The sequence below is a fragment of the Pasteurella dagmatis genome, from assembly GCF_900186835.1.
GTDB classification, from domain to species: domain Bacteria; phylum Pseudomonadota; class Gammaproteobacteria; order Enterobacterales; family Pasteurellaceae; genus Pasteurella; species Pasteurella dagmatis.
In genome coordinates, this window is the sequence record NZ_LT906448.1 from 1,808,871 (window position 1) to 1,866,541 (window position 57,671).

The window sequence follows — 57,671 nt, forward strand, 5'->3', positions numbered from 1 at the left end:
GAAAAAAAACGCCACGTTTAATACAAAAAATAGAAGAAACACTTCTCAGCATTCCCGTCCAAATAACTATAAAAGACCTAATCTTAAGGTAGCAAAAAGTGCGGTCAATTTTTATGAAAAAAAAGTCATTAGCTTTGCTGAAACAAAAGTGATTTTATTCAATAAACCCTATGATGTCCTCACGCAATTTAGCGATGAAAACGGGCGTGCAACCTTAAAAGATTTTATTCCAGTGTCGCAAGTTTATCCTGCCGGACGTTTAGACCGAGACAGTGAGGGTTTGGTCTTACTTACTAACAATGGTGAAATTCAACACCGTTTAGCTGAACCCAAATTCAAAACCGAAAAAACGTATTTCGCCCAAGTGGAAGCTATCCCGCAAGAGGTAGATTTAGAGCAACTTCGCCAAGGCGTGGTGCTCAACGATGGCAAAACATTGCCGGCAAAAGTGCGGTTGGTTTCTGAGCCAAATTGGTTGTGGGAACGCAATCCACCCATTCGTGAACGCAAAAACATTCCAACAAGTTGGCTAGAAATTAAAATTAGTGAAGGTCGCAACCGCCAAGTGCGCAGAATGACTGCTCATATTGGTTTTCCAACACTGCGTTTAATCCGTTATCAAATGGCATTATTTACTTTAGATAATCTGCCACAAGGGCAATATCGCCAGCTTTCTGAAGCAGAATTGACCGCACTTTATCAACAATTACAATTAAAAAAATAAGGACATCAAATGCATAAACCCAACGTTACACTTGCCTGTGTAGTACATTGCAAAGGCAAATTTTTATTTGTGGAAGAATTTGAACACGGTAAACTCACCTTAAACCAACCTGCAGGGCATTTAGAGGCAGACGAAAGCCTACTTGAAGGTGCAAAACGTGAGCTATTTGAAGAAACCGGCATTCAAGCAGAAATGCAAAGCCTGATAAAAATCTACCAATGGCACGCCCCACGCACCAAAACTGATTTTCTCCGTTTCACCTTTGCTATTGAACTCAATGATTGGCACCCAATTCACCCACAAGATCCCGACATCACTCGTGGTTTATGGCTGACCTTAGACGAATTTTACGACTATATTCAACACGAAGGGCAATGTGAGCGTAGTCCATTAGTGATTGAGTCAATCAAAGATTATTTGAAAGGCGAGTTTATTTCTGTACAATTATTGAAAGCATTTTAATCACACAAGGATGACCTTAAAATGAAATATGCGTTTATTGATTACGAAAATATTCATTCGTTAGATAACATTCAATTAAATGAATACGAAAAAGTTTATTTATTTTTAGGTGCTCAACAGCAATCCATAACACTTTCTGAAAAATTTAATGATCAAATTGAAATTCGTTTAGTGACAATAAGAGATGTTGCAAAAAATAATCTTGATTTCCATCTAGTATTTTTCCTTGGAAAATTAGATCAAGAAGTTGATAAAAAAATCGATTTTCATGTTATTTCTAAAGATAAAGGCTATCAAGGCATTTGTGATTATATTACTCACCAAAATAATGCTCGAAAATGCCAATTAATTTCGGTAGAAAATGGCAATATAGAAAAGAAAACAGAATCTAGCAAAACAGCAACAACATTAAATGTAAATCCCCCGAAAAATGAAAACCCTAAAAGTGAAATTTCTAAACCTAATCCAGTTACCATTGTACATGACGAAAATATTTCATTAATCGAAAATAAAATAAATAACTCTTTCTCAGCATACAAACAATTACTTGCTAAAACAGCAAATAAAAACTTACCAAGGACATTAGATAAACTAATCAATCATATTCGTTCACAAACTGATCTAAAACAACAAGATATCAATTCAGCTGAGCCATTGATTCAAGATGTAATAGAAAAGCTTAAACAGGGGAAAATCATAAAAGTAACGAATAACGATATTACTTATCTTACTGATATATCTGATTTCGATACTTACTATAGTTATTTATTTAGTAAGTCGAAAACAAGACGTCCTACAAAATTAACTGGCTTAAAAAATGATATTAAATCCAGATTAAATTTACGCAATAATCCAAAAGCAGTCGAAGATATCATTGTCCTTTTAAAATCAAATAATGTTATTCGAGATATTCAAGGTGAGAAAATAGAATACTTAAAATAGCACATCTGAATTTTTTCTTTATACGACAACAAAAAGTGCGGTCAAATTTGACCGCACTTTTTATCTTTTTTCAACTTAAAATTAGAATTTAGCTAATAACATTGCTTCTAATTTTTCTTGGTCAGCGGCGAATTTACGGATGCCGTCTGCTAATTTTTCCACTGCCATTGCATCACTATTATGTTGCCAATAGAACTCAGCTTCAGTTAATGGTTGTGGCTTCGCTTTCACTTCGCCTGTGTAGCTTAATTTACGTTCAAGTGCGTTAGTGTTTTCTTGTAACTCTTTTAACAACGCTGGTGCGATAGTTAAACGGTCACAACCTGCTAGTTCAGTAATTTCGCCTACGTTACGGAAACTTGCACCCATTACGATGGTTTTGTAACCGTGTTGTTTGTAGTAGTTGTAGATTTTAGTCACTGAAATTACACCTGGATCTTCTGCTGGTGCGTATTCTTTTTTGTCGCTGTTTGCTTTGTACCAGTCAAGAATACGGCCAACGAATGGAGAAATTAAGTAAACGCCAGCTTCTGCACACGCACGTGCTTGTGCTTCGGAGAATAATAGGGTTAAGTTACAGTTGATACCTTGTTTTTCAAGCTCTTCTGCTGCGCGGATACCTTGCCAAGTTGAAGCAATTTTGATCAGGATACGATCATTTGAAATACCCGCTTCGTTATAAAGTGCGATTAGTTTTTTCGCTTTTTCTATCGTTGCTGCGGTGTCGTAAGAAAGACGCGCATCAACTTCTGTTGAGATACGCCCTGGGACGATTTTTAAGATTTCCAAACCAATGTTTACCGCTAATTTATCTTCAGCATCAATTAATTGCTGTTTTGAACAATCGCTTTTTGATTTTGCATAAGCAATCGCTTCATCAATTAATGACGCATATTGTGGCAATGCTGAAGCACTTAAAATTAGAGATGGGTTTGTGGTTGCATCTTCAGGTTGGTATTTTTTAATTGCTTCAATGTCACCAGTATCAGCAACAACAACAGTCATATGGCGGAGAGAGTCAAGTTGTGTAGTCATAATTTTCCTCTATTTTGAATTACAATTCATTTGCTGTTAACTTGTATACAATAGCATATCAATGCAAAAATGGAATGATCTTTCTTTGTTTTTAAAGAGCAAACGCTTCACTTGCAAAGCATGAAAAAAACAGACTGAAATTTTGAGGGAGAAACGGATGAAAACACGCTGTGCTTGGGTAGGTAATACGCCGATTTATATTGATTATCATGATAATGAGTGGGGCAAACCTGAATATGATAGTTTGAAATTATTTGAGAAAATTTGTCTTGAGGGACAGCAAGCCGGTTTGTCTTGGATTACGGTGTTGAAAAAGCGTGAAAACTATCGCAATGCATTTCATCAATTTGATCCTGAAAAAATCGCAAAAATGACCGCACTTGATGTAGATAAACTGATGGAAGATGCGGGGTTGATCCGCCACCGTAAAAAGTTAGAGGCGATTATCACCAATGCGAAAGCCTATCTTGAGATGCAAAAGTGCGGTGAAAATTTCAGTGATTTTATTTGGGCGTTTGTGAATCATCAACCTCAAATTAATGATGTGCCTGACTTGTCTTGTGTACCGGCTAAAACTTTAACTTCCATTGCAATGTCTAAAGCCTTAAAAAAACGTGGTTTTGTCTTTGTAGGCGAAACTACCTGTTATGCATTTATGCAATCAATGGGGTTGGTGAATGACCACCTGAATAGTTGTTGCTGTAAATAATATGCCTTTCCCCTGATTTTCCAGTATAATCAGACTAATTTTTGATTACATATGGTTATCCAATGAAAAAAAATCCTTATTCACTTCTTTCTTTGGCAGTTTTGAGTGTGCTTTATAGTGGCTCAAGTGCTGCGGATCTGAAATTACAATGTCTAGCAGGCGTACCTCATTTCAAAGGTGAGTTAGTTGATGGAAACCCAAACGAGCTTCCTGTATATATTGAGGCAGATAAGGCAGAACTCACTCAATCCGTCAATGCCAAATATGAAGGTGATGTGGAAATTAAGCAAGGTAACCGTCATTTAAAAGCCGAATCTGCCGAAATTACCCAGCAAGGGCAAGGCAATAACTTGCAACGTTTAGCGCATATTTTGGGGAGTTTTCAATATAAAGATAACTTGATCAACCTAGACGGCACTGCGGCTGAAATCAATTTAAATAATAAAGACACCGATATTCAACAAGCCAATTATCACTTTGTTGGTCGCCAAGGAAGAGGCACAGCAGACAACATTGAGCTGCGTGAAAACCATAGAGTGATGAAAAATGCGACTTTCACCTCTTGCTTACCAAATGATAATGCTTGGTCAATTGAAGCTAAAGAAATGCGTCAGCATATCAAAGAAGAATATGCAGAAATGTGGCACGCACGCTTCAAAGTGCAGGGAGTGCCGATTTTCTATACACCATATTTACAGCTACCTATCGGAGATCGTCGTCGCTCTGGTTTATTAATGCCAACAGTGGGCACTTCAAGTCGCGATGGTTATTTCTACGCACAACCGTTCTACTGGAATATAGCACCGAACTTCGATAGTACATTCACGCCTAAATATATGTCAAAGCGTGGTTGGCAGCTTAACGGAGAATTCCGTTATTTAAGTCCAATAGGCGAAGGTAAAATTGCAGGTGAATACTTAGGCAGAGATAAATATCAAGCTTACTTAGCAAATGAGCGATCTCGCCATTTGTTCTATTGGACACATAACTCAAGTTTCTTAGCTAATTGGCGTTTAGATCTTGATTATACGCGCGTAAGCGATAGATATTATTTCACTGATTTTGATTCTGAATATGGTAATAGCACTGACGGTTATGCAAATCAACGAGCTCGTATTGCTTACTACCAACCTGATTACAATATTGCTTTATCCATTAAACAATTCCAAATCTTTGATGACATTGAAATTGGTCCATACCGTGCATTACCTCAGCTAGACATTAATTATTACAAAAACAATATTGCTAATTTAGTAGACTTCAAATTATTCTCACAAGCAGTACGTTTTGATAATAAAAGTCCTCTAGTGCCCAAAGCTTGGCGTTTCCACTTAGAGCCGAGTTTAAATCTACCGTTGTCTAATCGTTATGGTAGCTTAAATATCGAAACCAAATTGTATGCAACACACTACCAACAAAAATCAGGTAGTTCCCCTAATGCAGAAAAAGTGGAAGATAAAATTAACCGAGTATTACCGCAAGTAAAAGTAGATTTACAAACGGTCTTAGCAAGTAACCGCACTTTTATTGATGGCTACACACAAACGCTTGAACCACGTTTGCAATATTTGTATCGCCCTTATAAAGATCAAAGCCAAATTGGTTCTAAATTGAATAATGCTTATCTTGGTTTTGGTTACGACTCATCATTATTGCAACAAGATTATTTTGCGTTATTCCGTGAGCGTCGTTACAGTGGTTTGGATCGCATTGCCTCCGCAAATCAGGTGACTGTAGGTGGTTCAACTCGTATTTACGATAAATCAGGTAACGAGCGCTTCAACTTCTCTGCAGGTCAAATTTATTATTTGCAAGATTCACGTATTGATAATACGAAAGAAAACAGTACTTATGGTCGTTCATCTTCTTGGTCGTTAGAGTCAAACTGGAAAATTAATGATAAATGGCGTTGGCAAGGTAACTATCAATACGATACACGCTTGGATAAAGCCTCTTTAGGTAATTTCACCTTAGAATACAACCCAGAAGGCGACAATTTAGTTCAAGTGAGCTATCGCTATGCGAGCCAAGAATATATCGATCAGAACTTAACTAGTAATGCAAACCGCTATGGTCAAGATATTAAACAATTGGGCGTTGTACTTGCATGGGAATTAACAGATAACTGGGCGGTAGTAGCACGCCATTACCAAGATTTAGCACTCAAAAAACCAGTTGAACAATATCTTGGCGTGGAATATAGCACCTGTTGTTGGGCTGTTAATATTGGGGCAAAACGTAATGTAACTAGCAAGCCATACCAAAAAGATAACGAGATTTACTACGATAAAAGTATCGGTGTGAATTTTGAGCTACGAGGATTAGGTGAAAATGATCATAAATCTAATATTGAGAAAATGTTACAACGTGGGAAGTTACCTTATTTACAAGCTTTTAGCCTATATTGATCAAGTATTAAAAATACTAAAGGCGTTCAATTGAACGCCTTTATTTTTACCTTTACTCCATAAACAGCTCAGAAAGTGCGGTAGATTTTTGCCAAATTTTTTAGCTATACCCCATTAATTTCAACAATTCTCTTGTGTAATCAATAGCTTCATTACGGTTCATGACATTGATTTTCTGATACAAATTACGAATATGCGTTTTAATTGTGGTAGTCGCCACTTGCAGTTCTTCAGAAATTTGCTCATTACTGTAACCTGAGTAAATCAAGCCTAACACTTGCCATTCGCGTTGTGTGAGAGGGCTAATTTTCAGTAACTCTGGCACTTGTGGATTTTGCAATAACTTCGCGACAAACTGCTCATCAAAATGAGCAAATTTATGACGATAATATTGGTTAATATTACGCAAGATAAATTGGGCTTTATGTAATGCTAATTCATCTAATACGTTGAGTTGTAACAGTTGGCGGATTTGTTGTGCCATAATATCACCCTCAACCACAAACGCACTGATAAAGTTAGTTTGACGACTTAAACGTAAGGCTTCGATCAAATCTTTTTGTGCTAAGTCTTTCTTATTTTGTAATAAATACAATCGATTACGTAAAATTAATGCACGATTTAAACTACTAGTTAAATTCAAACGTTCAGCGGTGGCAATGATCTTATCCAAAATTAACTGTGCAGCATCATATTGTTCAACTAGGATATAAGAACGTGCCAAGTTTCTCCATTGAATTTGTGAGAAATGGTTACGATCAGTTCTAGGTTTACCATTTTGTAGCAACCAGTTTCTAGCCGCTTCCTTATCCCCTGTCATTTGCCATAACAAGGTACGTGCCTCATCTGCATTTGCTAGCCAATCATTGTGATAATTATGCGAAGTTTGTAATAAGGTCATTTCTTTTAACAAACGGCTAGCATTGTCTAAATCGCCTCTCACTAACGAAATTCGACTTAACAACGCAAGACATTGCAAAGTATCTTCAGTTTTTTGTAATACCTCCATCCCCGCATTCGCCATTGCTTCTGCGCGATCAAGACTGTACCATTCCCATAGAATTTTGCCTTTCAAACAGAGTAAAAATTCATACATCGGGACTTTTTGTAGGTGGTTTTCTTTCACAAAGCCACTGGCTTTATCTAGCATATCATAAGCGGCCTGTAAAAAACCTTGTGCCGACAGAATCTCAGATTGTTGCAATAATGACCAAAGAATATTGTGATAGGTATGATGCTGGCGTGCCATTTTTTCCGCAGATTGTTGTACATCTAAGGCTTTGCTTAAATCACCAAAGCAATGGTATGCCTCACCAATCACTGATGTTGCGACAATTTGTGCGTAGTAAAATGTATCAGGTAAATCTTTTAGGGCATCAGTTGCAAGTTCTAAGGCAGAATTTTCATCACCTTGATTAATTGCAATTTGTGCACGTAACACATCAAATTCCGCCTGCTGCTCTTTGCTGAGCTCAATATTATTTTGCTGTAAAGCATATTCAAATTCGTTAAAAATGCCATTGACTTCCGATTGTCGGTGTTGACTTTGCGCTAACCAAGCTTTAAGCAGCACTAAATTTGGATAACGCATTAGGTTACTCATATCTAACTTAGACAAACTTTGTTCTAGTAGAGCCAATTCACCATGATGGAATAAATTCCAAGCATTGTTTTGTAAAATCGACAACAAGGCGGTGGTATCTTTTAGCTGCATTGCGTGATACAAAGCTTCTGTGACATAACCTAACTCCAACCAGGCTTGCGCTGCACGCTGATGCAATTCTTCAAGCTGATCATACAATTCCGTTTCACAACATCTTGTTAAGAAAGAGGCAAATAATGCGTGGAAACGCCACCAATTATCTTCGCTATCAATTTGCTGTAGGAATAAGCCTTGTCTTTCTAAATCTTCCAATTTTTTGCGTACATTGGTATAACCAGTCAAGTGCTGAACTAATTTTTCATTCATTGAACGCAAAATCGAACACTGCAAAATAAAATAACGTGTTTCTTCATCAATACCGCTTAGCACTTCATCATTAAGATATTCGCTAATATGGAAACTGTTAAGCTTAGCAACACGCTTTGCTGCCTCTTGCAACGAAGTATTATGCTGTTTCGCGGATAAGCTGACTAATTGCAATGCCGTTGGCCAACCTTCCACTTGATCACAAAGTGCGGTCGCATCTGGCGCAGAAAATTGTTCGCCTAAACGGTTGTGGAAAAAATCTAAACTTTCTTGGTGGGTAAAAGGCAGCTGGTACATATCAATTTCGAGTAACTGCTCCTGTACTCGCAAGTTAGCGATACCTAAAGGCGGTACGGAACGTGAAATGAGCACCAATGTCATATTGGGAGGTTGATGTTTAATCCAATATTTCAATCCTTCATGAATTTCTTCATTATCAATTAAGTGATAGTCATCAATAATCAAATAAAAGTGCGGTTGAATATTTGCAATTTTTATTAATAACTGATTGAAAAGTGAAGACAAGTTAGCTTGACGATCGTTATCAGAAAGTTGTGAGTCTTGATTAATCGCTTTGGATAATGCAGCACTAAAATAAGCAGCAAAACGATCAGTTTGGTTATCACTATCATCCAAAGAATACCAACCAACATTAGCGCGACCAGCCACCCATTGCGAAATTAATGTTGTTTTTCCATAACCGGCTGGAGCATTAATAAGTACTAACGGATATTGTTCTGCCTTATCTAATAGAGCTAACAGGCGATGGCGTTCTATTGCATTTTGCAAACGGTATGAGCAACTCAGTTTAGAAGGTATCAGCATAATTTAAATAACTTTACATTACATTTAAAATGAACAAATTTTATCATATAAAGTCTGATTACTCTAATTGAGGCATATCATCAAACCTTAAAAAATGCAAAAAACTGCAATTTTTTAGCCCACAACAGAAGGTAAATACCCCATTCTAATCGCAAATGGAACTAATGTAATAGTCACACCTAAGATCAAAACAAGTAATAACATCGGTGTACCACCCATAACACGATATGCCAGATTTGGGTGCACTTGACGGGCTTTCCATACCAATGCAATAGGCAAAACGACCGCATAAAAGGCGAACATTTGTCCTGCATAACTTAATGCCAAAATAAAACCTTTTGGGTAGAAGAATGCAAACAATAATGGGGGTAAAAATGTAAGCACACCTAAAGTCATCCTACCGGCAGATACGTTAAATGCTCGTTTGAGTAAATCCTCAATACATTCAAATAACCCCAATGCAACACCTAAAAATGAAGTAATTAAGGCAAGAGCAGAAAAAACTTTCACCGCTTGTGAAATCATTGAACTTCTTGTAATTTGCAAACTTGCATCCACTAAACCATTTAAAGTTGGATCATCATTGAGAATTTGTAAAAATACGTTTTGACTTAATACACCGTGGGTCGAAAGCTGCCATACAATGTAGAAAATCAGCGTGATAATTGATCCTACTAAAATAGCAAAACGTAAGGCTTTCACATTACCTTGTAAGTAATTATTCAAGCTAGGAATTGAGCCATGGAAACCAAACGAAGTAAAAAAAATCGGACTTGCGGATAACAATAATGCTTTATCAATTGGCATCGCCATTAAGTTATCTACTGATACTTTCGGCAACATCAAAAATAATACTGAGGCAAAAGTGAATAGCATTATGCAAAAAAGTAGGCGATTTATGCCATCAACACTTTTCGTGCCAATAATTACAAAAGCCCCAAAAAATAAAGTGAATAAGCCAATGGCAATTTTAAAAGTGCTATCTTCATCCCCTATCAATGGCAAGCTGGAAGCCAGAATTGAACCGCCACCAGTAACATAAGCAGAAAGTAATGCATACAAAAACACTAACAAAACTGTTGTTGAGATCACTCGCCCAAAACGCCCAAAATATTGTGCACTTAATGAGCCAATGCCCGCATCGTGCTCAACAGTTTGATACACTTCTACAAACAATAGTGCCGTGCAAGTTAACAATGCCCATAGTGCAATGAGCAGAAAGAAGGTAAATGTAAAACCAATGCCAGCTGAGGTTAGGGGCATTGCCAGCATTCCAGCACCGATCATTGTGCCAGACACTAATAATGTACTTCCAACAGTCTTATTCACAGTATTTTCCTTATTAATATAAATTGTAAACAATACATTACAAATATTGTAAATTAATATTGCCATAAATATTAACAGGAACAATGAAGAAAGGCTATTTTGACAATATAAAATTATCAAAAATAATAGAAAATCATAAGAAATAATAGTAGGGTGTAAATTTATTCTTACAAAAAAGAGCAAGCCCGACATCATTATCGGGCTTGTAAAGATAGGTAATTAGAATTTCTTAAAAATTGACCGCACTTTTGAGTTTTTTCAGTGCATTAGTTTCTAATTGGCGAACACGTTCTGCAGAAATATTGTATTTCGCAGCTAAGTCTTGCAAGGTTGCCTTGTTATCATCTAACCAACGAGATTTGATGATATCTAAACTACGTTCATCTAAGCCTTCTAATGCAACACTTAATTGCTCGGTTGCTTGTGTTTCATAATTTTCGTCTTCTAATTCAGCCGCAAAGTTAGATCCTTTATCTTCCAAATATAATGCCGGCGAGTAAGTTTCTTCGCTGTCATCTGTTGGTAAGTCAAAGGCGACATCAGAGCCTGTCATTCGTGATTCCATTTCCATCACATCTTCAGGGGTAACTCCTAACTCATTCGCAACCATTTCAACTTCGTTTTCGTTAAACCAACCTAAACGTTGTTTTGTTTTACGTAGATTAAAGAATAATTTGCGTTGTGCTTTTGTGGTTGCCACTTTAACGATACGCCAGTTACGTAAGACATACTCATGAATTTCAGCTTTGATCCAATGCACCGCAAAAGAGACCAAACGCACGCCCACTTCTGGGTTGAAACGTTTAACTGCTTTCATCAGTCCAATGTTGCCCTCTTGAATTAAATCTGCTTGTGGAAGACCATAGCCTGAATATCCGCGAGCAACGTGGATAACAAAGCGAAGATGTGAAAGGATCAGTTTTTTCGCTGCCTCCAAATCTTCTTGATAATACAAACGTTCCGCTAATTCCTTTTCTTCCTCTGCGGTGAGCATTGGATATTCATTAGCGGCTCGGATGTAACCTTCTAAGCTGCCTTGTGGAACCAACATCATAGTTTGTGTTTCTTTATTCATTGCTTTCCTTCTTAACGATTAAGGTAAAATACCGAGCTAGTTATAGCATAAAATCCAAACAAGCGCTATTTTTTCTATATTTGCTTTATTGGTCGAATATTAGACCATTTTCTTACACAAAAGTTCCATTATAAGAAAGTAGCAATAGCTAATACCCAAATAATACTGAAAACAGGCCCTAAAATACCAATGACGATTCCTCCTAAACGAAATTCTGCTTGTTTGATTAACCCTGTACTAAAAGCAATTGCATTTGGTGGAGTTGAAACTGGTAAGAATAAGGCACAAGAAGCGCTTAATCCAATCACCAATGGTAAAATCATTGGTTTTACATCCGCACCACCAACCATAGCGAGTAACGATACTCCCATCGGAATTAAAATTGTCGTTGCTGCAGTATTACTCATAAAGTTAGATAAAATGACGGTAATAAATCCAAATAATACTAACAACATAATAAAGCTCACTTGAATATGACTAATTTGCTCAACAAAATGTGCTGCAATACGTTGTTCTTCAATAGCAAGACCAAGTGCTAAGCCTCCAGCAACTAGCATTAGAGTATCCCAAGGTAATTTACGAATATCTTTTTCATTTAATACCCCCGTCATTGTCAAACCAACAATCGGTATACCTGAAGCAGCTGCCACTGGAATGCCAATCCATTTCGAAGTTAACCAACAGAATAATGTGACAGCTAAAATCACTAATACTACTAATACTATTGTTTTATGCAAAATTTCAACACGATTTGATTGCACTTTGGTCGTTTCTTGTAAAAAGCTAAAATCTAAGTTTTCCGTTTGACTCACTTCGTATTTTTTGACTAAGACTCTCCAAAAAATAAACAATAACAAAATCGCTAAAGGTACACCAACAATCATCCATTCCAAAAATGAAATTGGATAACCTAATTTCTCTAAGGCACCCACTGCAATAGCATTAGGTGCAGAACCAATAATCGTACCCATTCCGCCAACAGAGGCAGCGGCAGGAATACCTAACAATAAGGCTTTGGATAAATTTGAACTGCTATCTAAACGAGTAAATAAAGGGCTAATGGTAGCAATCATCATTGCAGTAGTTGCGACATAGCTGCAGTCACCAACATTAATCCCCACAGCACATTGACAGGATTAGTTCCAAAAGTGGGTAACACAGCTTTTAATAGCAATAAATCTAATTTTGTTTTTTTCATTGCTTCAGCAAGAAAAAAACCTCCTAGAAATAGCCAAATAACACTATCGGACCAAGTTTGTAAGTATTGGATCGCATCATATGCTTCACTTTTACCCATCACAAGGACAAGAAAGCCAACAATCAATACACTGACAGAGAACGGTGGAATGGCTTCAGTCACCCATAAACATATGGCAAAGAAAAGTAAGAATAAAACGTAATTCTGTACTTTCGTAAAACTTGCATCTGAAAGTAAGAATGTCATCACTAAAGCAAACAGGATTGATGCGCAGAATAAAAGAAAATTTCTATTTTGGGTAATTCTAATAACTTGAGAAAATGAGTTCATATCCGTGAATGACCTCATTAATACCATCAGAACAGACTTGATTGTAATAAAAATATCTTATCCATAACCTGATCTTGTTCAAAGAATTAGCTTTTTTGTAATAACAAGGAAACAGAAATGTTGTTATGTAAAATGTAATATCTAAATTATGTTATGCATTTTCGACTAATGCTAAAAGCAACACATCTATCTTCTTGATGGGTATCCTAATGTGTAGAAAAGAAATTGCATTAACGATTAAGCAAATCAGAACAACGACTTTCAAGTGACCCTGGTTATTCCCACCTAAAAGCCGTCAAAGTGCGGTTATTATTTAACGAAAAATCGTTTACTGAAAATTAAATATAAGGTTGCTACAAATAATAGCCCAATGGTGAAATTTGCAAAGATAAACATCACTAAACCTAGCTTGGCAAAAAGTGGGGCAATTGAGCTTTGGTAAACAAATAAACCTACTTTCGCCATTGATGCTAAACCGAATGAGAATGCCCAAGCTGAAGGTGTGAAACCATTAACAAAAATCCAAGGCAATAAACGGACGAGAAAAAGCAGTTGTAATAAGCCATAACCAATCAGCATTTTTACAAACAAATCAATTTGCCCACCATTTACCGAAAGATAAGCTGAACAGCCTACAAATGCTGGAGCAAGCTGAATACCAATACCCATTCGCAAAGGCTCAGGAACTGGTTGCAAAGTCCGTAAACGCTGTAATACTGAAGGTTCAAGCATTACCCAAGAGAAAAATCCCGCCCCAAAAAAGAGCATCCCAAAATCATTGTAACCTAAATATCCCAGTGCTGTAGCACTCACAAAATTAGTCGCTACTGTAGGTAAGTAAATCACAGGCGTAGTAAATTCGGGTTGATGTGTGCCTCGCCACATTCCCGCAATATAATAGGTGGCGAATGCAAGCTGGCTCACAATGCCAATAGCCATTAAGAAATAGCCAAATGACAAAGAATAAGGCATTGCACCAATCCCGACTAAGGTGGTAGTAATCGGAATTAAACTGACAAAGCTCCCAAGCAATTTATGCTGAAAATCCATTTTTGCTTGTTGAGGGAAACAAATCCATTTCCAAAGAAACGCTAAAATAAAGCAAACCCAGAGCACACTTGCAAGTAAAAATAAAACTTGATTAATTTCTAATGAAAAATCCCACACGGGTATCGCATAATGCCACGCTAAACTTAGCGCAGATAATCCAAGTACAATGCCAAAATAATTGATTGGAATAGGAAATGGTTTTGTATTTACATCTGTCATTTTTGGAGTACTAACTGATAGTTAAGATTGTTCTCAATAACATGGAATAGAAGATCAATATTGGGGTGTTTCCCCACATTAAATTTGGCATCTTCTGTATGTTCAGCAAAAAGCTGTAAGCCTTTCTGCGCGGAAGTGCGGTCTAATTTTCCATTAAATTCTTCTGCTAATGCATTGTACACACGTAATGATCCCAATTTTCCCTCAATAGCAGGAATATGGTGTACTTGTGTATCGCCATGCATTACGGCTAAGCCAGAAAGATGCTCAATGCTCGGCAGTGTGTCTAAAATTGTCTTAAAATCCATAAATTACCTCATTTAACTGATTGCTTTTTCACTATCAACCTCACCTTCTGCACCAATAAAACGCACTTCAGGCTGTAACCACACATCAAAGCGTTGAGCCACTTTTTGACGGATGTGATGGGCTAATTCTACTACATCTGAACCTGTTGCATTACCTGTATTAATAATTACTAACGCTTGCTGTTGATGCACTGCCGCACCTCCGATTTGATAGCCTTTTAAGCCACATTGATCAATCAGCCAACCCGCTGCTAATTTCACCGTTCCATCAGCTTGTGGGAAGTTCGGCATTGTTGGGTATTCATCAATAAGGCTATCAAAATGTGCTTGTGACACCACTGGATTCTTAAAGAAGCTGCCTGCATTACCAAAGACTTTTGGATCAGGTAATTTACTTCTACGAACAGCACACACTTCATCAAAAATTTGTTGAGAAGTGACCGCACTTTCATCAAAATTCGCCAACGAGCCATATTTTAATACGGGTTTCCATGCTTTTGCCAGTTTCAAACCAATGGCAATAATTACATAACCTTGCACATAATCACGCTTAAAAATGCTATCGCGATAAGCAAATTGGCATTCCTCATTGCTTAAACGAAAAACCTCACCAGTGATTAAATTTAAAACATCGACATAATCACACACATCTTTAAATTCAACACCATATGCACCGATATTCTGAATAGGCGCAGAACCTGCACAGCCTGGGATCAACGCAAGGTTTTCCAAACCATAAATCCCCTGCGCTAAGCTCCATTCTACTAACTTGTGCCAATTCTCACCGCCTTTCACATCTATATAATGAAAATCATCATCTTCACGATGATTAATGCCCAACAAATGATTAATTAGCACAGTACCGTTAAAATCTTGTAAGAATAAGACATTACTGCCTTCTCCCAAAAACAGCACAGGCTGTTGGATTGCCTGACATTCATCCCATTGCTGTTTCAAGTGTTCAGGATTCGTAATTTCAACAATTTTTTGTGCATTCGCAGGCAATGAAAATGTATGAAAAGTCTTTAAGCTCTGCATAGTTTATCCTTGAATTTTTGTCTTTATTGTAACAAGATCCGCATCCACGATGATGGCTTGTTCATTAGTAATTGGTATTAAATGTAATGTAGTAGAGTAAGTATCAACCATATTTTTTGCTGCCTCTACATAAAATGTCACTTCTTCAACTTTGCTCGCAGTAGGAATAAAAGCAACTTTTTTACCCCTAAGTTCTCCCATAAACTCACTGAATAAATCAATGACATTTGCAAAAGAAGAGGATAAAAATAATTTACTCATTTTAAACTCCGAGGTGATTTAACGTCAGTGTCACTTCAGTGCCACCTGAAGTGCGGTTCGAAATTTTTAAATTTGCTTTTAGCTGTGTAGCACGCTCATTCATAATATTAAGCCCGTAATGTCCATCAGGCTCTTCTAAACTTGGGATCCCCACCCCATCATCACGCACAATCAATTCATATTCACCATCTTCGTTAGTGTGTGCAATGACTTCTATCAAACTTCCTTTGGAATGTTTAATTGCATTTAATACTGACTCACGCACAATTTGTAACACGTGAACTAATTGTTGTGCACTAAAACTTTGTGAAGGCAATGAACATTGCACTGTCATTTGCATATCCGTTTGTCCACGTAAAGACTCTACCACCTGCTCTAATGCAAGCTTCAGATTTGCCTCTTGTACCGTCAAGCGGAATGTTGCTAATAATTCACGCAATTGCACATAACCATCGCGCAGTGCCTGCTCAAAACTAGCAATGATAGAAAGGCTTTTTTCTTTAGCCGATTCATCTTCTCTTTCTAAATTGTGTTTTAACAAGGTCAACTGAATTTGTAAAAATGCCAGTACTTGTGCTAATGAATCGTGTAATTCTCTAGCAATAATGGAACGTTCTTCCATTAACAATAGCTGTTGTTGTTGGCGCTGTGTTTTATGGAAATATAAGGTTCGACTTAATATTTGTGCGATATTGCGCATAGTACGAGGATCTGGGCAAGGTAATCCTGCTTGCCAATAAAATACAGCTAATTTATCGTTTTCAATCGTTAACACTACTTCTTGGCAATCTAAATTCGTTTGTTGCTCACCAAAAGTTAAATCCCAATGTTCTGCACCATCCACAACTAACGAAATATAACGTAAATGCTCACTAACAAAGATGTTTTTTAACACATCTCTTAAAATCAGTTCATCGACACTATTTGTCGTTAATTGCTGCGAACTTTCATATAACATCGTCAAAGAGCGGTTAGTTTGACGTAACTTTTGCGTTTTTTCATTCACGCTTTTCTCTAATGAAGAATACAATTTGCCTAGCTCATTTGACATTTGCGTAAATGCGCTCGCCAAATTCCCTAATTCATTGTCCTTCTTGGTGTCTAGTTTAACGTGATTAAATTGACGCATTTGAACTTGAATGCTGGCACGAGTGAGTTGTTCTAAAGGCATTACCACTTGTTTACGAGCATACCAAATCACATAAGAGACCATTACCACGATAAACAACATTGAAATTGAAATAATTAAGACTGCAATAATCCACTTTTTCTCGGCAAATCGCTGCAAAGTAAAGACAAATTTATCCACTTGTGCTACATAATCTGTAATTTCACGTTGGTAAGCCGAAATATTATTATCTTGCGCATAGGCTTCCATTACTTGCCAGCGTTTAATTAAGTTATGGTACGATACTTTCACTTCATTCGAAGCAAACCATTGGCGATCAATATCTGCTAAAGGAGAAGAATGTAAACTGAGACGATATAAACGCAGTCTATTTTCTACAGCTTCAGGTTGATGCTCTAATTCATTTAGTAAACGATAACTCTGCATCCGCAACGAGCCTGACACATTAATTGACTCCGCATCAGATTTATTACTTGCCATAATAATTAAGCTCAATGAAGCAATTACACCTGCAAAAATGATGATGATAAAGAGATAATTTGCAATTTTAGTCGATACGGAATTTTTAATTTTCACAAGTCAATTTCCTGCCCAAATTTCATATATTCAGTGTAACAAAAAAACGTAGTAATTTTTACTTTCTAGCAAAATTTGATCTAGCACAAGAAAACCACGAATTTTCAGCCATCTTCCAGTGAAATACCCAATTAGGGGAGTATGAATTTTGAACCAGCAGTTGATAATGCGAGATCTAAATAAAGGTAGAATAAGGAACTTGTAATGGCTGTTGAAAACTTACCTCGTCGCAATTTTTTACGTGGGCAGTTTTTCACTTCACTACAATCGGACCAAATAAAGCAACAAGGTTTTAATGGGATTCGTCCCCCTTGGGCAGTTAACAATACCCTCTTTATCCAAAATTGCACCCGCTGTGATGCTTGTATTCAAGCTTGCGAAACGAAAATTCTAATAAAAGGCAAGGGTGGATTTCCAGAAATTCAATTTAATCGCGGTGAATGCACCTTTTGCCAAAAATGTGTTGAAGTTTGTCAGCAACCTGTGTTTAGACCACTCAGTGAACTGGCTTGGGCGCACAAAGTGGAAATTACTGCTAGTTGCTTAACGCATAAATCAGTCGAGTGTCGAAGCTGTGAAGATAGTTGTGAAATGCGTGCAATTCGTTTTAAACGATTATTAGGACAAGTTTCACAGCCTACCTTAGATTTGGATAGCTGTAATGGCTGTGGTGCTTGTATAAAAGGCTGCCCCGTTTCTGCAATTAAAGTGTTATGTATTACACCAAACGAATTGGACACAAAAAATGATTGAAACTATCACAATGGAAAATGCAAAAGACTGGCATGTATGTGGGTTAATTGTACAAATAAATCCAGACAAAATGGAAGCAATTCAGACCGCACTTTTAGCAATGCCGAATACCGAAATTCCAGCGTTTGATGCACAGAAAGGTAAGCTAGTTGTCGTAATGCAATCTCATGACAAACATGTATTACACGAGCAAATGGAAGCATCAAGAGATATTGATGGTGTAATTGATGTATCGCTGGTTTACCATCAGCAAGATGAAAACGAATAAAACACAATGGTTCAAGACAAATATAGTGGGGGAAACGCTATGAATGTGAATTTAAGTCGTCGTGACTTTATGAAAACCAATGCTGCGGTTGCTGCTGCAACTGTGGCGGGTTTAGCTATTCCAGTACAAAACGTGGAAGCAGCAACAGATACAACTATAAAATGGGACAAAGCACCTTGCCGTTTCTGTGGTACTGGTTGTAGCGTTTTAGTAGGTACACAAAATGGCCGTGTAGTAGCATCTCAAGGTGACCCAGACGCAGAAGTAAACCGTGGTTTAAACTGTATCAAAGGCTATTTCTTACCCAAAATTATGTATGGTAAAGACCGTTTAACATCACCAATGTTACGCATGAAGAATGGTAAGTTTGATAAAAACGGCGAATTCACACCTATTTCTTGGGATCAAGCCTTTACCATCATGGCAGAGAAATTCAAAAAAGCGTTGAAAGAAAAAGGTCCGAACGGTGCTGGTATGTTCACCTCTGGTCAGTCAACAATTTTTGAAGGTATAGCAAAATCAAAATTATTCAAGGCAGGCTTACGCTCAAATAACATTGATCCAAACGCACGTCACTGTATGGCATCAGCAGCTGTTGCGTTTATGCGAACTTTCGGTATGGATGAACCAATGGGTTGTTATGATGACATAGAAAAAGCAGATGCTTTCGTACTTTGGGGCTCAAATATGGCAGAAATGCACCCAATTTTATGGTCACGTATTTCTGATCGTCGTTTATCTCACCCACATGTAAAAGTTGCTGTCCTTTCTACTTTTGAGCATCGTTCATTTGAACTGGCAGATTTAGGTGTCATCTTCAAGCCTCAATCAGATTTAGCAATCATGAACTACATTGCAAATTATTTGATTGAGCACAATGCACTTGATAACGACTTTATCCAAAAACACACTAAGTTTAAACGTGGTGAAACCGATATAGGTTACGGATTACGTGAAACTCACGAGCTAGAAAAAGCAGCGAAAAATGTGAAAACTGCTGGCAAAATGCACGATAGTGATTTTGAAGAATATAAAAAACTCGTTGCTCCATACACGCTTGAAAAAGCACACGAAATTTCTGGTGTACCAAAAGATCAGCTTGAAGCATTAGCGAAAATGTATGCGGATCCAAAACTCAACATCGTATCTTTCTGGACAATGGGCTTTAACCAACATACTCGTGGTGTATGGGCGAACCACTTAATTTATAACATTCATTTATTAACTGGCAAAATTTCAAAACCGGGCTGTGGTCCATTCTCATTAACAGGCCAACCATCCGCTTGTGGTACTGCACGTGAGGTGGGTACATTTGCACACCGCTTACCAGCAGATTTAGTGGTGACTAATCCAAAACATGTTGAAAAAGCAGAGAAGCTTTGGAAATTGCCAAAAGGTGTGATTCAAACACAAGTAGGTTACCATGCTGTTGCACAAGACCGAGCCTTAAAAGATAAGAAAATGAATGTGTTATGGCAAATGTGTACCAATAACATGCAAGGTGGTCCAAACATTAATCAGGAGCGTTTTCCGGGTTGGCGTGATGAAGAAAACTTCATTATCGTTTCAGATCCTTATCCAACAGTTTCTGCATTAGCCGCAGACTTGATTTTACCAACCGCAATGTGGGTAGAAAAAGAAGGTGCTTATGGTAATGCTGAGCGTCGTACACAATTTTGGTATCAACAAGTGAAGGCTCCGGGTGAATCTAAATCTGATGTATGGCAATTAGTTGAGTTTTCTAAATACTTTACTACTGATGAAATGTGGCCTGCAGAAGTCTTGGCTGCGAACCCTGAATATAAAGGGAAAACCCTTTATGAAGTGTTATTCCGCAATGGTCAAGTAGATAAATTCCAAGTCCCAACAGATAAGCCGGGTTATTTAAACGATGAAGCAGAACATTTCGGTTTCTATTTACAAAAAGGGTTATTTGAAGAATATGCTGTATTTGGTCGTGGTCATGGCCATGATTTAGCAGACTTTGAGGTATATCACAAAGCACGTGGTTTACGTTGGCCAGTGGTTGATGGTAAAGAAACTTTATGGCGTTATCGCGAAGGTTATGATCCATATGTGAAAGAGGGTGAAGGTGTAGCGTTCTATGGCTACCCTGATAAGCGTGCAATTATCTTAGCTGTGCCTTATGAGCCACCAGCAGAAGCACCTGATGCTGAATATGACTTATGGTTAAGTACAGGGCGAGTATTAGAACATTGGCATACCGGTACAATGACTCGCCGTGTACCTGAATTACACCGTTCCTTCCCAAATAACTTGGTTTGGATGCACCCATTAGATGCGAAAGCACGTGGTTTACGTCATGGTGACAAAGTGAAAGTCACTTCACGTCGTGGTGAGATTATTTCTCACTTAGATACACGTGGTCGTAACAAAGTACCACAAGGCTTAGTGTACACCACATTCTTTGATGCAGGTCAGTTAGCAAACTACTTAACATTAGATGCAACAGACCCGATTTCCAAAGAAACCGACTTCAAAAAATGTGCGGTCAAAGTGGAAAAAGCATAATCCGTTAAATTTAATGAGGAACGACCGCACTTTCTGTAATACAGAAAAGTGCGGTTGAAAAATCAAATGAAAAAACCAGTTGTGAATCCCGAACGTCGTCGCTTTTTTAAAGATGCTACCCGCACTGCCTGTGGGTTGGCAGGGGTTGGCTTGTTATTAGGGTTACAACAAAAGCAAAGTTTAGCACGTGAAGGTGTAGCATTACGCCCACCATTTGCTATTGCAAACGATCAAGAATTTTCTGCTGCGTGTATTCGTTGCGGACAATGTGTCCAAGCTTGTCCTTACGATATGTTACATTTGGCATCCTTGTTATCGCCTATGGAAGCGGGCACGCCTTATTTTATTGCTCGTGATAAACCTTGTGAAATGTGTGAAGACATTCCTTGTGCTAAAGCTTGTCCAACAGGTGCATTAGATAATCAAGCGACAGATATTAATGAAGCACGTATGGGCTTATCCGTCCTACTCGATCAAGAAACTTGCTTAAATTGGCAAGGTTTGCGTTGTGATGTGTGTTATCGCGTTTGTCCTTTGATTGGCAAAGCGATTACGCTTGAAATGCAACATAATGATCGTTCTGATAAACACGCAAAATTTATTCCAACCGTACATTCCAATGCTTGTACCGGTTGTGGTAAATGTGAGGAAGCTTGTGTGCTAGAAGTTGCAGCAATCAAAGTGTTACCGATGGATCTGGCAAAAGGTATGCTAGGTCAACATTATCGTTTAGGTTGGGAAGAGAAAGAAAAGGCCGGTCATTCACTTGCACCAGAAGGCATTATTACTCTACCAACACGTTTACCGGAGAGTTTGTAATGGCAAATTCACCGAAATATACCGGCAAAGAAGCACGTGAAAAATTAGGTTGGTGGCACGCAAATCGCTTTCTATTTTGGCGACGTCTCACGCAACTAAGCATTTTAGCAATGTTTTTAAGTGGACCTTATGTAGGCATTTGGATTTTAAAAGGCAATTACAGCGGCAGTCTGCTTTTCGACATTATCCCGATGTCTGATCCACTTATTATCGCAGAAAGTATTGCAACGGGATTCATTCCAACAATGACCGCACTTTTAGGTGTTGCCATTGTGATTGGTACATACGCAATTTTAGGAAGCCGTATTTTCTGTGCGTGGGTTTGCCCACTTAACGTGGTGACAGATGTTTCAGCTTGGCTTAGACGTAAACTTGAAATTCGACAATCGGCAAAACTTCCGCGTGGATTACGTTATGGTATTTTATTGATGATCCTTGTAGGAAGTGCGGTCAGTGGTCTATTACTTTGGGAATGGTTAAACCCCGTCGCAGCCTTAGGGCGTGCGTTAATTTACGGCTTCGGTGCCACAGCTTGGCTTGTGCTTGCGGTTTTCTTATTTGATTTATTTATTGTAGAACACGGTTGGTGCGGACATCTATGTCCAATTGGCGCAGCGTACGGTGTAATTGGTGCAAAAGGTATTCTTCGTATCAAAGTCGAAAATCGTAGTAAATGCGACAATTGTATGGACTGTTATAACGTCTGTCCGGAACCTCAAGTGTTACGCGCACCTCTACACGGAAAAAATAACGAAAGCCCACTCGTGCTTTCAAAAGATTGTATCAGCTGCGGACGTTGTATCGACGTTTGTCCTGAAAAAGTATTTATATTTACAACTCGATTTAATAATTCAGTTAATCATTCGGGGGAGTGATCAAAATGAAAAAAACTATCCTAATTTTAACCGCACTTTTCGCTTTCTCAGCCCAAGCAAATGAGGTGAAAGTAGGCCATGGCATCCAAGATTCACCAGAACACGTTGCGCCTGCATTCCACAATGCACCAAAAGAAAGCGATCTCGCACCATTAAACTACGTAAACCAACCTCCAATGGTGCCACATGCAACAAAAAATTACCAAGTGACTAAAAATATTAACCAATGCTTAACTTGCCACAGCCCTGAAGCATCTCGTGTGACAGGGGCGACTCGCATTAGCCCAACACATTTTATGGATCGTGATGGCAACATCGTAGGTGGAACATCACCACGTCGTTACTTCTGCCTACAGTGCCACGTTTCTCAATCTGATGTGGAACCTATTGTTCAAAACGAATTTAAACCAATGGCTGGATTTGGCAAATAATTTAAGGACTGAATTATGTTGAACTTAATTAAACGCTTTTGGACGTGGTTCCGCACGCCAAGCCGTATTGCAGTTGGAACCTTGATTACACTTGCTTTTATTGCAGGGATCGTTTCATGGGTAGGTTTCAACTATGGTATGGAACAAACTAATACGGAAGAATTTTGTGTGAGTTGCCATAGCAATGATGTTTATCCTGAATATCTACATACTGCCCATTATCAAAATCGTAGTGGAATAAAAGCAACTTGTCCAGATTGCCATGTACCACATGAATTTATCCCTAAAATGATTCGTAAATTACAAGCAAGCCGTGAAGTTTACGCACATGTGATGGGATATACCGATACGATTGATAAATTCAATTCTCGTCGCTTACACATGGCTGAACGTGAATGGGCTAGATTAAAAGCCAATGACTCACAAGAATGCCGTAACTGTCATAATTTTGAGAATATGGATTTTAGCCAACAAAAAACAGTGGCTGAAAAAATGCATACTTTAGCTGTACAGGAAGGTAAAACCTGCATTGATTGCCATAAAGGTATTGCACATCAATTACCTGATATGAGTGGTATTGAATCCGGCTTCAGTTCAGAGAAAAAATAATCTTAATTTTATAGTTTCCCCTTTAACATCTGCATCATAAATCATGTGATGCAGATTTTTATATTTTAAAAACCTCATTTTTTCGATCTGGTTCACAAAACACAGCACGCAGAATCTCAATAAAATTTACCGCACTTTATACTATATCCTCACTTTATCCCTAACCAAAGGACTGTATTTTGAGAAAAAGTGCGTTAAACAAACCAATTAGCCTGCTCTTACGCCTACAGCAAATTCCACGTTTAGGCCCAACTCGAATTCACCAACTCCTTACCCATACTTCTTTTAGTGATCTCGCTGATTACGATAGTGATGCTTTTCGTCATATGGGTTGGACAAAACAACAAATTGAACGATGGTTTAATCCGGAAATAAAATTTATCGAACCTGCATTTATTTGGGCAGAGAAAGAAGGAAACCACCTCATTCACTATTTTGATCATCGCTATCCTCCTTTGTTAAAACAAACTGAAGGCGCACCATTAATTTTGTTTGCAAAAGGCAATGTGGCAGCATTATCAGTACAACAAATTGCGATTGTAGGAAGCCGCCATTGTTCAAGTTACGGTGAATACTGGGCAAAATACTTTGCCACTGAATTTGCATTAGCGGACATTGTAGTGACCAGCGGTTTAGCGTTGGGTATCGATGGATTTTGTCATCAAGCGGTGGTAGATGCGAAAGGCAAAACAGTAGCAGTACTAGGCAGTGGCTTAGAGCGAATTTACCCGAAAAAGCATCAATACCTCGCACAACAAATTATTGAACAGCAAGGTGTGTTGGTATCAGAGTTTTTCCCGCATCAACCACCAACCGCAGAGAATTTTCCTCGCCGAAATCGGATTATTAGCGGGTTGTCTTTAGGTACACTTGTCATTGAGGCATCAGAACGTAGCGGCTCGCTGATTACTGCACGTTATGCTTTGGAACAAAACCGTGATGTATTTGCCTTACCGGGTAATATTCAAAGTGAATTCAGTCACGGTTGCCATAAATTAATCAAGCAAGGAGCTATGCTAGTGGAAAATGTGCAAGATGTACTTGAAAACATTTCACCGCATATTTTTGATTATGTGAAACGTCCTTACGATATTTTTACACGTTCAACGCCAGAACCTACAGTAAAAACGTTACCTCCGTTAGTACAACCAGAATACCCTGATTTATTTGCAAAAATCGGCTATACACCAGTGAGTTTGGATGATTTATCAGAAAAGTTAAAATTATCGGTAGATACTTTGCTTGTGCAATTGTTGGCGTTAGAGTTACAAGATTTAATTGTGGCAGAAAATGGATTATATAAACGTAGATAAAATGGTGGGAAAACCCACCACTTTAGATTAGACATCCTTGCCTTAATTTTTACGGTTATCCTTAATCGTATTCAGTAATTGCTGGATATCCCTATCAGCAAAAACATCCGTTATATTCGCAGTTAAGCGACGACGCCAGTTTGCATATTGCATACTCGTACCAGGGATATTGACAGGCTCCGTCATATCAAGCCAGTCTTCTGGTTGTAGACCAAATAAACCACTACTTACATTCGATACATAAGTTTGTAATTGGTGGTTAAATTTCTTACTAACTTGAGATGTTAGGGTTTCATCCACCCCTTCTTCCACTTTGATTTGATTTTCCTGTAAACGAGCAAGAATTTTTCGTTTTGCTTCAACACGATCACGTTGCAGAATCGCCAGAATATTTGGATTTGGATACACACCGTAACGTTGCCCTAACTCAAAGTCATAACCACGCCAATAACCGTTAATAGTAGGTAAATCATGCGTACTTAAAGTAGTCATTGCTTGGTATGGATAATCATCCATTGCTCGGCTCTTACCTTCTTTATCAAATTCAAAATAGAAAATTTTATAAGAAAGAATACCAGCATTTTTTAGCTTGCTAACGATTTGTTTTGGTACAGTACCGAGATCTTCACCAATAATTAAACATTGATGACGTTGGCTTTCTAATGCCAAAATTGCAATCAAATCATCTACTGGATAACGGACATAAGCACCATTGGCAGCACTATCACCTTTTGGAATCCACCATAAACGTAACAATGACATAATGTGATCGATACGCAATGAACCGCAATGACGCATATTTGAGCGTACAAGTTCAATAAACGGGCGGTAGGCTTGTTGTTGCAAAATGTGTGGATTCATTGGGGTTAAGCCCCAATTTTGGCCTTGCGGACCTAGCACATCTGGTGGTGCGCCAACAGAGGCATTGAGACAATAAAGAGTCTTATCTGCCCAAGTTTCTGAACCACTGCCAGTCACGCCTACGGCTAAATCACGGTACATTCCCACCGTCATATTCTGCGCTTTACACAATTCATCACATTCTGCCAGTTGCTCATCGGCGATGAATTGTAGCCATGCATAAAAACGAATAGTTTCTTGGTTAGCTTGTTTAAATTGCTGCACCGTATCAGAATAGTAGCTTTGATACTCTTTTGCCCAGAAATCCCAACCCCATTGTTCACTAAATGTCGCCATTAAATGTGCGTGTAATGCATCGAATGTCGCTTGAACTTCTAAACTTTCGCCACCTTGTTTTAAAAAATCAGTAAAAGCTTGTTGACGAAGTGCGGTAGTTTTTTGTTGAAAATAATCAAATGCAAAACGTAGCCCTTTTAGTTTTAATGGGATCACTTCATCATAATTTACCCAATTTTCTGACCGCACTTTTGCAAGAGTTGCTTGTGTGTCAGCATTGTTAAACCACGCTTGAGCTTCTGCATTTTGTTGGAATTCTGGCACTTGGTTAATATCAATATACGCTACATTTAACCATTTACGTGAAGACGGGCTATACGGGCTTGCTGAACCTGGATTCGCTGGAAATAAAGCGTGAATCGGGTTCAAACCAATGAAATCTGCTTGGTAAGGCACCAGATTTTGAATAAATTGTTTTAAATCACCGAAATCGCCAATCCCCCAGTTATTCTCTGAACGTAAAGTATAAAGCTGTAAGAAAGTTCCCCACAGTTTTTTGCCTTCTTTGAGTGCAGTTGGTTGATAACAACGTGTTGGCGCAACAATCACACTACATTCAGCTTGTTTCCCGCTATAGTTTAAAACCAATTGGTGATAACCTAATGGCAAATCCTGTGGAAGCTGAATGACATTATTTTTGACTTTCCCTGTCAATACAACATTATTTTCTAATGTTAGTGTCCATTTACCTTGAAGCCGATGTGCTTTATCAGCTAAATTAAGTCGAATAAAGTGCGGTTGATTTTCAATAAGAATTTGAACTGGTGACAAAGGGAAAGAAGGCACTGAAATATGTCCTTCAAAAGTTTTAAAAATCGCTTTTTTGATGGCAAGTGGTGCATATTTTTTCAAACTACGTTCATCAAAAAAGTACGGCATAATGCCCGCTTTATTAAAGAGTTTTTCTTGGTTTTTATTGTTATTTTTCATAATCTAACCTTATTTTATTCGCTAGGCAAAATCCTTATCTGCCCTAATATCGATTAATGAAAAGTGAATTTAAGGGCAACTAACGCTGCCCTAATATCGATTATTTTAACCAAATACGGCGCTGATAATCTTGGATTGAACGGTCTGAACTAAACATAGCTAAACGAGCGGTATTTAAGATCGCACTGCGTAACCAAGTATCTTGACTTAAATAAGCCTCACCCACTTTTTGTTGCGTATTGAAATAGCTTTCAAAGTCCGCAAACACTAAGAATGGATCGCGTTCTAACAAGCTCTCAAGCATTAAATCAAAAGCGTGTTTATCACCATTTGATGCTTTACCGCTTGCTAAGAAATCAATTGCCCCTTTAAGCACTTTGTTATTTTTGTAATAAGTTTTCGGGTTGTAGCCTTTCGCTAATAGCTCACGCACGCTTTCAACAGTATGACCGAAAATAAACACGTTTTCTTCGCCTACCATTTCAGCAATTTCTACGTTCGCACCGTCCAATGTACCTAAAGTCAACGCACCGTTTAAGGCAAGCTTCATATTACCTGTACCTGACGCTTCTTTACCCGCCATTGAGATTTGCTCTGACACATCTGCTGCAGGAATAATTTTTTCTGCTAAGCTGACTCGATAATCCGGTAAGAAAGCTACTTGTAATTTGTCTTTCATTGCTTTGTCATTGTTGATGATGTCAGCCACATTGTTAATTGCGTGGATAATATTTTTCGCTAAGTAGTAGCCCGGAGCAGCTTTACCTGAGAACACAAACACACGCGGCGTGAATGCCATATTTGGATTCGCTTTCAATTGCTGATATGTCGCCACAATATTCAACAAGTTTAAGTGTTGGCGTTTGTATTCATGGAAGCGTTTGATTTGAATATCAAAAATCGCATCAGTGTTTACCGTTAAGCCAATAGAACGTTGGATTTCATCGGCAAGCACTTGTTTATTATGTTGTTTAATACGGAAATATTCCTGACGGAAGCTTGCATCGTCCACATAATTTTCGACTTGTTTTAAGAGATTCAAATCTTTCGTCCAATCGCCTTGTACACTGTCATCTAATAATCTTGCAAGTTGTGGGTTTGCTTGGCGAATCCAACGACGAGGCGTAATTCCATTCGTTACATTGCAGAATTTTGTTGGGAATAATTTGTGATACTCAGGGAATAAATCCGATACCACTAAATCTGAGTGAATTTGTGCTACACCATTAACAGCAAAACAAGTGATTACACAAAGGTTTGCCATACGCACACGATAGTCAAATAAAATCGCCAGTTTTTCCCACACTTTTGGATCATCACCAAATTCTGACCGCACTTTTGCATGGAATAGGCTATTAATTTTATCCACAATCGCAAAGTGGCGTGGTAATAAAGTTTTAAATAAACGTTGATCCCATTGTTCTAATGCTTCTGGTAACAATGTGTGGTTGGTGTAAGCAAATGTTTTGGTACAAATTGCCCATGCGTCGTCCCAACTTAAATCGTATTCGTCTAATAACACACGCATTAACTCTGGGATCGCTAACGTTGGGTGCGTGTCGTTTAATTGGATCACTTGGTATTTGGCAAAATCACTTAAACTATGACCTTGGGCAAAATGGCGAGCTAAAATATCTGCCACTGAACAAGCCACGTGGAAATATTGCTGCATTAAACGTAATTTTTGACCGGCTTTGTGGTTGTCGTTTGGATAAAGCACCTGAGTCAGCGCTGCTGCATTTACAATTTGTTTATCAGCAGTTAAGAATTTACCGTCGTTAAACGCATTTAAATCAAACGACTGGTCGTTGTCTGCTTGCCATAAACGTAACGGTTGGATCACATTATTTTTATAACCCACGATTGGCAAATCAAAGGCTTTACCTTGAATAGTCAACGACGGTGTCCATTCATATTTATCGTCTTGAATACGTTTAATACGACCACCAAATCGAATCTGTTGAGTTTTATTTGGGTTAAATGACTGCCAAGGATATTGATCACGATTCCAAAAATCGCCCGTTTCTTGCTGTTTACCTTGCTCAAAAGATTGTTTAAATAAACCATATTGGTAATGCAAACCATATCCTGTCGCATTTTGGCCTAAACTTGCCATTGAATCTAAGAAACAAGCAGCTAAACGACCTAATCCACCATTACCTAATGCGGGGTCGCGTTCTTGCTCTAAAACATCGACCATTTCCACATTATATTTTGCAAGATATTGTTTGATCGTCTCATAATAGCCTAAGTTCATTAGGTTATTACCAGTTAAGCGGCCAATTAAAAATTCCATAGATAAATAGTTAACGTGGCGTGCATCATTTTTTGGCGCAGCTGGTGTGCCATAAACATAATTTAATGAACCTTCTGCAACCACTTGGTACCATTGGTTGAGAGAAAAATCTGCGGGGCTTGCTACATCAAAATAACGGCAATATTTTTGTACGATTGCCTCGAATGCAGGTAACTGAAAATCCTGTTGCTGCATAAATTCTCCTAAGGTATAAAATCGGTTAATCACATAATTCGCATTGTCATTATGTGGGATGAAAAAGAAAGTAAATCATCCTTTGTTTAATCTTGGGAGTATGATGGAGAGGAAGGAAAAGAAGGGATAGCAAGGAGCATGCTCAATCCATTGAATTTCTGTCTATTTTTGTTTAGTATTTCTGCTAAAAAATACACAATTCTAAAAAAGACTATACTTATGCCTGACAAATATTTTTTATTTGCTCATCATTTTATGCAGTTAGCGTATTTCCACCGCAAGAAATTTTATATTTTTTGGTCGATAGGTTTTATAACAATCGTCTTAATAAATTTATTATTCTTATTTCTCACCACCCCATTTACTTTTTCTGGCGATTTTAATATCAAATATTCGTCTTATCATAATATTGAGGTAGAAATTAAGCAGCATCGTGTTTATGGCAAACTTAATAAATATATAACGGTAGCACAACGTAATAATCAATGTTATCGAGAGCACTGCGGTTTTCCTTCAGAAGGAAATTATATGCTCGATGAACTGCAATTTATCACTCTCAGTGGTGATGACTATATCAAAAAAATGTGTGTACGAAATTCTCTTTGTTACCATAACCTCTATGAAGATCAGCTAGAAAGTTATTTAATAAAAATATACAAAGAGCAAATAGATCAAACAATATATATGCTATGGGTATTTATTTGCATCAATATTCTTTTCTATCCGGCAATATTATACGCTATCGAACATCAACGAAAAAAAGAAGAAATCGCAACAATTCTCGACCTACAAACAGAACATCAATCTGAAATGACGTTTTAACAACAAAAGCCCAAATAAACGATAACGTATCTGGGCGTTGTTTTTTAGGGTAAAAATATTTATCCCTCTTGAGAAATAGTTTGAGTGACCTTCTCTAATTCTTCTTGTAAGTTTAACCACGCCATTTCAACCTCTTCAAGCTGTCTCTTTACACTTACTTGCTCACTTAAAAGTGCGGTCATTTTGTCTTTATTTTCAGAAAGATATAGATCACTGTCACCTAGCTGAACTTCAATATCAGCCAGTTTACTGGACAGCTTATCTATTTGCGTTTCAAATTGTTGCAATTTTTTACGTAGTGGTGCAGTTTGTTGGCGTAACTCTGCTTCACGACGCTTTTGCTCTTTGCGGATTGCACTGCTGTTGCTATTTTCTTGTATTGTTTGCGTTTCAACTTTTGCCTCTGGCGTACGATTTAAGTCGTTCAGCCATCTTTGATAGTCTTCTAAATCACCCGAAAATTGCTCCACTTTTTTATCGTGTACTAAATAAAATTCTTCCACTGTATTACGCAATAAATGACGGTCGTGCGAGACCACTACCAACGAGCCTTGATAATCCACCAGCGCCTCAGTTAAGGCTTGGCGCATATCTAAATCCAAATGGTTAGTTGGCTCATCAAGTAATAATAAATTCGGACGTTGCCACACAATTAACGCCAAAACCAAACGAGCTTTTTCGCCACCCGAAAAAGATTTCACTGAATCATTAACTTTTTCGCCTTTGAATGCAAATCCACCGAGGTAATCGCGCAGTTGTTGCTCAGTATGTTGTGGGGCTAATTTTTGCAAATGCCACAGAGGGCTTTCATCCGCGCGCAATGTATCTAATTGGTGCTGAGCAAAATAACCGAGCTGTACGCCTTTAGCTAACTGCACTGTACCTGATAATGCAGGCAATTCTCCAGCTAATAATTTAATCAAGGTAGATTTACCTGCACCATTTTTACCCAGCAAACCAATGCGTGAGCCGGGTACTAAATTCAATTTAATTTTTTCTAGAATTTCGACCGCACTTTGTCCATCTGCGCTTAGATAACCCGCACTGACATGCTCCATAGAAAGCAATGGATTGGGCAAGGCAAGCGGTTCACGAAACTCAAAATGGAACGGATTATCCACATAAGCAGGTGCAATTAGCTCCATACGTTCAAGTGCTTTCACACGGCTTTGTGCTTGTTTCGCTTTACTTGCTTTTGCTTTAAAACGATCGATATATTTTTGTAAATGTACCACTTTTTGTTGCTGTTGGCGATAAAGTGCGCTTTGTTGCGCTAATTTTGTCGCACGTTGCACCTCAAACGAAGAATAACTGCCCGTATACTCATTCAATTTTTGATTTTCGATATGCAAAATTTTATTCACAATTGGATCAAGAAAGTCTCTGTCGTGAGAAATGAGCACCAATGTCCCTTTATATTGTACTAACCAACGCTCAAGCCACATTACGGTATCTAAATCCAAGTGGTTTGTCGGTTCGTCCAATAACAATAAATCAGACGGACAAAGTAAAGCTTGCGCTAAGTTCAAACGCATACGCCAACCACCCGAGAAGGATTTCACTGACTGTTGTAATTCTGTTTGGCTAAACCCTAAACCGTGCAACAATGCAGATGCTCGTGCTTGAATCGTCCACGCATCGATCGCATCTAACTGAGCGTGAATATGGGCAATTTTATGCCCATCCTCTTGCTCATTAGCAGCAGCTAATGCTTGTTGGAGGCGACAATATTCACGATCACCTTCAATCACATAGTCTAAAGCTGGAATATCCAATGCTGGCGTTTCTTGATTCACCCAAGAAATCGCCCAGTTCGACGGAAACGTTGTCTCGCCAGCCTCAGCGGAAACTTCTTTTTTGAGTAGTGCAAGTAAGGACGATTTTCCGCAACCATTCTTGCCCACCAAGCCCACTTTTTGACCTGGATTGATACTCGCATTCGCATTTTCGAGCAATACAGATTGCCCACGTTTTAAAGTTAAATTTGTGAAAAAAAGCATTGTTTATCAGTATTTCTCTTGTTGTTTTTATTATAGAATGAGCTATTCTCTACTTTTTTATCGGAGTTGCCAATGTTTGATTCACTCATCGTGCAGTTTGTAGTGTTATGGGCTGTCATCGATCCGATTGGTTCGGTCCCTGTGTACCTGACTAAAACCGTAGGTCTGTCTGTTGAGGACAGACGTAAAATCGCCTTAAAAGCAGTAATTATTGCGACAGGGATTTTAATGTTCTTCCTTATCTTAGGTCAGGGTCTGTTGGAAGCGATGCAGATTCCGTTAACCGCATTCCAAATTGCGGGAGGCTTAGTGTTGTTATTATTCGCATTGACAATGATTTTTGGTGAAGGGAAACCTGAAAATGAAATGAGGATGTCTTCAAGTTTAAGTGAACTTGCGGTTTATCCTCTCGCGGTTCCTTCAATTGCTTCACCTGGTGCAATGATGGCAATTGTGCTATTAACAGATAACCACCGTTTTAGCTTTTTTGATCAAGTAATCACAACGGTGATTATGCTTTCAATTCTTTTTATTACTTATTTATTATTTTTAATGGCAAACCGTATCCAACGCTTAATTGGTAATACGGGGGCTGCAGTGATTAGCCGTGTGATGGGTCTAATTCTTGCCGCAGTGGCAATTAACAATATGCTTGTTGGGATTCGTGATTTCTTCACACAAGTTACATAAAAATATACTGGATATCTTTAGTAATTTCCCAAAAAATAGGATGCAATATGCATCCTATTTTTTCATCTATTAATCAGTAATTAAAGAATGTTATCAAACTCTTCCATTACCCATTTTGGCCATACGCTTGATTGCACTTCACCAATATGTTTTTTCTGTAATAGCAACATAACTAAACGTGATTGACCAATACCACCACCAATTGAAAGAGGTAAACGACCATTGATTAAATCTTGGTGCCAGTCAAATTTCAAACGTTCTTCATCATCAGTTAATGCTAGTTGCGTGCGTAATGCTGTTTCATCAACACGGATACCCATAGAAGATAATTCGAATGCACGTTCTAAAATTGGGTTCCAAACTAAAATATCACCATTTAAACCTTTGTATTCACCTTCTGATGGGGTTGTCCAATCATCATAGTCTGGTGCACGCATATCATGTGGTTTACCGTCAGATAATTCACCACCGATACCAATGAGGAATACTGCACCATATTCTTTACAAATTGCATTTTCACGCTCTTTATCATTCATTCCAGGGTAACGTTGCACTAATTCTTCACTATGTAAGAATGTAATTTGTGAAGGTAGAAAACGCTCTAAACCAAACTTTTTACTTACTGCCTCCTCAGTCTCAAGAATTGCTTGATAAATTGAGTTTACGGTTTCTTTCAAATAAGCAAGATTACGGCGACCTTTTGGGATCACTTTTTCCCAGTCCCATTGATCCACATAAACTGAATGCGTTTGATCAAGTGAATCTTCATCTGGACGTAAAGCTTTCATATGTACAAATAAACCTTCATTTTCTGCAAAACCAAAGCGTGCAAGAGTGTGGCGTTTCCATTTGGCTAAAGAGTGTACGACCTCAAATGTTGCATCTGTGATCTGCTTCACATTTACTTGAACTGCTTTTTCTGCACCTGAAAGATTATCTTGAATACCATTGCCCACTTGGCTTAGGATAGGTCCTTGAACCTCAACAATACCCAAATGATCAGCTAACTTATCAGTGAACGTGTTCTTTGCGAAACTAATTTCTTGTTGTTGTAAAATGAATGATTTTTGCATTTTTAATACCTTATATAAAACGAATACATCTAAAAAGATTTTGGATATTATTTAATATAACACCCTATAAATTCAATAGCTTTTTTAAGAAAAAGGATGTAACATAGATTTTATCTAAAAAAACACAACTTATTTTAAAAAAAATCAAAAAAAGGTCATTTATGCACACAATAGACAACTTAGATCAACAAATTTTACGCGTATTAACCAAAGATGCACGAACACCCTATGCTGAAATGGCAAAATCTTTTGGCGTTAGCCCTGGCACAATTCACGTTCGTGTCGAAAAAATGCGCCAATCTGGTATTATTGAAGGGACAAAAGTCCGTATTAATGAACGTAAATTAGGCTATGATGTTTGTTGCTTTATTGGCATTATTTTAAAAAGCGCAAAAGATTACGAGAAAGTTATAAAAAAATTAGAGGCTTTTGACGAAGTCGTTGAAGCCTATTATACAACAGGCAACTACTCTATTTTTATCAAAGTAATGACGCATACTATTGCAGAGCTTCATTCTGTACTGGCAACCAAAATTCAATTGATTGATGAAATTCAATCTACTGAAACCTTAATATCAATGCAAAATCCTATCCTGCGCGATATTAAACCTTAAGCAATTAAAATAGTGAGGAGAGAATATGTCAGAAGTATTCCATCTTGGTTTAACCAAGGCAATGTTAGAAGGCGCAACCTTAGCTATCACTCCGGGTGCACCTGAACGTGTAGAAAGAATTGCAAAATTATTAGAACGCCCTAAATTTTTAGCATCAACTCGAGAGTTCACCTCTTGGTTAGGCTATATTAATGATAAAGCAGTGGTTGTCTGCTCAACGGGTATTGGTGGTCCATCTGTATCTATCGCAGTGGAAGAATTAGCACAATTAGGTGTGCGTACATTCTTGCGTATCGGTACAACTGGTGCAATCCAGCCACATATTAATGTAGGTGATATTTTAGTAACAACAGGGGCTGTACGCTTAGACGGTGCAAGTTTACATTTTGCACCGATGGAATACCCTGCGGTAGCAAACTTTGAATGTACTAACGCACTTTACAAAGCAGCAATTGAAAATGCTAACCAAAAAGTATATGTGGGTATTACTGCAGCATCAGACACATTCTACCCAGGTCAAGAACGCTATGACACTTATAGTGGCAAAGTTTATCGTCATTTCCAAGGCTCATTAAAACAATGGCAAGACCTCAATGTAATGAACTTTGAAATGGAGTCTGCAACCTTATTTACAATGTGTTCCGCATTAGGATTACGCGCAGGTATGATTGCAGGTGCTATCGTGAATCGTACGCAACAAGAAATTCCAAACGAAGAATCTGCAAGAAACATCGAGAAAAATGCAGTAGAAATTGTAGTAAAAGCTGCAGCACTTCTTGTTTAATACTTATCTTTCAAACGCTTGGTTTTCGCCAAGCGTTTTTTCTATGCAAAAAGTCTGAAAAATTCGACCGCACTTTATTCATTATTTTAAACACACTGCACTAACTTGCGCAAAAATCCCCCTGCTTTTACCCGCCTTTATCGCATTTTATAGTCAAATTCGGTAGAATAGTTCGTTTTATTGAGTGATTAACTATTTATTTTTGAGATATTGTATGACATCTTCAGCTCCCAATATTGGCTTCATTAGTTTAGGTTGTCCAAAAAACCTTGTTGATTCTGAACGTATTTTGACCGAATTACGCTCGGATGGTTATAACATTATTCCCAGTTACGAAAATGCAGATCTTGTGATCGTAAATACCTGCGGTTTCATTGATAGCGCAGTGCAAGAATCTTTAGAAGCCATTGGCGAGGCATTGGAAGAAAATGGCAAAGTGATTGTAACTGGTTGCTTAGGTGCAAAAGAAGACCGTATTCGTGAAGTGCACCCGAAAGTACTTGAGGTAACAGGTCCACATAGTTACGAAGCGGTAATGACACAAGTACATAAATATGTGCCAAAACCAGAATATAATCCTTATACTGCACTTGTACCAAAACAGGGTGTGAAATTAACGCCAAAACATTACGCTTATTTAAAGATTTCAGAGGGTTGCGATCATCGTTGCACATTCTGTATCATTCCATCAATGCGCGGAGATTTAGATAGCCGTTCAATTACCCAAGTATTAGACGAGGCAAAACGTCTTGTTGATGCCGGCGTGAAAGAACTGTTGATTGTGTCACAAGACACTTCTGCTTATGCGTTAGACCAAAGCAAAGAAGTACAAAACAAAACTGTGTTTTGGAATGGAATGCCAATTAAAAATAACTTAATGAGTTTATGTGAGCAATTAGGAAAATTAGGTGTATGGGTGCGTTTACATTATGTATATCCGTATCCACACGTAGATGATTTAATTCCATTAATGGCTGAAGGTAAATTATTACCTTATCTTGATATTCCTCTACAACACGCAAGCCCAAAAGTATTAAAAGCAATGAAAAGACCGGGTTCAATCGACCGCACTTTAGAGCGTATTAAAAAGTGGCGTGAGATTTGCCCAGAATTGACATTACGTTCAACCTTCATTGTGGGTTTCCCTGGCGAAACAGAAGAAGATTTCCAATTATTATTAGATTTCCTCAAAGAAGCACAACTTGATCGAGTTGGCTGCTTCAAATTTAGTCCTGTCGAAGGCGCTGTGGCAACGGATATGCCAGATCAAGTGCCTGAAGACGTAAAAGAAGAGCGCTTCCACCGCTTTATGCAATTACAGCAAGAAATTTCAGCTCAGCGTTTACAACAAAAAGTTGGAAAAATCCTGTCTGTGATTATTGATGAGATTGACGAAGAAGGTATTATCGGCCGTTCTATGGCTGATGCACCTGAAATTGATGGTGTGGTTTATATTGATAATGTAAGCCAAATCGACGTCAAGGTGGGGCAAATTATCCAAGTCGAAATTACCCAAGCAGATGAATATGATCTGTGGGGTACTTGTTAACAAAGGAGTTGTAATGACTGATAAAAAACCAAATCCAAGTGTGAATCGTTTTGAACATGCAGTGGCAAATAAAGAGTATGAGCTAGCCTGTAATGAATTGAGAGCGATTTTAAATAAACTCGATACCAATTTCGGTGCATTAACTGATATTGAATTTGATATTCCTCAACAAATCCAAGACAGTGAATACGATACAACTGTTCATTTTTGTACAAGAATGGCTGTTGGGATCACAACATTGTTCCAAGATCCTAAATTGGATATTTCACACAAAGGTTTCTTATCGCTTATAACCTTACAACGTTGGATGCATTTGATTTTCGCAAGTTCGCCTTTTATCAATGCAGACCACATACTACAAACTTATAATACAAAAGCAGATCGCGAGAGCAATCTTGATATTCATATTGAATCAAGTCTTTCTGCATTGTTTAAATTCTGTTTATTATATTTTCCTGAATCCAATGTGAACTTAAGTTTAGATACGCTATGGAAAGTCCAACCTGAAGTCTGCGCTTCACTGATGTTTGCATTGCAGTCACCTCGCTTCTTAGGTACTAGCACAGCATTCAACAAACGTGCTGCGATTTTACAATGGTTCCCTGAAAAATTAGCACAACTTAATGGCTTTAACGGCTTACCAAGTGGCATTTCACACGATGTGTATATGCATTGCAGCTACGATATTGCAGAAAACAAACATTTAGTGAAAAAATCACTGAATCAAATTATCCGTAAACACTTATTACAAGTGGGTTGGCAAGATCGCGATGTGAACCAAATCAAGATTGATAAAAAACCAGTAATGGTTGTATTGTTAGAACATTTCCACGCGGCACATTCAATTTATCGTACTCATTCCACCTCAATGATTGCCGCACGTGAACATTTCCACTTAATTGGATTAGGTGGTGAAAGTGTTGATGAAGCGGGTAGAAATGTTTTTGATGAATTTCATCTTATCACTGGCAATACTATATTCGATAAATTACTTTTCGTGAAACAAATCTGTGAAGAAAACAATGCTGCAATTGTGTATATGCCAAGCATTGGAATGGATCTCATCACAATCTTTGCTAGTAACTGCCGTTTAGCGCCAATCCAAGCCATTGCCTTAGGCCACCCTGCAACAACACACTCTGAATTTATTGAATATGTGGTTGTGGAAGATGATTATGTGGGCTCTGAAGATTGTTTTAGTGAAACAATACTTCGCTTACCCAAAGATGCATTGCCTTATGTACCATCATCTGCGGCACCAACTAGCGTAGAATATTCTTTAAGAGAAAACCCAGAAACCGTAAATATCGGGATTGCTGCGACCACAATGAAGTTAAACCCATACTTTTTAAATGCACTAAAAACCATTGCAGAGCAAGCCAATGTCAAAGTACATTTTTATTTCACACTTGGTCAATCTCTTGGGGTAACACACCCTTATATTGAACGTTTTATCAAAAGTTATTTGGGTGATACCGCTACTGTTTATCCACAATTACCATATCACGACTACCTCAATGTCTTGTATAACTGCGATATGATGCTAAACCCATTCCCGTTTGGTAATACAAACGGTATTATTGATATGGCGACATTAGGTTTAGTGGGTATTTGTAAAACAGGTGATGAAGTGCATGAACATATTGATGAAGGGTTATTTAAACGCTTAGGTTTACCAGACTGGTTAATTGCAGACAGTGCTGATGAATATGTGGCACAAGCTATTCGTCTGGCTGAAAATCACCAAGAACGTATTGAATTACGTCGCCATATTATTGAGAAAAACGGCTTGCAAACACTATTTACTGGTGACCCAAGCCCGTTAGGTAATATCTTGCTTGAAAAACTTAATCAATGGCTCGCAGAACAAGGGCAAACAGCTATCGTAACTCCAGCTAAAAAAACGAAAAAAGCAACAACTAAATCTGCCACAACGAAAACTACAAAAACACGTAAAAAAGCAGAAGAAACAAAGAAAGCTGACGTAAAGAAAACGGATAGTAAAAAAGCCGAGAAAGCAACTGAAGCAAAAAACAAAGTAAAAAAGTCCACAGTGAAAAAAGTAAATACTGGACAAAGTACGGTTAAAGAAACACGTAAAAGTGTGAAATCTACATCCGTATAATTTGATATATCCCCATTAAATTTGGGGATATTTTTTTACAAAAAGGAAATAAAATGAAAAAAGAGATAAACATTCTTTTCGTCTGCCTAGGCAATATTTGTCGCTCTCCAATGGCAGAATTTCTCATGCGTGAGAAAATCAATCAAGCTGGTTTAACTGATAAAATCAAAACCAGCAGTGCAGGCACATCGGGCTGGCATGATGGCGAAGATATGCATTGTGGGACAGCAGATATGTTAGACCAACATAAGATCAACAGCTCAGGCTTCCGTAGCAAAAAAGTGCGGTCAAAAGATTGGGAATTTTATGATTATCTCATTGCAATGGACGATCAAAACTTACAAGATTTGGAAGAGATGTTTGGTCGTCACCCTGAAAAATTATTTAAAATCACCACACTTTGCCCTGATATGGAGTATGACCATATTCCAGATCCTTGGTACACAAAAGATTTTAATCAAACCTACCAATTATTAGATCGTTGCTGCGATGTGTTATTGAATAAAATTAAACAAGACTTTTCTCTTTAGATTTGTGATCTACGACACAGTCATAAAATGAAAATTCCGTTAAGATAAGTAACAGTATATTTTATACCCTCTAATAAGGAGTTCTCTATGTTCCCAGAATTTCGCGATTTAATATCTAAATTAAAAAATGAGGATTCTCATTTTTCTCGTTTATTTGACAAACACAATGAGCTCGATCAACGAATTAAAAATATTGAGGCAAATATTGAATTAGGTACACCGACTGAAGTTGAAAATCTGAAAAAAGAAAAACTCCGCTTAAAAGATGAAATGTATGTTATCCTGAAAAAACAGGGATAAATGCCAACCAAAACCACCCAACAACAGGTGGTTTTTTTATTGTCACTTATAACATATCCATCCACAATTCGGGCATAAAAAAAACAGCTCGATTTTCACCAAGCTGCTTTTTAATTTAAACGTAATTACATTATGCTTTTGGACCCGCTGCAACTAATGCTTTACCTTCTTCATTAGTTGTATATTTTTCGAAGTTTTTCACAAAACGACTTGCAAGGTCTTCTGCTTTCGCTTGCCATTGAGCTTTGTCTGCATAAGTATCACGTGGATCTAAGATTGCAGGGTCAACACCTGGTAATGCTGTTGGAATCGCTAAATCAAAGATTGGTAATTTATTCATTTCAGCTTTCTCAATTGAACCATCTAAGATAGCATCAATGATACCGCGAGTATCTTTGATTGAAATACGTTTACCTGTACCATTCCAACCAGTGTTCACTAAGTAAGCTTCTGCACCAGCAGCTTCCATACGTTTCACTAACACTTCAGCATATTGAGTTGGGTGAAGTGATAAGAACGCTGCACCGAAACACGCTGAGAATGTTGGTGTTGGTTCTGTAATACCACGCTCTGTACCTGCTAATTTCGCTGTGAAACCAGATAAGAAGTAATATTTAGTTTGTTCTGGCGTTAATTTAGATACTGGTGGTAATACACCAAACGCATCTGCTGTTAAGAAAATCACTTTTTTCGCGTGACCTGCTTTTGATACTGGCGTTACGATGTTGTCAATGTGGTAAATTGGGTAAGAAACACGAGTATTTTCTGTTTTTGAACCATCATCGTAATCAACTGAACCATCAGCACGAACAACCACGTTTTCTAATAATGCATCACGTTTGATTGCACCATAGATATCTGGTTCGTTTTCTGGAGAAAGTTTGATAGTTTTCGCATAGCAACCACCTTCGTAGTTGAATACGCCATCATCATCCCAACCGTGCTCATCATCACCGATTAATTGACGTTTTGGATCAGTTGAAAGTGTTGTTTTACCAGTACCTGATAAACCAAAGAATACCGCTACATCGCCGTCTTTACCAACGTTTGCTGAACAGTGCATTGATGCGATGCCTCTTAATGGTAAGAAGTAGTTCATCATTGAGAACATACCTTTTTTCATCTCACCGCCGTACCAAGTACCACCGATTAATTGCACACCTTCAGTTAAGTTGAATGCAACGAAGTTTTCTGAATTTAAGCCTTGCTCTTTCCAATTAGGGTTGGTTACTTTAGAACCGTTCATTACTACAAAGTCTGGTTTGAAACCGACTAATTCAGCTTCAGTTGGACGAATAAACATGTTTTTAACAAAGTGAGCTTGCCACGCAACTTCTGTTACGATACGTACTGCTAAACGAGTATCAGCATTTGCACCACAAAATGCATCGATCACAAATAAACGTTTGCCAGAAAGTTGTTCAGTGACTAAGCCTTTTAAGCTTTTCCACGTATCTTGTGTCATTGGTTTGTTATCGTTTTTCGCCGCATCACTTGTCCACCAAACCGTGTCTTTAGTTTTGTCATCAAGAACGATATATTTATCTTTTGGAGAACGACCTGTGAAAATACCAGTGTCAACTGCAACAGCACCAGATTGAGTCACAACACCTTTTTCGTAACCATCTAAACCTGGTTTAGTTTCTTCTTCAAATAGTTGTTCATAGCTTGGGTTATAAACGATTTCTTTTACATCATGAATGCCAAGTGTACCAAGTTCATTGATTACTTTATTTAGATCTGTCATACATCACCTCGTAGAGTTAAGTTTTAAAGTTAAAAAATAATTGTGAGCATTTTAATCAAGTTTCTACTCAAAAACTGTTAGGTTGATCAAAATTTTGAAATTTTACTCAACTTTTTTATTTTTCTTTGACTTTTATCATAGAAAAAAACCGTTCATAAAAAGAACGGTTTGCAATGTGTAATAAAATTAGAATTTATAGCCTAGAGAAAGACGTAACGCATCATTCTGATAAGAGTCATTTGTCAGAGCAAGCCCTCTAGTATGGTATTGCAGTCTTGCTTTAGAATGATGATAAGAAATACCTAGCTGAATATTTTTATACTCAACACCCACACCAACGCCATAATATTTACCATTTGTTACGTCAGTATGAATAATATTATCTCGGCTTTTGCCAAACATACCATTACCAGCTACATCCTCATACGTGACATACCGATGAGTAGATTTTACTTTATTGAAGGAATAACCGAAGTCCCCCTGTAAATACACCAACAAATCAGGCTTTAAATTAAGATTAAATTTACCAACAAGATAAACTGGTATAGAAGAGTAACGATTCACTTTAGAATATTCTATTAGCGGAATATCATAATGAACGCCACTGTTACTATCAGATTCTATTGATTTTAGATGGCTATAATTATATGATTTACGCTTAATATAGCCTACACCAACACCTACCTCAAACTCAGGCACAATGCTATAAGTTGCTTCTAAAAATACCCCCGGTGCAACCTTATTTTTCGAAGGGGCATTAAATTTATGAACACTTGGTGAAATCGTTTCAAATTTTGATACTACATCAACGCCTACTTTTCCATAAAGATTGACGTTATTTGATAGAGCCATTGCATTTGTTGCAGTAAGCACTAGCACTCCTAAGATGATTTTTTTCATTTTAAACTCCATTTGTCTTTATAAATCAAGGTTAAATTATAGTTAGTATTGAATAAAAAACAATCCGTTAATTATTTTTCAATACGTTAATAGCTTCTTTATTAAAAAAATAATGTGTGCCACAGCACTCACATTGCATATCAATCGTGCCATTATGTTCAGCTAAGACTTCATCAATTTCATCATCAGGGATTAACAATAATGCTGCACCAGAACGCTCTTGTGAACAACCACAGAAAAACTCAACAGATTGAGCAGGAAAGATCTCTACGGCTGTTTCTTCATGATATAAACGATAAAGTAATTCTTCCGCAGTTAAAGCAAATATTTCTTCATCTTTCACTGTGGCTGTTAAGGTAGCTAAGTGGTCGAAATCTTCTGGTGAACCAGAGCCATCCGGCATAATTTGTAATAACATACCTGCTGCAACAGGTTTGCCGTCAAATTCGCCAGTGCGAATAATGAGTTGAGTTTGTAACTGTTCAGAACGTACGAAATAATCCTCCAAACACGCTGTAATGGTTGGTTTATCTAGCGCAATCACACCCTGATAACGTTCTCCTTCAGTGGGTGCAATCGTTATCACTAAAATGCCTTGTCCCACTAATTGTGCTAAGGTCATATCGTCTTTTACTTCACTTTGTAAACGAGCCAATGCACGGATTTGTTGATTGCTATTACCATTCACCAATGCTAATTTAAGCGGCCCGTCTCCTTGCACTTGTACTGTGATATCCCCTTCAAATTTTAATGTTGCAGTCAATAAACTGGCCGCGACCATCATTTCACCCAGTAAATTTTGGATAACTTGAGGATATTGGTGTGTATTTAACGTGGCATTAAACGTTGAATTTAAACGTACCCATTCACCACGTACAGCACGATCTTTAAATAAATATCGGTAAAGTTTGTCGTTATCAGTTTGATATGTCATTGATTATCCTTTGTGTTATTCTTCATTTTGACCGCGCATTTCAAGCCTATAACGGCTTACTGATAAATTAATTAGACAAAAAGTGCGGTCAGTTCTTACAATATTTAGCTTGCAAATACAATAACTATTATAGCAGTCACAAGCCGTCTTGGTGTTTAAATTTCAAGAGATCACGACGTTCTTTTTTGTTTGGTCTACGATCTGGATGTGGCATTGTGAGGGCATTAATCTTACGAGCAATCGCTATTTTAGCTCGCTGTTCCACGCTTTTTTCCGTTTCTTTATACAGTAATTGTGCCTGAGGTGCGCCACGGCGTTGAGTTGAAAGTGCGGTCACTTCTACTTCTTTTTCTTCATTACCCTGTCGTAACTTAATAATGCCACCTACTTCAACCGCTTTATTCGGTTTAGTGCGTTGACCATTGTAATGGACTTTGCCACCATCAATCATTTCTTTTGCAATAGTACGTGTTTTATAAAAACGTGCCGCCCAGAGCCATTTATCTAAGCGAACTTGATCATTATTTTCTTCAGTATTGCTATGTTTTGCCATAAATCATCCCTTCTTCATTCAATCAAAGTACGATAGTTTTTTACGGAAGAGTGCCGTTCAAATTGCTTATCTGGCAATGAACTATCTGGATTTTCTACACCTAAAGTATAAGCAATACCAAATTGCCGTGCACTGTCCAGTACGTTTTCTGTATCATCAACAAATAAGGTACGCTCGGGTTTAAAATAGTGTTTTTGTTGTAAGCGTTGCCATAAAACTTGCTCCATTTTTGGGGCATCAAACTGATGACTTGATAACAGTAGATCAAAGTAGGGTGTAAAATCACAATATTTTAATTTGGTCTCTAAACAAAAGTGATTACTATCAGTGAGTAAAATCACGTACTTTTTCATGTTATTGAGAGTTTGTAAAAATGGCACAACATCTGACCGCACTTTTACTTGAGGTGCGTGCTGTTGATACATCTGATGTAAGGGTAAATCCAAAGTTTTTGCCCAAAAATCTAAACAGTACCAATCTTTAGTATGCTCAATGGCTTCATAACGTTGTTTGAGCAAATTCGTACTTTCTTTTAAAGAAATATGAAATTTGTCAGCATAAACTTGTGGCACAATTTTTTTCCAAAAAACATGATCAAAATAAAGGTCAATTAATGTACCATCTAGATCTAAAATAACGGTATCGATATTCTGCCAATTAAGTTGTTTCATTCAATGTACTTCCTTCTTACACTTAGCAAGTTATGGTATCGTTATTCAATAATTTTGTAAAATTTAGCAATGGAATAAACGCAATTTGCACTAGCATAGGAGGCATTTAATGCAAAAGCCTGAAATTTTATCGGTTTCAGTTGCCGCCAAATCACAAATTTTTGAAATTCAATCTGTCAAATTACGCTTCTCTAATGGGGAATACCGCACTTATGAGCGTTTCAAACCTAGCAGTCGTGCTGCAGTCATGGTGTTACCAATTGAAGGTAATGAGCTCTTAATGGTGCGTGAATATGCAGTAGGCACTGAACGCTACGAACTAGGTTTTCCAAAAGGGCTAATGGATCCCAATGAAACTCCAGAACAAAGTGCGGTGCGAGAATTAAAAGAAGAAATCGGTTTAGGTGCAAACTCTTTACAACACCTTCGAACCGTCAACACCTCTCCAAGTCATATGAATAATCCAATGCATATCTTTATTGCACGCGATTTCTACCCTTGTAAATTAGAAGGTGATGAGCCTGAACCATTAGAACTTGTCCGTTTTCCACTCGATAAAATTGATGAACTTTTAGTCGATGCAAATTTTTGTGAAGCACGAAACTTAGTCGCACTTTATTGCTTACGAGATTTTTTATATAAGAATTTTTGATTTTTTACAAAATGAAGTGATATTCCATTTGCAATATCATCAATTGAGTGTTATCTAATAATTTCTGTATTTATTGTTTTATGAATAAATATGCAGATAAAAATGGATTTTTCGATCCTAAAACAAACATAACAATTAATGAGGATTTCTATGAGCGGTTCTACGCAATATGCTCCGCAAGACTCTCTGCGTGAATTAACGCTAAGAGGAATGATTTTAGGGGCTTTAATTACTGTCGTATTTACGGCATCAAATGTCTACTTAGGGTTGAAAGTAGGTCTTACTTTCGCATCATCTATCCCTGCTGCAGTTATTTCAATGGCTGTGTTAAAAATGTTCTCAGGGTCTAACATTTTAGAAAATAATATGGTGCAAACCCAAGCATCTGCAGCAGGAACATTATCATCTATCATTTTCGTATTACCGGGTCTCTTAATGATGGGATATTGGCAAGGTTTCCCATTCTGGCAAACAATGTTGATCTGTGCTTCGGGGGGAATTTTAGGGGTTATTTTCACGATTCCTCTACGTAATGCGATGGTAACGCGTAGTGAACTCCCTTACCCAGAAGGCGTTGCAGCTGCAGAGATTTTAAAAGCAGGTAACCACAAACAAGGTAGCGACAGTGGCGTACGTGAGATTATGACTGGCGGTTTAATTGCCGGTGTAATGGCATTCTTAACTAATGGTTTACGTGTAGTTGCTGACGGTGCAAGTTATTGGTTTAAATCAGGCAATGCAATTTTCCAAATTCCAATGGGTTTCTCACTTGCATTAGTGGGTGCCGGTTACTTAGTCGGTATCGTCGGTGGTTTAGCAATTTTACTGGGTATTTTCATTGCTTGGGGTGTAGCAGTCCCTTACTTTAGCGCAGCCGTACCGATGCCAGAAGATGCCAATATGATTAGTTATGCAATGGGTATTTGGAAAGAAAAAGTACGTTTTATTGGTGTCGGTACTATTGGCATCGCGGCAATTTGGACATTAATTATCTTAATGAAACCAATGATTGAGGGGATGCGAGCTTCTTTCCGTAGCTTAAAAGACCCAAATGGACAAACAAGTGAGCGAACAGAGCAAGACTTATCTCCAAAAACAATGGTTTATCTAACACTTGCAACTATTGCATTAATCGCATTCTCATTATATGACTTCATCAGTGTGATGAACCTTTCACCTGAAGTAACCGTTCTGTTAATTGTTGTTTGTACAATTTTCACTGTGGGTATTGGTTTCTTCGTTGCTGCTGCTTGTGGTTATATGGCAGGTTTAGTTGGATCATCATCAAGCCCAATTTCAGGTATCGGGATTATTTCTGTCGTAAGCATTTCACTCGCATTAATGGTTGTAGGCAATGTGACTGGTTTATCTGAAAACCCAGAATCAATGCAATTTTTAACCGCATTGACCATCTTCTCAGGTTCACTTGTAGTGACTATTGCAGCAATTTCAAACGATAACTTACAAGACTTAAAAACAGGCTTATTAGTGCGTGCAACCCCTTGGCGTCAAGAGGTGGCATTAATCATTGGTTGTATCGTAGGTGCATTAGTAATTGCACCAGTGCTTGAAATTTTATATCACGCTTATGGTTTTACAGGTGCATTGCCACGTGAAAGTATGGACCCTGCACAAGCATTATCTGCACCACAAGCAACCTTAATGACCACTATCGCAAAAGGTATCTTCTCACATAGCCTTGAATGGACATATATCTTTGTTGGTATTGGATTAGGTTTAACGTTAATTGTGATTGATTCGTTCTTGAAAAAATCCAGTAGTGGTCGATTTGCATTACCAGCACTTGCAGTAGGTATGGGAATTTACTTACCACCTGTTGTAAATATGCCAATCATTATCGGTGCAGTCTTAGCTTGGTTAATCAACAAACACTTAACTCGCTATGCAACACGTACTGGCAAGAACCAAGAGGTGATTAAAAAATCAGCAGAACGTTTTGGTACATTATTTGCCGCAGGTCTGATTGTGGGTGAAAGTTTAGTGGGTGTCGTACTCGCCTTTATCATCGCTGCTTCTGTCACCTCTGGCGGTTCAGATGCGCCATTAGCACTTCATTTAGAAAACTGGGGAACCGTTGCTGAAGTGCTTGGTTTAATGGCTTTTGTGACTGGTGCAGGTATCTTAGTATTGCGTGTATTACGAGCAAAAAAACAAGCATAATTTTGATTGATTAAGTTGCAGGCTACTAAGATATCTGGTAGCCTGCTTTTTATTTTTACGCAACCGTTTAAATCGTTCTTGCTTCCTATGAATGTAACCGAAGGGCATTGATAGAAAGTGCAGTTGCATCCATTCATAACTCGCTGTTTAAAAGGATATTCCTATGCTAACACTTTCCCCGAAGTTATTAGACGATACCCTCGACATTGCTTATCAAGCGGGAAAGCATTTAGCGGATTTCTATCAGAAATCGAAACAAAGTGCGGTCAATATTCGAAAAAAATCAGATAACACACCGGTGACGGAAGTCGATTTATTTTTAAGCCAATTTTTAATCGAAAAACTCACCGCACTTACGCCTAATATGCCAATTTTATCAGAAGAATGTTGCAAAATTTCGCTAACAGAACGTACGCAATGGCTCGAATATTGGTTAATTGATCCATTAGACGGCACCCAACAATTTATTGATCAAACTGATCAATTCTCAGTTTTAATTACATTAGTGCAAAACAACATACCTGTTCTTGGTATTATTCACGCCCCTTTACTTGATACTACTTATTATGCAATGAAAGGTTTTGGCGCATATAAGTCAGCAGGCAAACGAAAGCAAAAACTCATCCCTCGTCCATTACTTGCCAAAAATAAACTCAAAATTGCTATCGGAGCAACCAGTACAACTAATAAAGTGCGGTCTGTTTTAACGGAAAATTGTGAATATGATTTCCTTATTTATGGTTCAAGTGGTTTAAAAAGTGGCTTAGTCGCAGATGGAACCTGTGATTGCTATATACGACTGGGTAAAACAGGAGAATGGGACACAGCACCAGCTGAAATTTTATTAGCTGAAGTTGGAGGCGCAGTATTTGATACTCAATTTCAACCATTAACTTATAACAAACGAGAAACCTTTATCAACCCAGACTTTATTATGACCTTAGATAAAAACTACGCTTGGCAGAAAATCTTTAAATTTAATGAAGTGTAATAAAAAGCAATTTGTTATAATCATTTACAAATTTATAATATTTTTCAACAATTAATAACCTCAGGAATAAAATGAAAATAGAAGCAGATAATAATTGTATTGTGATTTTTGGTGCTTCAGGAGACTTAACTCATCGTAAGTTAATTCCTGCACTTTATAATCTTTATAAAATAGGCCGTTTAACTGAACATTTTTCAGTATTAGGTGTAGCACGTACAGAATTAAGTGATGAAAGTTTCCGTGACAAAATGCGCCAAGCATTAATTAAGCACGAGGGTGCCAATGGTGAAACTTTAGAAGAATTTTGTAACCATTTATATTACCAAGCTTTAAATACCTCAGATGCAAGTGATTATGGCAAATTAATTCCTCGCCTTGATGAACTGCACGATAAATATCAAACCTATGGTAACACTCTCTATTACCTTTCTACACCACCAAGCCTTTATGGTGTGATCCCTGAATGTCTAGCTGCACATGGCCTAAATACCGAAGAATTTGGTTGGAAACGTTTAATTGTTGAAAAACCATTCGGCTATGATATTCGCACTGCAAAAGAATTAGATATTCAAATTCACCGTTTCTTTGCAGAACACCAAATTTATCGTATCGACCATTATTTAGGTAAAGAAACCGTACAAAACCTACTCGTTTTACGTTTCTCAAACGGTTTATTTGAACCTCTTTGGAACCGAAATTTCATCGATTATGTTGAAATTACAGGTGCAGAATCCTTAGGTGTTGAAGAACGTGGTGGTTATTATGACGGTTCAGGTGCGATGCGTGATATGTTCCAAAACCACTTATTGCAAGTGCTTGCAATGGTTGCAATGGAACCACCTGCAATCATCAATGCAGATTCAATGCGTGATGAAGTGGCAAAAGTGCTCTATTGCTTACACCCATTAAGCCAAGATGATTTAGAAAATAACTTAGTGCTCGGACAATACGGTACTGGTGTGATCAATGGTGAAGAGGTCAAAGGTTACTTACAAGAAAAAGGCGTGCCAGCGGACTCAGATACAGAAACCTATATGGCATTACGTTGTGAAATTGACAACTGGCGTTGGGCGGGAGTGCCTTTCTATGTACGTACTGGTAAACGTTTACCGACTCGAGTGACTGAAGTTGTGATTCACTTCAAAACCACGCCACACCCAGTATTCAGCCAAAAAGCACCTGAAAATAAACTGATTATCCGTATTCAGCCAGATGAAGGCATTTCAATGCGTTTCGGCTTGAAAAAACCGGGGGCAGGCTTTGAGGCTAAAGAAGTGTCAATGGATTTCCGTTATGCTGATCTTGCATCACCAAGTTTATTAACCGCTTATGAGCGCTTACTTTTAGATTCAATGAAAGGTGATGCAACGCTATTTGCGCGTACTGATGCGGTACACGCCTGCTGGAAATTTGTTGAGCCAATTTTAGATTACAAAGCGAAAAATGGCAGAGTATATGAATATGAATCAGGCTCTTGGGGACCAACAGAAGCGGATAAATTGATCGCAAAAACAGGCCGTGTGTGGCGCAGACCTAGCGGTTTAATGAAGAAAAAAGTGTAATTTATTCAATAATCCCCCTAGTCAAGGGGGATTATTGAAAATAACTTAGGATACGCAATGAATACAGTTATTTTTGACAACGCACAAAATGCCGTCGAAAAAATCGCACAAGAGCTTTTAGCATATAGCCTTGAAAATCGCCCTGTGCACATTTCTTTATCTGGCGGGTCAACGCCGAAATTATTATTTAAAACCCTCGCACAAGTGCCTTACAACACTGAAATTCAATGGCAAAACTTGCATTTCTGGTGGGGTGATGATCGTATGGTGTTACCAACCGATCCTGAAAGTAACTACGGCGAAGTGCAAAAATTATTATTCGATCACATTCAAATTCCTACAGAAAATATTCACCGTATTCGTGGCGAAGAGCCAGTAGAAACTGAACTTAAACGCTTTGAGCAAGAGCTAAGTGCGGTCGTTCCTGAGCAAGTTTTTGATTGGATTATTTTAGGTATGGGAACAGATGGACACACTGCATCACTTTTCCCACATCAAACTAATTTTGATGATCCACATTTAGCGGTTATCGCAAAACACCCTGAAACAGGGCAAATCCGTATTTCAAAAACGGCAAAATTGATTGAACAAGCGAAACGAGTGACTTATTTAGTGACTGGTGCAAGCAAAGCAGAAATTTTGAAAGAAATTCAAACCAAGCCAGCAGAAAGTTTGCCTTACCCAGCTGCGAAAATTAAAGCGAAAAAGGGCATTACAGAGTGGTATTTGGATAAAGATGCGGCGAAGTTGCTATAACAAGTGGTGAGATTTTTCGAAATTTTACAAAAGATTCGAGTACCAAATATAGGATAGCGCTCGTTTCCAACGAGTGCTAAAAATTAAGGTACTCGTCAAAGACGAGCGCCATCGGGGGATGAAATTCAGTAAGTTTTCAAGCGTGGCTTAAGAGATAAAAGTGCGGTATTTTTTTGAAAAATTTTCTTACTTAATCAGGAGTTTAAAATGAAAAAACTATTTTCTCTTTTCATTGTATTGACTTTAATGGCTTGCTCATCTGCAATTAGCCCATATGATATTGCTCGGAAAATTCCTAAAAATACGAATAAAACTATCATTTTTAATGTAAATGCAGCTAATAATAGCGCATCTAATTTAATCTTAGCAGGAGTGATGAAAACTAGCTCAGGTGGAATAAACAAGCAATTAATGGATTTAGTGACTAATGACAATTTAAACATTGGTATTTCAGGCAAAAGCCAAATGTTAAACAAAGTCGCTGCCACATATGTTATTGAGAATGGTAAATTCGGAAAAAATACCAAACTCTTTATGGTTGGCGATAGCGAACAAGATAAAAAAGAATTAGAACAATCCGCTAATACAAAAAATATTCCTTTTGAGTATTTTTTAGTAGGTAAGTAAGATTGGTAAAAAGAACAAATCGTTATCCACGAAAAGTACCTAACAGAGTATTACCTTTATTAGAAAAATATATGATTTCTTAAAAAACAGGAGCAAACAATGTCAGTAAAAGGTGACATCGGCGTTATCGGCTTAGCGGTAATGGGCCAAAACTTAATTTTAAATATGAATGATCACGGCTTTAAAGTAGTGGCATTCAACCGTACTACTTCGAAAGTCGATGAATTTTTACAAGGTGCTGCGAAAGGCACAAACATTATCGGGGCTTATTCATTACAAGACTTAGCGGATAAATTAGAAAAACCGCGTAAAGTGATGCTAATGGTGCGTGCGGGTGATGTTGTCGATCAATTCATCGAGGCATTATTACCTCACTTAGAAGAAGGCGACATCATTATTGATGGCGGTAACACCAACTATCCTGACACTAACCGTCGTGTGGCTTACTTACGCGAAAAAGGCATTCGCTTTATTGGTACGGGTGTTTCTGGTGGCGAAGAAGGTGCACGTTTCGGGCCTTCAATTATGCCAGGCGGTGATGAATCAGCGTGGGAACACGTAAAACCAATTCTACAAGCTATTTCTGCGAAAACCGAACAAGGCGAAGCGTGCTGTGACTGGGTGGGTCGTGATGGAGCAGGTCACTTCGTGAAAATGGTTCACAACGGTATCGAATACGGCGATATGCAACTTATCTGCGAAGCATACCAATTCTTAAAAGAAGGAGTAGGTTTATCTGATGATGAGTTGGAGGCAACGTTCAACGAATGGCGTAACACGGAGTTAGACAGCTATCTTATCGATATTACAGCAGATATTTTAGGCTACAAAGATGAAGATGGTTCTCGCTTAGTGGATAAGATTTTAGACACTGCGGGTCAAAAAGGGACAGGTAAATGGACAGGTATCAACGCTCTTGATTTCGGTATTCCATTAACACTTATCACTGAATCTGTGTTCGCACGTTGCGTATCTTCATTCAAAGATCAACGTGTTGAAGCATCAAAATTATTCAACAAAGCAGTGGGCAAAGTGGAAGGCGATAAAAAAGTGTGGATTGAAGCAGTACGCAAAGCGTTATTGGCATCAAAAATCATTTCTTACGCACAAGGCTTTATGTTAATCCGCGAAGCATCTGAAAACTTCGGTTGGAATATTAACTACGGAAACACCGCACTTTTATGGCGTGAAGGTTGTATCATCCGTAGCCGTTTCTTAGGTAACATCCGCGATGCTTATGAAGCTAACCCAGATTTAATCTTCTTGGGTTCAGACGATTACTTCAAAGGCATTTTAGAAAATAGTTTAGGTGAATGGCGTAAAGTGGTCGCAAAATCCATTGAAGTGGGTATCCCAATGCCTTGTATGGCGTCAGCGATCACCTTCTTAGACAGCTACACTAGCGAACGTTTACCAGCAAACTTATTACAAGCGCAACGTGACTACTTCGGTGCACACACTTATGAACGCACTGACAAACCACGTGGTGAGTTCTTCCATACTAACTGGACTGGTCGTGGTGGTGATACAGCATCAACGACTTACGATGTGTAGCTAAAACTCACTAAAAATTAACCGCACTTTGCTGTCAGCCGACTAAAAGTGCGGTGTTTTTTTATTGTATTTTCTGGTGATTGGAGCACCAAATTGGGCGGCTAGCTCAAGATACTTTTTATGGCAGTATTTGCTCACACTTAAAGAATACTGGCTTTCATATCAATACTAGAAGGAAGCTTATGAACATTCCTAATTACAAAAACCAAATTAAAATCGTCTTTTTTGATATTGATGAAACCTTGCTGATCAAAGATGAAGATCGTATCCCTGATAGCGTTGTGCCTGCGTTAAACAAATTGAAAGAAAACGGTATTATTACTGCGATTGCGACTGGGCGTACACCTTCAAACTTCCCACCCAAAATTAAAGAACTCATTGCACAAACTGGGATGGATTTATTTGTAACGATTAACGGGCAATATATTGATTATAAAAATGCGCCGTTAGAAAAAAACACTTTACCTACTGAAAAAATCCAAAAACTTGTGGATTTCTTTGAAAAACACCAAATTGAATACGCACAAATTTCCCCAACAGATACTGCCATTTCAGCGGCAACTGAAGAAGTGCGTGGTGCATTAGATCCACTAAAAGGTCATTATTATGTGGATAAAGATTTCTTCAAAAATAATGATGTTTTCCAAATTCTTGCGTTCTATAACACAGAAAAAGATGAACTCGTTCAAAACTCTGGCGTGTTAGCGGGCTTACAATCTGTACGTTGGCATAAAGACTCAATGGACTTATTTGACGCCAACATTTCAAAAGCAAGTGGTATTGCAAGCGCAATTCGCCATTTAGGCTTTGAAATGGAAAATGTAATGGCATTTGGTGACGGCTTAAATGACATTGAAATGCTCCGCACCGTTGGCGTGGGCGTGGCAATGGGGAATGCTCATGAAGATGTGAAAAAAATTGCACGTCACATCACTCGCCCAATTGATCAAGATGGGATTCACTACTTCCTTAAACAAGCTGGCTTATTAGATTAATTATTTTTGCGATCCAGATCGAGGCGTGTACATTAAGGACACGCCTTTTTTATGTTTCCGTTTTAGATTAATGCTTTTTACGGAGAATAAAATGAACTGGTTTGGTTTTCGCTGTTTTTTGTGCCAACAGCCTTTGGCAATTGCCCATCACGGCTTGTGTTCACACTGTAATCAAACTATTCATCGCTTTACTTATTGCGGACATTGTGGAATGGAAATTGCACGCCCTGCATTGCATTGTGGGCGTTGCTTACAAAACGAACCTAGTTGGGATCGCATAGTGATTATCGCACGTTATATGGAACCCTTGTCACAACTCATTCATCACTTTAAATTTCAAAAATCCTTCTTTTTAGACCGCACTTTAGCACGCCTTTTATTACTTGCTGTTTATGATGCAAGACGAATTTATGGACTTACTTTGCCTGATGTGCTGATACCTGTGCCACTCTATCATTTTCGCCAATGGCAGCGTGGTTACAATCAAGCAGATTTATTAGCGCAACAATTGAGCAAGTGGCTGAAAATTCCCGTAGATAACCAACTGGTACAACGCTGTAAACATACTCACACGCAACGAGGTTTAAGTGCTACTGACAGACGTAAAAACTTACGTCACGCTTTTCAGTTATCGGATAAACAATCAAAATGCCGCTATCAATCTGTCGCCTTAATTGATGATGTGATCACCACTGGTTCAACACTCAATGAAATCGCAAAATTATTGCGTAAAGCAGGTATTCAGCATATTCAAGTTTGGGGATTGGCAAGAACCTAAGCAAAGATAATTGCTGTAAAAGGTGGAAAAAAAGGCAATCTCGGAGTATCATTTCTGACAATCTTACTCAAGTATTGAATTTTTTAGGATAACTTATGGAACAAATTAAGATTTCAGAAGCGGCACAAGCACATTTCCGCCGCTTGCTCGATCAACAAGAAGAAGGCACAAATATCCGCATTTTTGTGGTCAATCCGGGTTCACCAAATGCAGAATGTGGCGTGTCATACTGCCCTGCAAATGCGGTTGAAGCAACAGATACAGAAATGAAATATGCTACCTTCTCTGCTTTCGTTGATGAAATCAGCTTACCTTTCTTGGAAGATGCTGAAATTGATTATGTGACTGAAGAACTTGGTGCACAGCTTACTTTAAAGGCACCAAATGCAAAAATGCGTAAAGTAGCAGACGACGCACCATTAATAGAACGAGTGGAATATGTGATTCAAACTCAAATCAACCCTCAGTTAGCGAGCCACGGCGGTAAAATCACGTTAATTGAAATCACTAATGAAGGCTATGCGATTTTACAATTCGGTGGTGGCTGCAACGGTTGCTCAATGGTAGATGTCACCTTAAAAGACGGTATTGAAAAACAGTTATTGTCCCTGTTCCCAAATGAATTAAAAGGTGCAAAAGATGTTACCGAACACCAACGCGGCGAACATTCTTACTACTAACCACAAAAAAGAATTAATTGACAAATAACTAAATTAGCGCCCGATAAATATATTCATTTTTCAGGGCGCTAATTTTTTGTTCCACATCATACGTTACATCTATTCAATATCTAACCTTTAAATGCCGGCAACATATTAAACATAGCTAAGAAATGGAAAAGTGCGGTCACAATACCGAATAAAATGACTATCACAATGGTGATATTACCCCCTCCCACAATAAAACCTACTTTGCCATTTGGCATAGTACGTGATTTTCTAGCGAGCATTGCCGGAATTAAACAGGTCCAAATTGTTGCTACAGCACCTGCATAACCAATCGCTTTTAAGAAACCAAGCGGGAATAGTACAGACAGTGCTAATGGAGGTAAGAATGTTACAGCCCAAGATTTTAAACGCCCTTCTTTTGTATTGTCGAATTTGAAGAAATCAGCAAGGAAATCAAAGACCCCTAAACCTACACCAATGAAAGAAGATAAAATAGCAGCTATAGAGAAAGCATTAATCGCTTGTTTTACTGATGCTGATTCGATGACATTACCTAATGCACCAAGTAATACATCTAAGTTACCGTCACTAGCAAGTACAGGGCCAAATTGGCTACGAGGTAAGTTACCAAAAATCGAGATGATCCACACTAAATAAAGCGCTAATGCAATGCTGGTTCCCCCTAAGATCGCATATTTTGCTTTACGCTCATCGCCATAATAAGCACGCATTGTAGCTACAGAGTGGTGATAACCAAATGAGGTCAATGCCACAGGCAATAACCCCATTGCATACATGGCATAGTTAGAGTCAGCCCCTTGGGTATCAAATAATGTTGTTAAATCAATATTTACAGTTAATCCAAATACACTGAAAATAAATGACAATGCCATGAAGATGATGAGTAATACAGACACTCGGTCAACAATACGAGTGGAATGCCACACAAAGAAAGAGAAAACTAATACAAATATGACTGACCAAATACGAGAATCAAGCTCTAAATAAGGTCCTATTAATCCACTTAAAATTCCACCTGATGCCGTTGTATAGGCATACAATAAAATACCACCTACAAAGTAAACAGCAAGGTTATTAATCACATTCACTGAATTACCGAGCATATCTTTTGTTACGGTATTAAATGAAGCACGCAGATCATAATGTTTATAAGCTTCTAATAATAACCAACCAGAGATCGTCATTATAAACATCGTAAAGCAAACGGTAAGAATAGACCAAATTGTCCAGGCACCGGCACCTGAGCTTGGTAGACCTAGCATTCCAGCACCAACACATACGCTAGCAATAATGCAAGCACCACCAAAAATTGAGGGGGTCTTTTTCATAATGCTTTTCCTTTTGAATGAAATAAATGAAAAAATGCAGTTTCTAGTCAATCAGAAACTGCATTTAATTTTTTTATACTTCTTTTAAGCGTGCCGTGAAATGACGTAAGACTTTCGGCTCATAAGTAAAGGTTAATCCTTTAATATTTTCAGCATTTTCCTTCACGTGTTTAAAAGCTTCAATAATAAAGTCCATATGAGTTTGAGTATAAGTCGCACGTGGTACTGTTAAGCGTAGTAACTCTGCTGGACAAGGTAATTGTTTTCCTGTTTTTGGATCACGACCTAATAAGAATGACCCAATTTCTACCGCACGAATCCCCGCTACTTTATACAGTTCACAAGCTAACGCTTGTGCAGGGAATTGATCCGCTGGAATATGTGGCAATAATTTTCCTGCATCAACAAATGCTGCGTGACCACCAGGTTGCTGACAAACCACTCCTATTTCTTCTAAGCCA

General features: G+C 38.0%; 50 protein-coding genes and 2 pseudogenes (1 of these 52 only partly in view). 31 read left to right on the forward strand and 21 right to left on the reverse strand.

Annotation, left to right across the window (positions count from 1 at the left end; translation table 11 throughout):
- Nucleotides 1-118: 118 nt before the first annotated feature.
- The 3 genes and pseudogenes from rluE to CKV78_RS08235 all read left to right on the forward strand — a co-directional run.
- Nucleotides 119-724: pseudogene (rluE, locus tag CKV78_RS08225) on the forward strand (23S rRNA pseudouridine(2457) synthase RluE); the annotation flags it as partial.
- Between the two features lie 9 nt (nucleotides 725-733).
- Nucleotides 734-1,186, forward strand: a complete 453-nt coding sequence (locus CKV78_RS08230) for an NUDIX hydrolase (RefSeq protein WP_005763788.1) — start codon at nucleotides 734-736, stop codon at nucleotides 1,184-1,186.
- Between the two features lie 21 nt (nucleotides 1,187-1,207).
- Nucleotides 1,208-2,128 (forward strand): PIN domain-containing protein, encoded by a 921-nt coding sequence (locus tag CKV78_RS08235; protein WP_005763790.1) that lies wholly within the window; start codon nucleotides 1,208-1,210, stop codon nucleotides 2,126-2,128.
- A gap of 81 nt (nucleotides 2,129-2,209) precedes the next feature.
- On the opposite strand, the gene tal is transcribed toward CKV78_RS08235, so the two are convergent.
- Nucleotides 2,210-3,163 carry a transaldolase gene (gene tal / locus CKV78_RS08240; RefSeq protein WP_005763792.1) on the reverse strand — a complete coding sequence of 318 codons (954 nt, stop codon included), beginning with the start codon at nucleotides 3,161-3,163 and terminating at the stop codon, nucleotides 2,210-2,212.
- A gap of 157 nt (nucleotides 3,164-3,320) precedes the next feature.
- On the opposite strand from tal, the gene CKV78_RS08245 reads away from it, so the two are divergent.
- A complete protein-coding gene (locus CKV78_RS08245; RefSeq protein ID WP_005763794.1) occupies nucleotides 3,321-3,872 on the forward strand; it encodes a DNA-3-methyladenine glycosylase I in 552 nt (183 codons plus the stop codon).
- A gap of 62 nt (nucleotides 3,873-3,934) precedes the next feature.
- A complete protein-coding gene (gene lptD / locus CKV78_RS08250) occupies nucleotides 3,935-6,280 on the forward strand; it encodes an LPS assembly protein LptD (protein ID WP_005763796.1) in 2,346 nt (781 codons plus the stop codon).
- 100 nt (nucleotides 6,281-6,380) lie between these two features.
- Here lptD and malT read toward each other — a convergent pair whose 3' ends face one another.
- From malT to narQ, 9 genes and pseudogenes are all read right to left on the reverse strand, one after another.
- On the reverse strand, nucleotides 6,381-9,074 hold the full coding sequence (gene malT / locus CKV78_RS08255) for an HTH-type transcriptional regulator MalT (RefSeq protein WP_005763798.1): 2,694 nt from the start codon (nucleotides 9,072-9,074) through the stop codon (nucleotides 6,381-6,383).
- 114 nt (nucleotides 9,075-9,188) lie between these two features.
- Nucleotides 9,189-10,403 carry an aromatic amino acid transport family protein gene (locus CKV78_RS08260; protein WP_032855441.1) on the reverse strand — a complete coding sequence of 405 codons (1,215 nt, stop codon included), beginning with the start codon at nucleotides 10,401-10,403 and terminating at the stop codon, nucleotides 9,189-9,191.
- 229 nt (nucleotides 10,404-10,632) lie between these two features.
- On the reverse strand, nucleotides 10,633-11,478 hold the full coding sequence (gene rpoH / locus CKV78_RS08265) for an RNA polymerase sigma factor RpoH (RefSeq protein WP_005763802.1): 846 nt from the start codon (nucleotides 11,476-11,478) through the stop codon (nucleotides 10,633-10,635).
- A 128-nt stretch (nucleotides 11,479-11,606) separates the two neighbouring features.
- Nucleotides 11,607-12,922 (reverse strand): annotated as a pseudogene (locus CKV78_RS08270) (SLC13 family permease).
- Between the two features lie 393 nt (nucleotides 12,923-13,315).
- Complete coding sequence (gene tehA / locus CKV78_RS08275; protein WP_005763808.1) at nucleotides 13,316-14,275, reverse strand: dicarboxylate transporter/tellurite-resistance protein TehA; 960 nt, start codon at nucleotides 14,273-14,275, stop codon at nucleotides 13,316-13,318.
- A complete protein-coding gene (locus CKV78_RS08280; protein WP_005763810.1) occupies nucleotides 14,272-14,583 on the reverse strand; it encodes a DUF2322 family protein in 312 nt (103 codons plus the stop codon). Before CKV78_RS08280 ends, tehA begins: the two co-directional genes overlap by 4 nt.
- A 12-nt stretch (nucleotides 14,584-14,595) precedes the next feature.
- A complete protein-coding gene (gene murB / locus CKV78_RS08285) occupies nucleotides 14,596-15,621 on the reverse strand; it encodes a UDP-N-acetylmuramate dehydrogenase (protein ID WP_005763813.1) in 1,026 nt (341 codons plus the stop codon).
- Between the two features lie 3 nt (nucleotides 15,622-15,624).
- Complete coding sequence (locus CKV78_RS08290; protein ID WP_005763815.1) at nucleotides 15,625-15,882, reverse strand: Type 1 glutamine amidotransferase-like domain-containing protein; 258 nt, start codon at nucleotides 15,880-15,882, stop codon at nucleotides 15,625-15,627.
- Between the two features lies 1 nt (nucleotide 15,883).
- The gene (gene narQ, locus CKV78_RS08295; protein ID WP_005763817.1) at nucleotides 15,884-17,587 is read right to left on the reverse strand and encodes a nitrate/nitrite two-component system sensor histidine kinase NarQ; all 1,704 of its coding nucleotides are present in this window, start codon (nucleotides 17,585-17,587) and stop codon (nucleotides 15,884-15,886) included.
- Nucleotides 17,588-17,791: 204 nt separating this feature from the next.
- Between narQ and napF the strand changes: the two genes are divergently transcribed.
- The 8 genes from napF to dprA all read left to right on the forward strand — a co-directional run bounded on the left by napF (nucleotide 17,792) and on the right by dprA (nucleotide 25,187).
- Complete coding sequence (gene napF, locus CKV78_RS08300) at nucleotides 17,792-18,340, forward strand: ferredoxin-type protein NapF (protein WP_005763819.1); 549 nt, start codon at nucleotides 17,792-17,794, stop codon at nucleotides 18,338-18,340.
- A complete protein-coding gene (locus CKV78_RS08305) occupies nucleotides 18,333-18,608 on the forward strand; it encodes a chaperone NapD (RefSeq protein ID WP_005763821.1) in 276 nt (91 codons plus the stop codon). The genes napF and CKV78_RS08305 overlap by 8 nt, the downstream gene beginning before the upstream one ends.
- Before the next feature lie 45 nt (nucleotides 18,609-18,653).
- Entirely contained in the window at nucleotides 18,654-21,140 is a 2,487-nt protein-coding gene (napA, locus tag CKV78_RS08310) for a nitrate reductase catalytic subunit NapA (RefSeq protein ID WP_032855506.1), read from the forward strand.
- 66 nt (nucleotides 21,141-21,206) lie between these two features.
- The gene (napG, locus tag CKV78_RS08315; RefSeq protein ID WP_005763824.1) at nucleotides 21,207-21,959 is read left to right on the forward strand and encodes a ferredoxin-type protein NapG; all 753 of its coding nucleotides are present in this window, start codon (nucleotides 21,207-21,209) and stop codon (nucleotides 21,957-21,959) included.
- Nucleotides 21,959-22,834, forward strand: a complete 876-nt coding sequence (napH, locus tag CKV78_RS08320) for a quinol dehydrogenase ferredoxin subunit NapH (protein WP_005763826.1) — start codon at nucleotides 21,959-21,961, stop codon at nucleotides 22,832-22,834. The genes napG and napH overlap by 1 nt, the downstream gene beginning before the upstream one ends.
- A gap of 5 nt (nucleotides 22,835-22,839) precedes the next feature.
- Nucleotides 22,840-23,265, forward strand: coding sequence for a nitrate reductase cytochrome c-type subunit (locus CKV78_RS08325; protein WP_032855443.1), 426 nt, complete (start codon nucleotides 22,840-22,842; stop codon nucleotides 23,263-23,265).
- Nucleotides 23,266-23,280: 15 nt separating this feature from the next.
- The gene (locus CKV78_RS08330; RefSeq protein ID WP_005763829.1) at nucleotides 23,281-23,874 is read left to right on the forward strand and encodes a cytochrome c3 family protein; all 594 of its coding nucleotides are present in this window, start codon (nucleotides 23,281-23,283) and stop codon (nucleotides 23,872-23,874) included.
- Between the two features lie 179 nt (nucleotides 23,875-24,053).
- Complete coding sequence (gene dprA, locus CKV78_RS08335) at nucleotides 24,054-25,187, forward strand: DNA-processing protein DprA (protein ID WP_005763830.1); 1,134 nt, start codon at nucleotides 24,054-24,056, stop codon at nucleotides 25,185-25,187.
- 42 nt (nucleotides 25,188-25,229) lie between these two features.
- Here the strand turns inward: dprA and malQ are convergent, their stop codons facing one another.
- Both malQ and malP read right to left on the reverse strand, forming a co-directional pair.
- Complete coding sequence (malQ, locus tag CKV78_RS08340) at nucleotides 25,230-27,314, reverse strand: 4-alpha-glucanotransferase (protein ID WP_005763831.1); 2,085 nt, start codon at nucleotides 27,312-27,314, stop codon at nucleotides 25,230-25,232.
- Between the two features lie 100 nt (nucleotides 27,315-27,414).
- Entirely contained in the window at nucleotides 27,415-29,805 is a 2,391-nt protein-coding gene (gene malP / locus CKV78_RS08345; protein WP_005763832.1) for a maltodextrin phosphorylase, read from the reverse strand.
- A 219-nt stretch (nucleotides 29,806-30,024) separates the two neighbouring features.
- Between malP and CKV78_RS08350 the strand changes: the two genes are divergently transcribed.
- A complete protein-coding gene (locus CKV78_RS08350; RefSeq protein ID WP_126373990.1) occupies nucleotides 30,025-30,627 on the forward strand; it encodes a hypothetical protein in 603 nt (200 codons plus the stop codon).
- A gap of 59 nt (nucleotides 30,628-30,686) precedes the next feature.
- Here the strand turns inward: CKV78_RS08350 and CKV78_RS08355 are convergent, their stop codons facing one another.
- Nucleotides 30,687-32,627 (reverse strand): ABC transporter ATP-binding protein, encoded by a 1,941-nt coding sequence (locus tag CKV78_RS08355; RefSeq protein ID WP_005763834.1) that lies wholly within the window; start codon nucleotides 32,625-32,627, stop codon nucleotides 30,687-30,689.
- 72 nt (nucleotides 32,628-32,699) lie between these two features.
- On the opposite strand from CKV78_RS08355, the gene CKV78_RS08360 reads away from it, so the two are divergent.
- Nucleotides 32,700-33,317, forward strand: a complete 618-nt coding sequence (locus tag CKV78_RS08360; RefSeq protein ID WP_005763835.1) for a MarC family protein — start codon at nucleotides 32,700-32,702, stop codon at nucleotides 33,315-33,317.
- Between the two features lie 80 nt (nucleotides 33,318-33,397).
- Here the strand turns inward: CKV78_RS08360 and asnA are convergent, their stop codons facing one another.
- The gene (gene asnA, locus CKV78_RS08365; protein WP_005763836.1) at nucleotides 33,398-34,390 is read right to left on the reverse strand and encodes an aspartate--ammonia ligase; all 993 of its coding nucleotides are present in this window, start codon (nucleotides 34,388-34,390) and stop codon (nucleotides 33,398-33,400) included.
- A 161-nt stretch (nucleotides 34,391-34,551) separates the two neighbouring features.
- On the opposite strand from asnA, the gene asnC reads away from it, so the two are divergent.
- The 6 genes from asnC (at nucleotide 34,552) to CKV78_RS08395 (ending at nucleotide 40,292) form a co-directional block, all read left to right on the forward strand.
- A complete protein-coding gene (gene asnC, locus CKV78_RS08370) occupies nucleotides 34,552-35,004 on the forward strand; it encodes a transcriptional regulator AsnC (protein ID WP_005763837.1) in 453 nt (150 codons plus the stop codon).
- 25 nt (nucleotides 35,005-35,029) lie between these two features.
- Nucleotides 35,030-35,788, forward strand: coding sequence for a uridine phosphorylase (gene udp, locus CKV78_RS08375; protein WP_005763838.1), 759 nt, complete (start codon nucleotides 35,030-35,032; stop codon nucleotides 35,786-35,788).
- A gap of 214 nt (nucleotides 35,789-36,002) precedes the next feature.
- Complete coding sequence (rimO, locus tag CKV78_RS08380) at nucleotides 36,003-37,337, forward strand: 30S ribosomal protein S12 methylthiotransferase RimO (RefSeq protein WP_005763839.1); 1,335 nt, start codon at nucleotides 36,003-36,005, stop codon at nucleotides 37,335-37,337.
- 13 nt (nucleotides 37,338-37,350) lie between these two features.
- Nucleotides 37,351-39,462, forward strand: a complete 2,112-nt coding sequence (locus CKV78_RS08385) for a UDP-glucose:protein N-beta-glucosyltransferase (protein ID WP_167373137.1) — start codon at nucleotides 37,351-37,353, stop codon at nucleotides 39,460-39,462.
- Nucleotides 39,463-39,515: 53 nt separating this feature from the next.
- Nucleotides 39,516-39,992: a low molecular weight protein-tyrosine-phosphatase gene (locus CKV78_RS08390; RefSeq protein ID WP_005763841.1), complete on the forward strand. Its 477-nt coding sequence runs from the start codon at nucleotides 39,516-39,518 to the stop codon at nucleotides 39,990-39,992.
- Nucleotides 39,993-40,079: 87 nt separating this feature from the next.
- Nucleotides 40,080-40,292 (forward strand): YdcH family protein, encoded by a 213-nt coding sequence (locus tag CKV78_RS08395; RefSeq protein WP_005763842.1) that lies wholly within the window; start codon nucleotides 40,080-40,082, stop codon nucleotides 40,290-40,292.
- Between the two features lie 130 nt (nucleotides 40,293-40,422).
- Here CKV78_RS08395 and pckA read toward each other — a convergent pair whose 3' ends face one another.
- The 5 genes from pckA to yrfG form a co-directional block, all read right to left on the reverse strand.
- Nucleotides 40,423-42,039, reverse strand: a complete 1,617-nt coding sequence (pckA, locus tag CKV78_RS08400) for a phosphoenolpyruvate carboxykinase (ATP) (protein ID WP_005763844.1) — start codon at nucleotides 42,037-42,039, stop codon at nucleotides 40,423-40,425.
- 186 nt (nucleotides 42,040-42,225) lie between these two features.
- Nucleotides 42,226-42,939: an outer membrane beta-barrel protein gene (locus tag CKV78_RS08405; RefSeq protein ID WP_032855446.1), complete on the reverse strand. Its 714-nt coding sequence runs from the start codon at nucleotides 42,937-42,939 to the stop codon at nucleotides 42,226-42,228.
- A 67-nt stretch (nucleotides 42,940-43,006) separates the two neighbouring features.
- Nucleotides 43,007-43,873: an Hsp33 family molecular chaperone HslO gene (gene hslO, locus CKV78_RS08410; RefSeq protein ID WP_005763848.1), complete on the reverse strand. Its 867-nt coding sequence runs from the start codon at nucleotides 43,871-43,873 to the stop codon at nucleotides 43,007-43,009.
- Between the two features lie 136 nt (nucleotides 43,874-44,009).
- The gene (gene hslR, locus CKV78_RS08415; protein WP_005763850.1) at nucleotides 44,010-44,426 is read right to left on the reverse strand and encodes a ribosome-associated heat shock protein Hsp15; all 417 of its coding nucleotides are present in this window, start codon (nucleotides 44,424-44,426) and stop codon (nucleotides 44,010-44,012) included.
- Between the two features lie 14 nt (nucleotides 44,427-44,440).
- Nucleotides 44,441-45,097, reverse strand: a complete 657-nt coding sequence (gene yrfG, locus CKV78_RS08420) for a GMP/IMP nucleotidase (RefSeq protein WP_005763852.1) — start codon at nucleotides 45,095-45,097, stop codon at nucleotides 44,441-44,443.
- A gap of 109 nt (nucleotides 45,098-45,206) precedes the next feature.
- On the opposite strand from yrfG, the gene nudE reads away from it, so the two are divergent.
- From nudE to nfuA, 10 genes are all read left to right on the forward strand, one after another.
- On the forward strand, nucleotides 45,207-45,749 hold the full coding sequence (gene nudE, locus CKV78_RS08425; protein WP_005763854.1) for an ADP compounds hydrolase NudE: 543 nt from the start codon (nucleotides 45,207-45,209) through the stop codon (nucleotides 45,747-45,749).
- 150 nt (nucleotides 45,750-45,899) lie between these two features.
- Nucleotides 45,900-47,930, forward strand: a complete 2,031-nt coding sequence (locus CKV78_RS08430; protein ID WP_005763856.1) for an OPT family oligopeptide transporter — start codon at nucleotides 45,900-45,902, stop codon at nucleotides 47,928-47,930.
- 163 nt (nucleotides 47,931-48,093) lie between these two features.
- The gene (gene cysQ / locus CKV78_RS08435; RefSeq protein ID WP_005763857.1) at nucleotides 48,094-48,921 is read left to right on the forward strand and encodes a 3'(2'),5'-bisphosphate nucleotidase CysQ; all 828 of its coding nucleotides are present in this window, start codon (nucleotides 48,094-48,096) and stop codon (nucleotides 48,919-48,921) included.
- A gap of 71 nt (nucleotides 48,922-48,992) precedes the next feature.
- Nucleotides 48,993-50,483, forward strand: coding sequence for a glucose-6-phosphate dehydrogenase (zwf, locus tag CKV78_RS08440; RefSeq protein ID WP_005763858.1), 1,491 nt, complete (start codon nucleotides 48,993-48,995; stop codon nucleotides 50,481-50,483).
- Between the two features lie 57 nt (nucleotides 50,484-50,540).
- Nucleotides 50,541-51,239, forward strand: a complete 699-nt coding sequence (pgl, locus tag CKV78_RS08445; protein WP_005763859.1) for a 6-phosphogluconolactonase — start codon at nucleotides 50,541-50,543, stop codon at nucleotides 51,237-51,239.
- Between the two features lie 207 nt (nucleotides 51,240-51,446).
- Nucleotides 51,447-51,866 (forward strand): hypothetical protein, encoded by a 420-nt coding sequence (locus tag CKV78_RS08450; protein ID WP_005763860.1) that lies wholly within the window; start codon nucleotides 51,447-51,449, stop codon nucleotides 51,864-51,866.
- A gap of 99 nt (nucleotides 51,867-51,965) precedes the next feature.
- Entirely contained in the window at nucleotides 51,966-53,420 is a 1,455-nt protein-coding gene (gene gnd / locus CKV78_RS08455; protein WP_005763863.1) for a decarboxylating NADP(+)-dependent phosphogluconate dehydrogenase, read from the forward strand.
- A 182-nt stretch (nucleotides 53,421-53,602) separates the two neighbouring features.
- On the forward strand, nucleotides 53,603-54,415 hold the full coding sequence (locus tag CKV78_RS08460) for a Cof-type HAD-IIB family hydrolase (RefSeq protein WP_005763866.1): 813 nt from the start codon (nucleotides 53,603-53,605) through the stop codon (nucleotides 54,413-54,415).
- Nucleotides 54,416-54,506: 91 nt separating this feature from the next.
- Nucleotides 54,507-55,193, forward strand: coding sequence for a DNA utilization protein GntX (locus CKV78_RS08465; protein WP_032855448.1), 687 nt, complete (start codon nucleotides 54,507-54,509; stop codon nucleotides 55,191-55,193).
- Between the two features lie 95 nt (nucleotides 55,194-55,288).
- Entirely contained in the window at nucleotides 55,289-55,873 is a 585-nt protein-coding gene (nfuA, locus tag CKV78_RS08470) for a Fe-S biogenesis protein NfuA (RefSeq protein ID WP_005763870.1), read from the forward strand.
- Between the two features lie 110 nt (nucleotides 55,874-55,983).
- Here the strand turns inward: nfuA and CKV78_RS08475 are convergent, their stop codons facing one another.
- Both CKV78_RS08475 and tnaA read right to left on the reverse strand, forming a co-directional pair.
- On the reverse strand, nucleotides 55,984-57,210 hold the full coding sequence (locus CKV78_RS08475; protein ID WP_005763872.1) for an aromatic amino acid transporter: 1,227 nt from the start codon (nucleotides 57,208-57,210) through the stop codon (nucleotides 55,984-55,986).
- Nucleotides 57,211-57,283: 73 nt separating this feature from the next.
- Nucleotides 57,284-57,671, reverse strand: the 3' end of a protein-coding gene (gene tnaA / locus CKV78_RS08480; RefSeq protein ID WP_005763873.1) for a tryptophanase. The gene runs 1,028 nt beyond the window's last position; 388 of the gene's 1,416 nt are visible here — the last part of the coding sequence; its start codon lies off the right edge, out of view — the gene reads right to left on this strand; its stop codon occupies nucleotides 57,284-57,286.

What these genes read in the sequence shown, in the direction of transcription:
- CKV78_RS08230 (WP_005763788.1), top strand. Translation starts at nt 734, where the DNA reads ATGCATAAACCCAACGTTACACTTGCCTGTGTAGTACATTGCAAAGGC.
- CKV78_RS08235 (WP_005763790.1), top strand. Translation starts at nt 1,208, where the DNA reads ATGAAATATGCGTTTATTGATTACGAAAATATTCATTCGTTAGATAAC.
- tal (WP_005763792.1), bottom strand. Translation starts at nt 3,163, where the DNA reads ATGACTACACAACTTGACTCTCTCCGCCATATGACTGTTGTTGTTGCT.
- CKV78_RS08245 (WP_005763794.1), top strand. Translation starts at nt 3,321, where the DNA reads ATGAAAACACGCTGTGCTTGGGTAGGTAATACGCCGATTTATATTGAT.
- lptD (WP_005763796.1), top strand. Translation starts at nt 3,935, where the DNA reads ATGAAAAAAAATCCTTATTCACTTCTTTCTTTGGCAGTTTTGAGTGTG.
- malT (WP_005763798.1), bottom strand. Translation starts at nt 9,074, where the DNA reads ATGCTGATACCTTCTAAACTGAGTTGCTCATACCGTTTGCAAAATGCA.
- rpoH (WP_005763802.1), bottom strand. Translation starts at nt 11,478, where the DNA reads ATGAATAAAGAAACACAAACTATGATGTTGGTTCCACAAGGCAGCTTA.
- tehA (WP_005763808.1), bottom strand. Translation starts at nt 14,275, where the DNA reads ATGACAGATGTAAATACAAAACCATTTCCTATTCCAATCAATTATTTT.
- CKV78_RS08280 (WP_005763810.1), bottom strand. Translation starts at nt 14,583, where the DNA reads ATGGATTTTAAGACAATTTTAGACACACTGCCGAGCATTGAGCATCTT.
- murB (WP_005763813.1), bottom strand. Translation starts at nt 15,621, where the DNA reads ATGCAGAGCTTAAAGACTTTTCATACATTTTCATTGCCTGCGAATGCA.
- CKV78_RS08290 (WP_005763815.1), bottom strand. Translation starts at nt 15,882, where the DNA reads ATGAGTAAATTATTTTTATCCTCTTCTTTTGCAAATGTCATTGATTTA.
- napF (WP_005763819.1), top strand. Translation starts at nt 17,792, where the DNA reads ATGGCTGTTGAAAACTTACCTCGTCGCAATTTTTTACGTGGGCAGTTT.
- CKV78_RS08305 (WP_005763821.1), top strand. Translation starts at nt 18,333, where the DNA reads ATGATTGAAACTATCACAATGGAAAATGCAAAAGACTGGCATGTATGT.
- napG (WP_005763824.1), top strand. Translation starts at nt 21,207, where the DNA reads ATGAAAAAACCAGTTGTGAATCCCGAACGTCGTCGCTTTTTTAAAGAT.
- napH (WP_005763826.1), top strand. Translation starts at nt 21,959, where the DNA reads ATGGCAAATTCACCGAAATATACCGGCAAAGAAGCACGTGAAAAATTA.
- CKV78_RS08325 (WP_032855443.1), top strand. Translation starts at nt 22,840, where the DNA reads ATGAAAAAAACTATCCTAATTTTAACCGCACTTTTCGCTTTCTCAGCC.
- CKV78_RS08330 (WP_005763829.1), top strand. Translation starts at nt 23,281, where the DNA reads ATGTTGAACTTAATTAAACGCTTTTGGACGTGGTTCCGCACGCCAAGC.
- malQ (WP_005763831.1), bottom strand. Translation starts at nt 27,314, where the DNA reads ATGAAAAATAACAATAAAAACCAAGAAAAACTCTTTAATAAAGCGGGC.
- malP (WP_005763832.1), bottom strand. Translation starts at nt 29,805, where the DNA reads ATGCAGCAACAGGATTTTCAGTTACCTGCATTCGAGGCAATCGTACAA.
- CKV78_RS08350 (WP_126373990.1), top strand. Translation starts at nt 30,025, where the DNA reads ATGCCTGACAAATATTTTTTATTTGCTCATCATTTTATGCAGTTAGCG.
- CKV78_RS08355 (WP_005763834.1), bottom strand. Translation starts at nt 32,627, where the DNA reads ATGCTTTTTTTCACAAATTTAACTTTAAAACGTGGGCAATCTGTATTG.
- CKV78_RS08360 (WP_005763835.1), top strand. Translation starts at nt 32,700, where the DNA reads ATGTTTGATTCACTCATCGTGCAGTTTGTAGTGTTATGGGCTGTCATC.
- asnA (WP_005763836.1), bottom strand. Translation starts at nt 34,390, where the DNA reads ATGCAAAAATCATTCATTTTACAACAACAAGAAATTAGTTTCGCAAAG.
- asnC (WP_005763837.1), top strand. Translation starts at nt 34,552, where the DNA reads ATGCACACAATAGACAACTTAGATCAACAAATTTTACGCGTATTAACC.
- udp (WP_005763838.1), top strand. Translation starts at nt 35,030, where the DNA reads ATGTCAGAAGTATTCCATCTTGGTTTAACCAAGGCAATGTTAGAAGGC.
- rimO (WP_005763839.1), top strand. Translation starts at nt 36,003, where the DNA reads ATGACATCTTCAGCTCCCAATATTGGCTTCATTAGTTTAGGTTGTCCA.
- CKV78_RS08385 (WP_167373137.1), top strand. Translation starts at nt 37,351, where the DNA reads ATGACTGATAAAAAACCAAATCCAAGTGTGAATCGTTTTGAACATGCA.
- CKV78_RS08390 (WP_005763841.1), top strand. Translation starts at nt 39,516, where the DNA reads ATGAAAAAAGAGATAAACATTCTTTTCGTCTGCCTAGGCAATATTTGT.
- CKV78_RS08395 (WP_005763842.1), top strand. Translation starts at nt 40,080, where the DNA reads ATGTTCCCAGAATTTCGCGATTTAATATCTAAATTAAAAAATGAGGAT.
- pckA (WP_005763844.1), bottom strand. Translation starts at nt 42,039, where the DNA reads ATGACAGATCTAAATAAAGTAATCAATGAACTTGGTACACTTGGCATT.
- CKV78_RS08405 (WP_032855446.1), bottom strand. Translation starts at nt 42,939, where the DNA reads ATGAAAAAAATCATCTTAGGAGTGCTAGTGCTTACTGCAACAAATGCA.
- hslO (WP_005763848.1), bottom strand. Translation starts at nt 43,873, where the DNA reads ATGACATATCAAACTGATAACGACAAACTTTACCGATATTTATTTAAA.
- hslR (WP_005763850.1), bottom strand. Translation starts at nt 44,426, where the DNA reads ATGGCAAAACATAGCAATACTGAAGAAAATAATGATCAAGTTCGCTTA.
- yrfG (WP_005763852.1), bottom strand. Translation starts at nt 45,097, where the DNA reads ATGAAACAACTTAATTGGCAGAATATCGATACCGTTATTTTAGATCTA.
- nudE (WP_005763854.1), top strand. Translation starts at nt 45,207, where the DNA reads ATGCAAAAGCCTGAAATTTTATCGGTTTCAGTTGCCGCCAAATCACAA.
- CKV78_RS08430 (WP_005763856.1), top strand. Translation starts at nt 45,900, where the DNA reads ATGAGCGGTTCTACGCAATATGCTCCGCAAGACTCTCTGCGTGAATTA.
- cysQ (WP_005763857.1), top strand. Translation starts at nt 48,094, where the DNA reads ATGCTAACACTTTCCCCGAAGTTATTAGACGATACCCTCGACATTGCT.
- zwf (WP_005763858.1), top strand. Translation starts at nt 48,993, where the DNA reads ATGAAAATAGAAGCAGATAATAATTGTATTGTGATTTTTGGTGCTTCA.
- pgl (WP_005763859.1), top strand. Translation starts at nt 50,541, where the DNA reads ATGAATACAGTTATTTTTGACAACGCACAAAATGCCGTCGAAAAAATC.
- CKV78_RS08450 (WP_005763860.1), top strand. Translation starts at nt 51,447, where the DNA reads ATGAAAAAACTATTTTCTCTTTTCATTGTATTGACTTTAATGGCTTGC.
- gnd (WP_005763863.1), top strand. Translation starts at nt 51,966, where the DNA reads ATGTCAGTAAAAGGTGACATCGGCGTTATCGGCTTAGCGGTAATGGGC.
- CKV78_RS08460 (WP_005763866.1), top strand. Translation starts at nt 53,603, where the DNA reads ATGAACATTCCTAATTACAAAAACCAAATTAAAATCGTCTTTTTTGAT.
- CKV78_RS08465 (WP_032855448.1), top strand. Translation starts at nt 54,507, where the DNA reads ATGAACTGGTTTGGTTTTCGCTGTTTTTTGTGCCAACAGCCTTTGGCA.
- nfuA (WP_005763870.1), top strand. Translation starts at nt 55,289, where the DNA reads ATGGAACAAATTAAGATTTCAGAAGCGGCACAAGCACATTTCCGCCGC.
- CKV78_RS08475 (WP_005763872.1), bottom strand. Translation starts at nt 57,210, where the DNA reads ATGAAAAAGACCCCCTCAATTTTTGGTGGTGCTTGCATTATTGCTAGC.